Raw genomic sequence first — 54907 nt, 5'->3', positions numbered from 1 at the left:
AACGCGCTCGAAACGATCCGACGGTTGCGGCGATCGGTCACCCCGACAACGCGACGAATGGCACCGAGCTACAGGTCCTCGCGACGGGGATTCAGGACCGAACTTCGAACGTGACTCGCTTCCTCGTGATCGCCCCGCTGTCGGAACGATCGGACGCCGGCGGCAAGACCACGCTCATCGTCTACCCGAACGTCAACTATCCCGGACTGCTGCTTGAGTTGCTCGAAGCGTTCGCCGATCGAAACATCAACCTCTCGCGGATCGAGTCTCGCCCCAGTGGCGAGCGCCTCGGAGACTATCTGTTCCACCTCGACGCGGAAGGGGGTCTCTACGAGGATCGGACCCAGGCGGCCGTCGAAGAGATCGAAGCAATCGCCAGCGAGGGCTGGGTTCGCGTGCTCGGCTCCTACGATACCAGACACGTGATGTACTGATTTCGCGACCCTGAATACTGTTCTTTTTTCGGCGACAAGATTGATTAGGCTGCCGGCCGAACGACTAGGTGTATGCCCGACAAACGAGATCCCTTCCGCGAGCTGGATGAGTTCCTCGAACGGATGAACGAACAGTTCGGCGGCATCGGCCGATCGCTCGAGCCGGGGCTTCGACAGGAAATCCGCGTGGATGTGGCTGATCACGGCGACGAGATCGTCGTGACTGCCGATCTGCCCGGTTTCGATCGTGATTCGATCGAGGTCCGTCTCGACGACGGCTCGCTCGTCCTCGATGCGACCACCGAATCCGAAGCAACCGACGAGGGTGAAGAGGCCGGTGTCACCTACCACCGCCGTGAGCGACAGCAGCGATCAGTCAGCCGGCGGGTCTCTCTTCCTGCGGAGGTCCTCGCAGAAGAGACGAACGCGACGTACGCAAACGGAGTCCTGACAGTTACCCTGCCAAAACAGTCGCCTGACGATGCCGGCGGCAAGCGGATCGAAATCTCATAGGCTGCCCGTCAGCCCGTGGGGGCAGCTCTCAATTCGATCGACGACAGAGAGCGATCGTACCTGTCAGTCCCCTTAGCCCGGTGTGCGTATTTTTTGTTTACTGTGTCCCCCGTGGCCCCAACGCCGATCACGTGATTTCTCATTTCGCCAACAAATAATATCAATAACATGATGTGTTATTTAGTTTATCACAAAACAATCTTATGTACACATTGTATATGATCCAATATAGAAGGTAGTACCAATTCGAGGAGCCGATCGTCGCTGCGAACACATTCCGTCGCTCTATCGATGCCGCAAAAATAATCAACTGATGACAAAAAAGGACACGCCGTCAGAACGGAACGACTCAGCCGCACCGTCAACTGGACGAATCCGTCACGAGTGGGGTGACTCAGACCGACCGAGCACGGCTGTGATCGAAGCCGTCGCTGCTGCGACAAACCGCGATCCTACCGCCACGTCTCCGCTGTACGATTACGTCGACCCCGATGCACTCGATCGGCTCATGCAATCGCGGCGAGACGGTACAACGGATGCTGTCTCTGTGTCGTTCATGTACGACGGTATTGCCGTTCAAGTCGATAGCCGCGGCTGGGTCGAGGTTCAGTTGGACGGCGTCACCTCCGAATAAGCGCAAAACAGCGCCCACCGAACACACTATGCTATTTTTGTCGAGACGAACTCGAGAAGCTTCTCGACTCGGTCCGTGGAGTGATACGTTACTATCCCACGCTGTGCGTCGTATTCGGTGATGCCGGCGGCCGGTGGCTTCGGAAGATGTGTATGATGAAGTTCGATATCTGTGGCTGTGGAATCTCCGCTGTGAGAGCTTGCGGTGTGTCCTCCATCGGCAGCGATCGACCGAGTCAGCTCGTCCAATCTGACCGTCTCATCTCCGTTAGTACTCAGGTAGTTCAGTATCGTTCGCCGCCGCGGGTTGGCAACGATGTCAAGCAGGGTTTCGGTCGAGACGATCTGTTTGTTTGTAGTCATTAATATCCACACCATGTTCAGACAGTGGACTCGCTCGCAGGGCCATCGATATGCAGTGTTATCCTCCGTCCTGATATTTGTGGCGTTGACCCAGACTCTCTCATTCTCCCTTACTTACCTGTCGACATCGGTCGAACGCCTCGGGTAACCAGCAGTCAAGGAGAACGCCCACGACTTCAGTTGCGGGTAGCTGTCTATAGCTCAATGCTGTGCGATCTGCTACACATGGTCCTCCACTGTTTAATATCACAGCCGACTATTCTGTCCTTTGGTGAAAAACAATATGATGCGACGATCAACACCGTTCGACGACATCGAATCGTTCTTTGACAGAATGGGCCAGGGCTTCGAGGAGATGCGCCTGCCTGCGGGCAACTGGGGCGGGATCGACATCGACGTGGCCAACTACGACACCGAGTACGTCGTCATGGCCGATCTCCCCGGCTTCGATCGCGAACACATCGACCTTCGACTCGACGAGGACCTGTTGACAATCCGCGCCGAGCGCCACCACGAGACTGACGAAGACGCTGGCGACTATCTCCAACGCGAACGACGCAGCGAGACCCTGAGCCGCCGCGTTCGTCTCCCCGAGGCGATCGACGTCGACGGCTCCACTGCGACCTACACGAACGGCGTCCTCACCGTCACGGTTCCCCAACTCGAACCCACCGAGGACGACGACGGCCACCGGATCGACATCGAATAGCCTCGCCCGCCAAGACGGTGAGCCTACGTTTCGAGGATATCGATCGCCGGCCGACCGGGCGTCGCCTTCGAAACTGTTGACTCGTCGGCGTCAGCCGCGCGAACCACGCGGACTGGCGCGTCGAACTCCCGTTCTATCAGCCACGCCGCTGCTGACAGCGCCTCGTACTCTTCGTCCACCGCAAGTCCGACCGACAGCGCTTCGCGCTCGGCCTGGAGGTCCTTGCCGTAGTCGGCAGCGGCTTGGCCCTGTTTTTTGATCTCCGGAATCTGCATGAGTTCGCCGATCACGTTCGGTGCGTCGCTCTCGACGGCAACCTCGAGCGCGCGATATTTCCATTCGGGCGCAACGACGACATCGATCCGTTCGGGATCGTCGATCCCAGCGACCTCGATGATTTGCCGGACGTCTTCGCGGGTGTTCTCGACGAGTCGGCGGCGATCCTCTGCAGTCGATCGATCGGCGTCGCTCTCTGGCCACGCCGCGTTGACGACGAATCCTTCACCGCCCAGTTCGTCGTACAGCGCCTCCGCGATGTGCGGGGCAACCGGCGAGAGCAACAACACAGCCGTCTGGAGGCCGCGTTCGAACGTCGCCGCGTGCGGTTCGGTGTAGTCGGCGTACTGCCGCAGCGTCCGAACGAGTCCTTGTGCCTCCCGCAGGGCGATATTGAACGTCAGCGACTCGTACTCTTCGGTCGCGACGGCGATCGTCGCATCGATCTCGCTTTCGACGTAGGCGGCGACCGCGTCGTGTTCGCCCGTGGCGGTCTCGGGATCGAACGACTCGACGAGGTCGTACAGCCGTGTCAAGAATGCGTATGTCGATCGAACGCCCTCTTCGGTCCAGTCGAAGGCCCGCTCGGGCTGGGCAGCCTGCATCATGAACAACCGGGCGGTGTCCGCGCCGTAGTCTTCGACGATCTCCTGGGGTGAGACGACGTTGCCCTTCGATTTGGACATCTTCGAGCCGTCTAACTGCACCATGCCCTGTGCGAGCAGGTTGGTGAACGGCTCGCGGTGTTCGAGCCCCTCGGCGTCGGCGAAGAATTTGGTGATAAAGCGGCTGTACAGCAGGTGCATCACGGCGTGTTCGATCCCGCCGACGTACTGATCGACCGGCATCCAGTCGTTGGCGCGATCGAGGTCGAACGGCGCGTCCGTCAACTCCGGGGAGACGTACCGCAGGAAGTACCACGAGGAGTCGACGAACGTGTCCATCGTGTCGGTCTCGCGGACGGCCTCACCACCGCACTCCGGACAGGTCGTCTCCTTCCAGTCAGTCGCCGCGTCCAGCGGATTGCCAGTCGTGTTGACGAACTCGGGCAACTCGACGGGCAACTCAGACTCGGGCACGAGCACGGGACCGCACTCCGAACACCGGACAACCGGGATCGGCGTCCCCCAGTAGCGCTGTCTGGAGATTCCCCAGTCACGCAGGCGGTACTGGGTGGTCAGCTCTGCGGCCTCGGTGTCTTCAGTGATCTGCTCGCGGGCGGTCTCGCTGTCCAGTCCGCTGTACTCACCGGAGTTGATCAACACGCCGTCGTCGGTAAATGCGGACTCGCTCACGTCGACATCGTCCTCGTCGCTCGGGGCGATCACGGGAACGATGTCAACGCCCATCTTTGTCGCGAAGACGTGGTCGCGATCGTCGTGGCCGGGTACGCCCATCAGCGCGCCGGTCCCCACGTCCGAGAGGACGAAGTCGGCGACGAACACCGGCAGCTCTTCGCCGGTCACGGGATTCGTCGCTGTCAGATCCGTCCGAACGCCGTTGGGCTCGTCGCCTTCAGGGTCTGCCTCGTGGTGGATGAACTCGTGGACCGCGTCGTCCGTCTTGATCAGCTCTTGGCTGATTGGGTGATCTGGCGCGAGCGCGAAGAAAGTCGCACCGTAGACCGTGTCTGCGCGGGTCGTGAACGCCTCGACGGTGCCGTGGCTGTCGATCTCGAACGGTAGCGTTGTCCCGTACTGGCGGCCGATCCAGTTGCGCTGCATCTGTCTAACCGAATCTGGCCATCCCTTCAGCTCATCGAGCGTGTCAATCAACTCATCGGCGTACTCGGTGATCTTCAGGAACCACTGTTCGAGCTCACGCTGTTCGACGGGGGTGTCACATCGCCAGCACAGTTCGGCCTCGCCTTCGACTTGCTCGTCCGCGAGGACGGTCTCACAGTCGGGACACCAGTTGACCTCGGCGTCGCGCTGTTCGACCAGTCCTTCCTCGTGGAGCCGGCCGAATAGCCACTGGTTCCAGCGGTAGTACTCTGGCGTGCAGGTGGTGATTTCGCGATCCCAGTCGTACCCAAATCCCATCGACTCCATCTGCCTGCGCATGGTGTCGATGCAGTCGAACGTCCAATCGCGGGGGTTGGTGTCGCGTTCCTTGGCCGCGTTTTCGGCGGGCAGCCCAAACGCGTCCCACCCCATTGGGTGGAGTACGTCCTCGCCGCGCATTCGATTGAATCGCCCGTACGCGTCGGTGATCGTGTAGTTTCGGACGTGGCCCATGTGGAGTTCCCCGGAGGGGTACGGGTACATCCCGAGGACGTAGGTCGGATCCGACACGTCGTCGGGGGTCCGGTAGACGTCAGCCTCGTCCCACGCCTCCTGATAGCGTCGTTCGACCGATCGGTGGTCGTAGCCGTCGTCGTTCATCTGTTTATACCAACGTGGTCGCGTTTGCGTCCTATACCTTTCCATCCGACGGGACGGCCTGACATGGCCGCAGCAGGAACGACCGTCGCTACGCGTCCACCTCTCCGTGCGGTGTGGAGGCGATCGATCCCTCCTCGTCAGGCGACGTCAACCCCTCTGCGCGAAGCCGACACCGCGCCTCCAGTGAGTGGAGCTCTGTGATTATCGATTCGAACGCTGCCGGATCGGCGCGGTGGAGTCGCCCAGTGTTTACCCGTCTGCGCGCGCGATCGCGGAGCTCCTTGACGGTCAATTCGACATCCTCGTCAACCGTCGGCGGGACCGTAGCGAGGCGACTGTCGAGCCGAGCGAGTAGTTCGAAACACGCCCCACGGAGGTATCGGATGTCTACATGTCCCGGCTGGCTCCGCTCGCAGGTCCAGATGACGAGTTGACAGTCGTCGGCTACCATCGCGTACCACTTGCGGCGCTCGATCGCCGAGGAAAAGACGCGGTTTCGGACGGCCGATCGAAGCTTGCTCGGGAGGGATATGAGCGCATCGAGGACCATACCACTATAACACGGCCAAATCGACATAGCTGTTTTGTCGAGTCTCAGACTCAGCAGATCCACAGCGTATTAATCCATCTCGTGGCCAATCTTCAGCTATGTCGGTTCCCCGTCGAACGACGATCGCGTGGCTCGGTTGTGGTCTCCTTTCGGCCGTTGCTGGATGTGCTGCAACGCTACGGCCGTCCCGGACCCGTATTGGCGAACTCGTATTATTAAACGCAGACGATCAGCCCCATTCACTCCGCGTCGAGATCGATCGTGGCGGAGACACGGTGTTCGAGATCGATCGCGAGGTGCCACCGGCCGACGAGCCCCAGCCGGTACTCACGAGTGCAGACGGAATTCCAACCGACCCAGCCGAGTACACGGTCGTCGCAACGCTGCAGTCAGGTGGTTCGATCGAGCGGACCTACCCCACGGATGGAGGTGAGTGTTACTCAGTGACAGTACGGATCGGCGCTGACGGAACACTCCGAGACATGCCATCTGACTCGACTTTCGACGGGTGTAGCCAGTAGCCGATCGAGGAGGACGCTCTCGATCGAGCATGTCGGTGTTTAACCATCCAGAGCCCCTATGATTGGTATGGCGCAAAGCACTGAGAGCAAACCGTACACCTCGAAGCTGTACCGATCGGTGAGCACCCGCCGTGGCGATCGTCCGGACCGTGAGATGGACCTCATTGGTCTCGTTTTGATCGGGTTGCTCTTGATACTCATCCTCCCGATGTTGCCGGTCATTGCTGCGGTGTGGGCCCTGTTGTGGCTGGGCAAAAGCATCCGCGGGCAGAACGTACTCTAACGTACTTTTATTATTGAAACCGACCGGGACGCTGCGGTGTCGTCGATCGGAACTCAAGCATTGAGACCGACCAGATCGAAGGGATAGCCGTTGTCGTTCTCGTCGGCGTGTTCGTAGACGACGCGAGCGGCCGCCACGTCCTGGACCGCAAGCCCGGTCGAATCAAAGACGGTGATACCATCTGTGTCGGTCCGGCCGGGTACCTCTCCAACGACGATCTCGCCGATCGCGCCGTAGATGTCCTCGTCGGTGAGCACACCCTCGCTCCAGGGGACGTTGATCTCTCCGGAGTGGGTCGTCTGCTCGTAGTCGTCGATGACGAGCTTTGCGTCGAAGAGGATCTCGTCAGCCAGTTCGTGTTTGCCCTCGGCGTCCGCGCCCATCGCGTTGATGTGGGTATGCTCGCCGACATCCTCGCGGGAGACGATCGGTGACTCGACAGGTGTTACCGTCGAGAGAATGTCGCAGGCGGCTGCGTCGGCGATCGATCCTGCACGGATCTCGAAGCGATCCTCGAACGCGTCGATGAACTTTGCGACCCGCTCCTCGTCGAGATCGGAGATCACGACTTCTTCGATCGGCCGGATCGTCGCGATCGCCTCAAGTTGGGTGTACGACTGGACGCCGGCGCCGACGATTCCCATCGACGTCGCGTCCTCGACAGCGAGATGATCAGTCGCGACTGCGGCCGCTGCACCCGTCCGAAGCTGCGTCAGCGATGTCCCGTCCATCACTGCGAGCGGGAAGGCGTTTTTCGGGTCCGAGTAGATCATCGTCCCGAGCACTGTCGGCAGATCGTATTTTTCGTTGTTGTCGGTGTGGACGTTCACCCACTTGATCCCTGCAGCGTCCCACTCGCCGGCGTCGAGGTACGCAGGCATCGATCGGAAGTCGCCGTTGTACTGCGGCAGATCGATGTAGGACTTCGGCGGCATCTGGGCGTCTCCGCGCTCGTAAGCGGCGAAGGCGTCCTCGATCACGGGGATGAGTTCTCCCATCTGGGCGTTCTCGTTCACGTCGTCGCTGTTGAGAAGCAACGTCTCCATACGGCAACATTTACGGGATCGAACTTAGTGTCTGTCGATTCTCTGGACGACGATATCTGCGTGGTTGCGTATATTGCAATCTATCACGTTTTAAATCGAACCGGATCGGCAGTCCTGCTGACCATGTGAACGGCGCGAAGTCCGGGAACTGAGAGTAGTTCACACAGCAAACGTTGTGTGGGAGGCAACTGCCGATACCGGCAAAGACTGAAGACTACTGCACTAGTTGTCTACAGTATGTCGAAGCAAATGAACACCGTCGTCTCAGGTAACGAGTCAGAAATTCACGACGAGCCCCACATTCGGGGCCGGCGGATCACCGTGAGCCATATTCATGCGCTGGTTGAAGAGCGCGGTCTCGACGCCCAGACCGTTGCGGACCGCTTTGACCTCACCGCCTCGGATGTCTACCACGCACTGGCGTACTATCACGACCACCCAGAAGAGATGCGGGCGGTCGAAGAACGCCGGAAAGCGCTTCAGGAAGCCGCTGAAGAAGACGCAAAAATTATCACCGGGCCGGAAGACCTACCGGAATCGTAGTCATGGACGTGTCGTTTCTTCTCGACGAAAACATCGCCGCTCCGCTTGCTGACAAACTCACCAAAGCAGGCCACGATGTAGAGCGCGTCGTTGATGTGGGTGAGTTGGGCGAAGGTATCGACGACACAACGATTCGTCTGTACGCCGTTCAAGAGGATCGTCTCATCGTCACCAGCGACGACGACTTCGTCCAGATGCCAGCGGACTCACACAGCGGCGTGTTTTACGTTCCCGACCAGTCACTTCCCCCGCACGAACTCTTCCACATTATCCAGCGGGTTATCCAAGCGTTCCCCAATCGAGAGGCGATGGAGACAGTGACGTACATTACTTCCGAGTGGCTCTGATTACCGATCGAAACAAATAGGACGTGAGTTCGATCGGCGATGCAGCGCGACGGTATTGAATGGATGTTGGCAGTCGAGCGGGCTTACATCGCGCCGCCCATGCCACCCATGCCGCCCATGCCGCCCATGCCGCCAGCACCGCCGGCCTCGTCACCGTCGCCTTCGGTCGACAGATCGCCCGCGGCGATGATGTCGTCGATCTTGAGGACGAGGTTCGCGGCCTCTGCAGCCGAGGAGACCGCCTGCTCTTTGGCGTGTGCGGGTTCGACGATACCTGCCTCGAAGGTATCCTCGACGTCGCCGGTGAACGCGTTCAGGCCTGCACGGGCGTTGCCTGCCTCGTGTTCGGCACGCAGGTCGACGAGCAGGTCGATCGAATCGAGTCCAGCGTTCTCTGCGAGAACTCGGGGAACGAGTTCGACGGCGTCGGCGAACGCCTCGACAGCCAGCTGTTCGCGACCCGAAACCGAGTCTGCGTAGTCGCGGAGTCGGGAGGCGAGTTCGACCTCGATCGCGCCGCCACCGGCGAGCACGCGGCCGTCCGCAACCGTAGAGGCGACCACGTCGATCGCATCCTCGATACCGCGTTCGAGCTCGTCGACCACGTGATCGGTCGAGCCGCGGATCAGGAGCGTCACACCGTGGACCTCGTCACCGTCTCCCTCGACGTAGAACAGCTCGCCCTCCTCGTCGCGGGTGATCGAGCCGTGGCCGAGGTGGGTTTCGCTCGCGCTGTCGAGGTCCGAAACGATCTGTCCACCAACGATGTTCTTGAGGAACTTGATGTCGGACTTCTTGGTTCGGCGGACCGCGAGAATACCCTCTTTGGCGAGGTAGTGCTGGGCGAGGTCGTCGATACCCTTCTGACAGAAGACGACGTCAGCACCGGTGTCGACGATCTGCTGGACCTTCTCTTTGAGCTGCGCCTCTTCCTGGTCGAGGAACTGCTGAAGCTGGTCGGGGCTCTCGATCGAGACCTGCGTGTCAGCGTCGGCCTCTTCGACCTCGACCGGTTCGTTGAGGAGCATGATGTCCGCAGCCTCGAAGTTGGTCGGCATGTCGTCGTGGACAGGGTCTTTGTTGATGACCGCGCCCTTCAGAAGCTCGGATTCACGTGCCGAGCGACCGGTCTGGGTCTCGATTTTGAGGTTCTCGAGGTCAACGACCGTCGAGCCGTCGTCAGCGTCGACAGAGATCTGCTGGACCGCACCGACGACGAGCTCGGCGAGGACCTCACGATCGAGGTCGGCGCTCTTGCCGGTCATCGAGGTCTCGGCGACCTTCTTGAGGATGTCTGTGTCGTCGGAGTCGACGGTCTCGGCGATATCGTCGATCTCCTCGCGGGCCTGCTCGGCGGCCATGTGGTAGCCCTTGATGACCGCTGTTGGGTGAATGTCTTGTTCGAGGAGATCCTCCGCGTTTTTGAGCAGTTCGCCCGCGATCGCGACCGCGGTCGTCGTCCCGTCGCCGGCCTCGTCTTCTTGGGTCTCGGCGACCTCGATAATCATTTCTGCTGTCGGGTTGTCAATGTCCATCTCGGTCAGGATGGTGACGCCGTCGTTGGTGATGGTTACGTCGCCCATCGAATCGACGAGCATCTTGTCCATCCCTTTCGGCCCCAGCGTGGAGCGGACCGCGTCCGCGACTGCCCGCGCCGCGGAAATGTTGTACTCCTGGGCGTCTTTGTCCTTGACGCGCTGGGAATCCTCTCCGAGAATGATCATCGGTTGTCCCTGCATTCGCTGACTCATAGTCATCACACTGATTGTTTGTGATTCTATAAAAATCCATCGGTATATCTCGATCGAGGTGGTGGCATGTGAATTCAATCGGGCCAGTATATGCGGTTACAGTCTGCTGATTACGCTCTTTTCGTGAGAGTTGTTAGCAAGAATCTTTGTTTCGGATTATTGGCTATTTATATACTTTATCAGCGGACAAGGCGAATACCCCGAGGCTTGACCTCGGGGATGAAGCCGACAACTCGTGATACAAACGATTAAGCGACAATACGACTAATCAAGAGACAGCGATGGAACACAGTCACCGCTATCATGCTTACCCAACACAAGAGGTAGCGGAGCGACTGGAACACCATCTCGACGTTCATCGCCAACTCTACAACCACGTCCGCTGGGACTACGAGAACAGTCCTGAAGACGACAAGCCAAGTGAGTACGACCAGAACAACAAACTCCCCGAGTGGAAACGCAAGTGGTCGGTGTTCGGTGAACTGCACTCGAAGGCTGCCCAAGCCACCGTCGCTCGCTTCCATCGGAACCTCTCGAACCTTCGTAAAAAGAAAGAGAAGGGGTACACCGTCGGTCGGCTCAAGCGACAAGCGCCAGTTGATTATCGGAGTGTGACATACAACCAGTCCGGTTTCGACCTTGATAAAAAAAGGGGCCGTGACAGGTATGCTTACGTCCGCTTCAGCAAAATCGGCTGGATGAAGATTCGCTATCACCGCCCAATTCCTGACCACGCTATTATCAAGGAGGTTACGTTCAAGAAGGAGACGACCGGCGAGTGGTTCGTCTCCTTCGGCCTCGAAACCGACGGCGCTGACTTACCCGAGAAACCCACGCTGGACGAGTTAGATTCAAGCAACAGCGTGGGTATCGACCTCGGAATCCTCAACTACATCCACACGTCTGACGGCAAGACTGTAGATTGGCTTGACCTCGAAGATGAGTACGAACGACTCCGACGAGAACAACGCAAACTCTCACGGAAAGAGAAGGGGTCGAACAACTACGAGAAACAACGCCGGGAAGTGGCGACGGTGAAGCGTCACATTAAGCGGAAGGTGCTGGACTACCAGCACAAGATTACGACGTGGCTCGTCCGTGAATACGACGCCGTATTTGTGGAAGACTTGGACGTGAAAGAGATGCTTGAACAGTCGCATAACGCCCGGAACAAGCAAGATGCGGCGTGGCGACAATTCATCACGCTCCTCGAATACAAAACCGACCTGTACGGCACTCACGTCAAGCAGGTCGATGCAAGAGGCACGACGAAAGAGTGTGCGTCGTGTGGTGTGGAGACGGCGAAACCTATCTGGGTGCGGGAACACTCCTGTCCCTCGTGTGGATTCGAGACGGACAGAGATGCGAATGCGGCGATGAACGTCTTGCAGAGAGGCTTTTCTGAACTAGGGCTGGGATGGCCCGAATCAACGCCCGTGGAGACTGTGACCGCTACGGACACGACTCATTTCGAGTCCGTGTCTGCAAGTCACGTCGTAGAAACGGGAAGCCTCGGGGCTTGACCCCGAGGCGATTCACTCTGCGGCACAGGCGATCGGTGGTAGTCGGTCGTTGCAGTCACTGCTTAACAGTCGAATACTGTTGTGGTCACCGGTCAGCAGTGGAATACTATTGTGATCGCCGATCGACAACTGGATTCTCTTGTGGTCACTTGTCGGTGCTATCCTGCCACTGGAGGACTATCGTGCCGATCGCAAAGGCGTCGTCGCTTCCCGGGTCACGAACGATCTTGATCGTGTTTTCGCCCGATTGGAGTGCTGCGCCTGTGAGCGCATCCATCCAGTGCTGCCAGCCGTCGTTCGGTGGGATGTCGAACCGTTCCTATTTTCGGTAGCAATCAGCAGTATTTTGCTGTGAGTGGCTGGGCCTCACTACGTTGCTACTTTCTATTTTCGTGCTTCTGGCGGGACGCACCGGGCGACCGGAGGGATATCCTTCAAGTGACGTTCCCAGCACCAACAACGTGCAGGACGCTTCATCGAAGCACGCACTCCAGCGGAACGGCTTGCTAGAGTGTGGAATGTCACAAAACCCTCCTGAACGTTCGTATAGACCGTGTTTGAGGGCCATGTGACTCTTGTAGCTTCGCTACAGGTACTAGTAATACTTTCGAGTATGAATCATACTATTAGATACTGTTTACTCCTATTTTTGTAGCTGTTACGCAACCCTGACAGCGGCTCGCCGTTGATCACGACCTCGTGGCCGTACGTTCCCACTTCGAACGCCTGGAGGCCGAACAGTCCATCAGTCGGCTCGCCGTCGATGTTGATCGTCACCTCACGCGTCTCATCGCCGACGTACTCCGCCCACTCGAGTGCGAGGCGGACGTCGTCAGGGCCGAGCTGTTCGCCGAAAAATGCCGTTTCGTCGGTCGCTCGCGGTTGCACGACTCGTGGTACGAATGCAGACAGAATAAGACCGAGGGGTGTCGCGATCGGTCAGCTACTCGTCGAGTTCGTCGGGTTCGGTGAGGAACTCTGAGTCAGGTTCTGCCGGTTCGGGGGGCTCTTCCTCGCCTTCGAGCGCCCGCAACTCCTGCTTGTTGAGCTGGCGTTCGAGCTGTGCACGCTTGTTGCGTCCCTTTCGTTCCCGACCGGATTTGGTGTCTGGCATCGCAGTATATGTTAGTGATTCCCATGATAAAGAAGCTTTGTACGAGCAATATTTACTATTTGAGGCCCACTACGGGACTTCTCCCTCCATGGATCCTTTGTACCATCTCCCAGTTTCGGCTCCACAGACCACACAGCGGGCGATCGTCGCCGCTTCGTCTTCTGCGCATGTTAGCTGTGCCTCCGTCTCCTCCTCGCAGGGCTGACAGTGGTGCAGTTTCGTCTGTTGACCGTACTCGAGTTGTGCCCCGATCGCCAGCGTGCGAACCCGTTCTTCACCGCGATTCCATCCCCGCTGGAACTCCTCGCGATCGAACCGAACGGCCTCACCGGGGCCGATCGATATCGACCTTGTGGTACGCAAACGCGTAGCTATCGCCCGGTTCGAGTTCGTCGTAGTTGATCGCGACGCTGGTGAGTCCGAGCGGCTTCGCGAGCTTTCGCATCACTGCTGGGGGCTGGATGCTGCTTCCGATCTTGTCGATGTCGATCTAGTTTAGAGATTCAAGGCGGGAACCCACGACTTCAGTCGCGGGTTCCTGACATTGCGTCCAATTAGCGTGTAGCACAAAAACACGGCAGTTGCGGCTACAGACCGCGGAACTACTGTCTCTGTTTGTTTTTGCTCTGTTGAAATCATCTGCCGGTGATAGAATACTGTTGCTCTCCTGAATACACAGCGCGTATCTCACACTACAGATACAATCAGATTTGATCAGCCAAGACACTGCGTTGCCGAAGTGAGTTCGGAAGCTTGACACACAACACCACTGTCTTGGAGTCTCTTGTGGAGGCTCGGCCTAGAAGTCGTCCTTGAGTCGCACCTCATCGTCGGTTATTGTATGTATGCGGGTATTCTCGAGGGGATAGTCGTCCTGGTCGGCCTTGCCCCAGCCGAGTTTCGAGCGGATGGTCTCAGCGATGCCCGGGTCCGCATCTACGTACGCGGTACCGGATCTGACCTCGGTGATCATCCCGATCTTTTCCCCGTGAGAGTCAACTACTGCTTTGCCTTCGTCGTCATCAGTTACGTGGTCTCGCTCCATTGCATTCAAGTCCATTACTCGTGTGAATATTGTTATAACGGTGATATCTGAAACGGAGGATTGGTAGACCCGCGTTACACCAGTCCAGGTATTCGTACATACCCGTCAACCAACAGATTCGGACTGTCCGAGATGTTTACGAACGATCGCTCTCTTGGGTATACTGTGGGATAGGCGAAGTAATGATATCGTAGATGGATAGTCACACGAACGCCGGCACCAATTCGATGCCGTCGAAACGTCTGTCTGGGCGGGCTATTGATCGCGGGCGCCGTCGGATGAGGCAGCTTCACCCACTGGATTCAGCCGTTCGGCTATCGAGTCGAGATGATCGATACCGACCACGGCGACGATGTTTCCTTCCTCGCGAAGCTGTAAGAGTCGAGCGGCCATCTCTTCTTCTCTGGCCACATCTTCGAGTCGAGAGGCCTGAGCACGACTCGCAGTCTGAAACGCATTCATAAATGAGCGGGAACGACGAACCTGCTTGCGCTCGTCGCGTGCCTGATCGTCGGGTGCGTCCGTCCAGTCGATATCGTGTGTGAACGGGGAATCGACTTCCAGTCGGATTGATGTGCGTGCGCCGATAGCCGCCGCAGCACGGCAGGTAATCGCGTGTTTCGTTATTCTGACGGAAGCCGAGATTACGTTTCGAACCGTCTGTAGCGATGGCCGTTCCCGAAGTAGGTTCCGTGCTAGCCGTTGGAAGAAGCCGCCGGTCGGTCGGTCGATCCCGACAGTAGTGTCCGTGTCGGCGGCTTGAATCGCCGCACTCATCTCGCCGCCGAAGACGGGTGGGCATCGGTCGGTGCTGGCGTACTGCTCGAATAGCGGTATCGAAATCGGCGGCAGTTCCAACGCGAGTACTTCGGGGTTGAGTTCCGTGACTACCTGTCGAACGCGGTACGTACTTGCTGGATGGTCGTGGACGACGCCGACCAATGTGAGTAGACCGTCCTTACTCGATACCTGACGCATGTACTCGCCAGTTATCCGGGGATCCGAGTCGATGTCGACAGCCGATGTGGGGTCCATTAGGATGGTATTACCGACCCTTAGTATGTGTATATTTAAATCCATCCACAAGCCCGGCTGACGTACCGATGCCCAGTCAGTACGCAGAAACGCTCCCACGACTAATTCACATTTTATTCGGGAACATAACGCAGTCTCCGTGCTGACTGCACGCGTCTGTATCGCGCACGCAACTTCGGACAGAAAATGAAGATATCTCAGAGGTGCTGCTGAATACAGCGCGCGAGTCGGCTGTTGGTGAATCACCACTGTCAGTTGAGCTGAGCCATTTATACAATTCACATATCCATTGGTGTAGTGTTTGAGTTCGAAAAATTGTCATCTGTGATTTTGGGAGTAACAAGTGGGTGTTACACGTATGGAGAGCGAACCTAGGACTCGTACCTACAACTGGAAAGCTACTCCTTCCTGATTCTATAGGAGGTGATGAACGTCGGTGGGTATCTTTAACGCCGGTTCATTTGCGTGATCCACACGCAAGGCAGGAGTTCTGGAATCAGAACCCACCAATATGCCACGACAACCAAAGAAAGCAGACGATCTCGGTGAATTGCTGGAGATATTGAGCCATCCCCACCGCCGGCGGATTATCACTCGACTCCATACCCGAAGCCCACGAGATGAAGACGAGTTCGAACTTGAAGAGCTGACAGGCAACGATGAACTCGATAACGAGACTATCACCTTGATCCACATTCACCTCCCAAAATTAGCCGATTCCGGATTCATCAACTGGGACCAAAAGCAACAGATCGTGACACGAGGTCCGCGATTCGAAGAGATCGAACCGCTGATCGATCTCATGGTTGATCTCATGGTTGCCCATGAAAATTAACTGCCCGCAAACTGGCTCTAAAGATTCGCTTCGTGTTCCTGACGCTCGTAGGTAGTCTCCTCAACCGCCCGATTATCCGATGTAGTCGAACTCGCCGGCGAGTGGGTCGTCCCCGGCCTCGTGGAAGGCAAAGCGGTAGCGGCCAGCGGGTAGCCCCGGGCAGACCTCCAAGTCATCTTCGTGGTAGTGCCCGTCCTCTATAACCCCCTCCTCAGTCATCCTGAACGTCCACTCGAAGCCCTCGCCGGGGCGGTGAACGACCCCTTCGTCGGTGTACTCGAACGCCCGGTCGCTCGACGCGCCGCGGATGTCCTGCCAACCGTCCTCGGTCAGCACCTGTAGGCTATACTTGTGGCGGTTGCCCGTGCCGTGCATCTCGTCGGAGACGTTCCACATTGTCACCGTGACCTCGTCGCCACGCTCGAACTCGGGCGACTCCTCGTCGGTGACGCCGTCGTAGCCGCCCGATGGCTGGCCCGCGTGAACGCGCATAGCGAACGTTGCCTCGCCATCTTTGTCTTCAGCCTCGCCGCGGGCGACCTCACTGTCTGGCCCCCAGTGCCGCGTAAACTCCTCTTCGTCGCACTCGAGCGATTCGACGGGCACGGGATCGCCGGGCGGCACGACGGTTCCCGGGAGGAACTCCGGATCGACGAGCAGGCCGTCGGCGGCCACGTCGCTGTCGTCACCACGTCCGTCGACGACCGTTAGCGTCGCCATTGATGGCAGCTCCTCGCCGGTCACGCGGATGAGCGCTGACGGGTGGGTCTCTGCCTCGCCGCAGCCCTCGTCGTCACCGCTCGTATCGTTAGCCTCGGCGGTGCCGACGATCTCACCATCCTCAATGGCCACGTCCGAGATATCGATCTCGCTGTAGCAGGTGTTCGGGCCGATCGTCTCGACGTAGATTACGTTCGACTCCGCGAAGTCCGTCTCATCCAACCACTCCTCGAGCCCGTCGAGCTCCGTCGGGTCATCGACCATCCAAGGGCGGGAGTCTTCTGACTCGATGAGCGAGATGAAGCCGGTGTCTGGGCCATACCGCCACAGCGGGCGGCCGGGCGACGGTCCAAGTTGGAAGACGTCGTACTCGACGGTTTCGTCGTTATTGTCCCCGTTTTCCGTCTCGTTTCCGTTACCATTGCCACCTGCATCGGAGCTATCGATACATCCGGCGAGGGTGAGAATGCCTCCGGTTGCTAAGAGAGTCTTGCGTCGCGTGACGTTCATCGGTCTGACCGACAGTAGGTGATCTCGAAGGATATCCTTTCTCTAACGTCAAATGAGTCTTTGACCGTCCTGGCGGTCGTGCCACGATCAATGGACCGGAGGCGAGAGCGGCACGCTTCAGGCGTCTCCGTTCTGTTATCCGCCATTAGTCGTTCTCTCGCTCCGTGATCTTTCGGTTGGTGCGGGTGGTAACTGACAGTGTACTATCTAGATTCGTGAGCGACGAGTGGTCGGTTCCATCGCTGCCGAGTCGGTTTATCGGGTTTGCACGCTCATGTACCGGCGGATTCCACCAGAGATTTTTATTTTATCCGCTCGGATTGACTCAATCAGATTGTCGCATCGCTGGGTGTTGCTGATCCGGGCGAAAACGCCAGGACAGAGATTTGAACCACGATCGCTCGCGTTGCTCGCTCCCTCATTCAAATCCCCGTCAGATGTACTCCGAAGCGCTCACGGCGACTCGCTTCGCTCGTCGCGTTGTTCGCCCAAAAGCGACAGGACAGAGATTTGAACCACGATCGCTCGCGTTGCTTGCTCCCTCATTCAAATCCCTGCGTTTGTTGTTGGCAACTCACCGATCGCGAGCACACGCGAGGCGGTGCTCGCGAGGGTTGTTCGTCGCAAAACGCCAGGACAGGGATTTGAACCACGATCGCTCGCGTTGCTCGCTCCCTGATTCAAATCCCTGTCAGTAGGTCTATCACGCGCTCACGCCGACTCGCTTCGCTCGTCGGGTTGTTCGCGCGAAAAGACGCCAGGACAGGGATTTGAACCCTGGATCCCAGAGGGAACACGCTTTCCAGGCGTGCGCCTTACCACTCGGCCATCCTGGCTCCACCCGTGGATACCCCCTTGCGGATTTTAAGTCCTTCCTTTCGCGAGCAGCCGATATTCGACAGCATACGTCACGATCGCCGTCACGATCCCAACCGCGATCGCGACCCAAACAACCGCAGCGATGCCGATCGGCAGCGATTCACCAACCACCAGATATCCCTGTGCGGCCACGACGACCGCCATTGCACCGACGAGCCCCCACAGGACCGCCGATTTCTGTCGGGGATCCACGGCTACTCGATCGTTGCGATCGCCTCAATCTCGACGGCTGCGCCCTTCGGGAGTGCGCCGACCTCGATCGCGCTGCGCGCCGGCGGCTCATCGTCGAAGTACGTCGCGTACACCTCGTTCATCGCCTCGAAATCCCCGATATCGTCCAAGTACACGGTCATCTTCAGGATCGATCCCGCGTCGAGTCCCTCCGAATCGAGGATCGCCATCACGTTCTCAAGGGCCTGCTCGGTCTGTGTCGCAACGTCAGCGTCTGCGAGTAATTCACCGTCCGGGGTGAGTGCGATCTGTCCCGCAGTGAAAAGCAGATCGCCGTTCGTCGTTGCCTGGTTGTACGCGCCGACCGCATCCGGCGCGGCGTCCGTGCTGATCGTTCGTTTCATGCTCAAGCGTTCGATTGGGAGTGATTAAAATCGTTGTATCCCTTCTTATCCCATCAGATATTTGTCTGAATATTGATGTGGTATGACGACGTACGATCGACATAATGAAACGACGCATCAGTGATTCTGGACGGATCACGCTTCCGAAGCAACTGCGTGAGGAGCTCGATATCAGCTGCGGCGACGACGTGGAAATCTACACCAAATCGGGGAAAATCATTGTCGAACCGCCGATCACGCAAGCGGATTTGGCAGCCGGATATCACGAACGAGCCGATCGCATTCGAAAATTCCACGACACGATGGACGGCGTTTCGAAAGAGGCAGATGCGTGTCTTGGCGACATTCCGGACTGGGAATGAGACAGGCGTAACGATCACCGGGCATCCCGCCGTTACTGACTGCGATCGGCCAACTCCCCCGGCTTGTAGCGTTTCGGTTGTGATCAGGCGCGTTCGTGCTCGCATTTGTGGGCCATGTAGTCGAAGATCGTTCACTCAAGAATGTCGACGATATAGCCCTCTGCTTCGAGTGTGGCGACGAGTTCGGCGACGTGCTCGTCGCCGCGAGTTTCCAGTTCGATCTCGACCTCGGTGTCGCTGACGCCGATCCGTTTGGAGGTGCGATCGTGATGGATCGCGTAGATGTTCGCCTGTTGTTCAGCGATGATATCGATTAACCCCTGCAGTGCGCCCGGGCGATCTTTCAACACGGTCCGAATCTTGAGATAGCGCCCCAGCTGGACCAGTCCGCGGACGAGCACTGTCGTGAGCACGTTGAGATCGATGTTGCCCCCACAGAGCGCCGGGACAATTGTCTCGTCCGGCTCGTAGTCGATCGCGCCAGACAAAAGCGCCGCCAGCGCAACCGCCCCAGCCCCCTCGACGAGGGCCTTCTCCCGTTCGAGCAGCACCGTAAGCGCGAGTGCGATCTCGGCGTCGGAGACGGTGACGACCTCGTCGACGCGTTCACGAATGATTTCGAAGGGCTTTTGTCCGATCGATCGCGTCGCGATCCCATCAGCAACCGTATCGACTGCTTCGATCTGGTGGATCTCTCCCTTACGCAGCGATTCGGCGACGCTTGAGGCACCCTCGGCCTGTACGCCAATCACTCGGACCTCGGGCTCGATCGCTTTGATCGCCGTTGCGATTCCCGAGATGAGTCCGCCGCCGCCGATCGGGACGATAACTGTCTCGACGTCTGGGCAGTCTTCGAGGATTTCGAGGCCGATCGTACCCTGGCCGGCCATCACGTACTCGTCGTCGAAGGCGTGGACGTACGTCCGGCCCTCCTCGGCTTCGATCTCGTGCGCTTTCGCCTGTGCCTCGTCGTAGTCCGCACCGAAGAGCACAACCTCACCGCCGTACCGCCGGGTGGCTTTGACCTTCGAGATCGGCGCATGTTCGGGCATGACAATCTTTGAGTCGACACCCGCTCGCGTGGCCGCCAGCGCGACGCCCTGGGCGTGGTTGCCGGCACTCGCAGTTACGACGCCGGCCGATCGCTGCTCGTCTGTCAGCGTTTCGATCCGGTTCATCGCACCTCGGATCTTGAACGCGCCCGTTCGCTGGAAGTTCTCCAGTTTGAGGTGGACGTTCGCGTCGGTCCACTCCGAGAAGGTGTACGAGTACTCCAACGGTGTGTGTCGGACGAACGCGTCAATCCGATCGCGAGCGGCCTCGATATCCGAAAGCGAAAGCATACCCGGGGATGCCGTCGGCTATTGCTAATCGCTTTCGGTGAAGCCTACACTAACGACTTTTCCGTAGAGCCTACACTAACAACTTTTCGGTAGAGATTACGCCAACGACTTTTCGGTAGAGCCTGCTCTACCGGCTGTTCGGTGGCTGGGTGATCCGCAAAAAGCAAGGGAAAGGGGGAATGCACGCGTGTGACGTGCAATTGCACTGAAGGCGGGCACCTATATAAAGATGAGGAACGCGGAGTGAAAGTGAAAACCGAGTGACGAAGCGGTGTTTTTCTTTGCGTATGACGGTCGTCTGCCGTCTGTCTGTGGCATGAAATAACAGTACATAACCCGCCGATCGCACTGAGCGAATACCGTCACGCCCAGCGCGCGATCGTCTGCCCAGCGAGTCGGTCGATACGATCAAACGGCAGGATACCGAATCACGGTTACATGGAGTTCTCGAGCGTGCGCCGGGTTTGGCGACGGATCTTTGCGCTTGCGTGGCCGGTGATGGCCGAGCAGACGTTCCGGACCCTGATGCGGACGGTCGACATCATCGTTACTGCGCTCATCTCTCCGGCGGCGGTCGTTGCGATCGGTCTTGCGGATCTCTACGCGCGGTTTCCGCTCCGGATCGGGCTGGGACTCGGCGGTGGCGCGATCGCGCTGTCGAGTCAAGACACCGCGAGCGGTGCGACGGCAAATCGCAGCGAGGCGATTACTCAGGCGCTTACCCTGGGCTTCCTCCTGGGAATCCCGTTTGTCGCCTTCGGGTTCGTGTTTGGGGAGTTCGCGATCGGGCTATTTCCTGCAAGCGAGGCGGCTGTTCAGGCCGGCGCAGTGTATCTCGCGATTATCTTTGCAACCGCTCCTGCGCGCCACATCGCACTGATTGGCGCACGGGCGCTGCAAGGGACCGGTGACACGATGACACCGATGTACGTCAACGTGTTCGCGAATTCGGTGAACATTGCCGGCTCGGCGATCCTCGGACTGGGCTTGTTTGGTGCCCCCGACTTGGGCGTAATCGGCGTTGGTCTCGCGACGACCACAGCGAACGTTGTCACCGCCGGGCTGTTGCTCGTCGCGATCTACCGGCCCGCGTCTGGCATTAACGCAGTCTGGCCACGTGACCTGACGATCGCGAAACAGCTCGTCGTCATCTCTGCGCCGCGAATGGCCGAGGGGTTCGTCGCCGAACTCGCGGAATTTCCGTTCAACGCGCTGCTTTTGGGGTTCGGCGACGCGGCCAACGCCGGATTCCAGATCGGTCGGCGGGTCTACCAGCAGGTGACCGGACCACTCGGCCGCGGCTACAACGTCGCCGCGAGTATTCTCGTCGGCCAGGCCCTGGGCGACGGTGACGATCGCACCGCGCGGTTCAACGGCTGGGCCGTCGCTGCGCTGTCGGTCTGTACGGTTGGCGCGATTGGCTTGGTGTTGGCCTGGCAGGCCGATCCAGTCGTCCGACTGCTCGGCAGCGGCGACGGCGAGGAGCTGTTCTATGCGACCCGCTTTGCGATCGTCTACGGACTTTCCGCGCCAGCACTCGCGCTCTTTATCGGCGTTTCGGGCTCCCTGCAGGGCGCGAGCGAAACCAGAGTGCCGTTTCTCGCTCGGCTCACCGGGATGTTCGGCTTCTTTGTCGGCTTCTCATACCTCGCTGTCCACGTCCTCGGTTGGGGGATTCTCGGTGCGTACGTCGGCGTCTTTCTCGCGTACGTCTGGATGGCGCTGTTCGTGGTCGTCGCGTTTGGGTACGGAAACTGGGCGACCCGTGCTGCAGAGCTGATGCACGAACGCGGGAGCGTCGGCGCGGACGATTAATTGGTTTCGTCGTCGATTAATTACCAGCAGCGGCTATCGATCGTCCAGCGGGACGAATTCGGCGTCCATCGGGCCAGTGTAGCGGGCTCGCGGTCGGATGAGGCGGTTGTCTTCCCACTGTTCGAGCACGTGTGCGATCCAGCCGCCGACGCGGCTGACCGCGAAAATAGGGGTGTACAGGTCTATTGGAATGCCCATCACGTAATACATCGACGCCGAGTAGAAGTCGACGTTTGGCGCAATGCCCTTCTCGTCGATAATGTAGTCTTCGATCTCGACGGACATCTCGTACCACTTTGTTTGACCGGCGGCCTTCCCGAGTGCCTCGCTTTTTTCCCCAAGGATATTCGCCCGCGGGTCCTTGACGTTGTAGACGCGGTGACCGAAGCCAGCGACCCGTCGTCCCGAATCTAAGGCGTCTTTCACCCAGTCGATCGGGTCCATCTCGCTGTCGTCGATCTCTTTGAGCATTCGCATGACGTTCGCGTTTGCCCCCCCGTGGAGGCTCCCCGAGAGGGTGCCGATCGCCGCTGTTACCGAGGCGTGCAGATCTGCGAGCGTCGAGGCGGTGACCATCGCCGAGAACGTCGACGCGTTGAGGCCGTGGTCAGCGTGCAACACGAGCGCCATGTCGAACGTGTCCGCGAGCACGTCGTCGGGCTCCTCGTCGTTGAGCATGTAGAGGAAGTTCGCCGCGTGGCTCAAGTCCTTGCGGGGTTCAACAGGTTCCTCACCGTTTCGAAGCCGATTGTACGCGGCGACTGCGGTCGCGGTCTTGGCGGTGATTCGTCGCGCCTTGTGGATGTTCGCGTCGTGATCGTCGGTTGATGCGTCCGCGTCGTCATCGTACGCCGAAAACGACGAGACGATCGTCCTGATCGCAGCCATCGGTTCTTCGTCTGCAGCGGCGATCTCACGAATCACTGACAACACGCCGTCGTCTAACGATCGCTCGGCTGCCATGGCCTCCGAGAACGCCGCCAACTGTGCCCGGTTGGGAAGTTCGTCGTGCCATAGTAGATACAGGGTCTCCTCGTAGCTGGCGTCGCGCGCGAGGTCTTCGATCGCGTAGCCTCGGTATACGAGCTTACCAACATCCCCGTCGATGTAGCTAAGATCGGACTCCGAGACAAGGACGCCTTCCAGTCCTCGCTTCAGCTCGTCTGACATGCTATAAGGGTTCCTTGGGCGCTCAAAAAAGCGTTATCTTTCGGGAAAGTAATCTGCCAACACCTCACAAGACGGCGTCAGTGGCGATGCGTCGTTCGATTTCTGGTCCAGAACGCAGCCAATATACTTTTTTGTGTCGGTGAGAATCACTCGAACATATGTCCCTCCAGGCGAATAGACGGATCACACGGCTGGTCCGGTGATATTTGATGCAGTGGTGTCCCGATCGGGAGCTCCGAGTACGTATTGCCCTTGCAGCTCTCCTCGTTGGTTCCCTCCCTTTCGCGTTCGCGTACACGTTTATTTTTGCAGCGAACACGATCGGGATTGCGCTGTTAGAGTGGGTAACAGAACGCCCGTGGCCCGGTGAGTTCTACATTGACCCGATCGCGCTGACGATCGTCGTCATCGTCGGCGTCGCGATCCAGCTCCGATACGGCTCGCGAACCGTTGCCGGCTCGCTCAACGCACGCCCCGTCGAGCCGGACACATCCCCGGAGCTTCATGCGCGCGTTACGCGGCTCGCATGGCAGGCGGATATCCCAGTCCCAACGATCTGTGTTTCGACGAACAGCACGCCGAACGCCTGTGCAGTCGGGGGAATTTCCGGCTCGGGAACGCTGATTCTCACGACTGGGTTGCTCGAGACGCTTTCTGGAGACGAGCTCGACGCCGTCCTCGCCCACGAACTCGCCCACCTCGGGAACCGAGATGCGACGGTTATGACGGTTGCGTGGTTGTTACCGACCGCCACCTACTACCTCGCGATCGCCGCCGGCTACGTCCTCTACGGACTCACTCGTCTGCTCGGGAGCGGCGGCGGCAGGAGTCGAAGCAACGGCGACGGCCGGGCGGTTGTCGCCGCGATCGCAGCGATCGCCATCTCGGCGGCCGTCACGCTCGCCATCTCGGCGCTGTTTTGGGCCGCGAGCGTGCTCGTCCACCGCGTGCTGTCGCGGTACCGCGAGTACGCTGCCGATCGGGCTTCGGCCGCGCTCACCGGCGATCCGCTCGCGCTCGCTTCCGCGCTCGAGACGATTGACGGAACCATGGAATCGATCCCTGATCGCGATCTCAGGGCGCTCGACGGCGGCACGGAGGCGCTGTACGTCGTCCCGCTCGAAGCACGCACGTTTGACGAGACCGAACTCGTGAGCACGGACATCTTCCCGGAGACGCACCCACCGACCAGCGATCGGATCGATCGGCTCCGCGAGCTCGCAAGTGAGACAACATGACTGATCGTCACCTATCTGACGACCGGCCACAGACAACCTGCGAGCGTGCGTGCTCTCGACGATCGGTTCTCACGAGTGCGGCTGTGGCGGCAGTGAGTGGACTTGCTGGCTGTGGGTACCAGCCTGGTGGTGGTGAACTCGTGTGGAACGATCCCCAACGGATCGCTAGCAGTGCTGAAGTCGTGGCCAGTGACGGCGCAGTCTTCGCCGCGCGAAACGTCTCCGGGATGCGGATGGACTGGGACGCTGAGGAGTGGATCGACGCCGAGGAGACAGTCGTGACGCGGTACACCCCCGACGGATCGGCCTCGACGATTCGATTCGAGCCACAGTTTCGCGGTGAGCCGGTTGCTGTGGGCGATCGGGTGTACGTGCCGGCGATCGACGGTGGAATCGCTGCGGCAGCCTTCGGCCGCGAGGAGGACCCAAAGCGGTGGCTGGTCGAGCAACCGAGCCCTGTGAGGTCGATCGACATCGGCGATGGCTACGTCTTCTGTGCCGACGAGAATGAAGCCGTCCACTGTCTCGACGATGACACCGGCGAGCAGCAGTGGGTCCATTCTGTTGACGAAACCCCGTCGATCGCTGCAACTGACGACGTATTCACGTGCCTGACGATCGACGGCGAGGAGATCCGGTGTCGCCGGTTCGATCCAGCGGACGGCACTGAGTTGTGGACAGCAACCCGTTCGGTTCCTGACGCAAATGCTGTTTCGATGCCCGACCCGATCGTCACGGATCGATCGATTATCGTCTCTGTTCCCGGCGCAGAAAGCGTATACGCGATCGCCGTCGGTGATGGATCAATTCGGTGGGAGAAGCCGGTCGAAACCGGGCGCGATCGGCCGATCATCGGGGGCAACCGTATCTATCTCCACAGCGAGGACGGCCTCGCAGCGCACGATCTCGAAAGCGGCGAGCAGTACTGGACGCTCGGAGACGGCTATGACTCGATTACCAGCACTGTCGCTGACGAAAATGGGATCTATCGCTACGGAAACGTCCCGGACCGTTCCGGATTGCGGCTGTACAGCATCTCTCCCGAGGGCGATCGGCGCTGGGATGCGCCGCTGCCCGACGACCTCGACCAAGTGGATGGGTTGTTCTTGATTGACGACGTGCTCGTCGTTCGGGCCGGCGATCGACTCCACGGGATGCGATCGGCTCCAGGGAATCGGTTGTCCGTGCTGCAAAATCGAAGGTAGGTCCCTGCTCAGGCGGGAACGACGGTGATCTGTCGCTTGCGATCGATCGCATCCTCCAGTTCTTCGGCGATTGCAGAGCCTCGTGAGACCTGGATGTCGCCGCCACGGCTGACTGTCGCGGTAAAGAGGTACTCGCCGTCGGCGCGGACCTCCACGGTTTCGCCAACGTGGTCGTCCATTCGGATCACGACGTGTCTGGAGGTGATCTCCGGCTGGACAATCTGTCCCTGTGGTTCGACAGCGTTACCGGTGGCGCCGTCTCCGCCAGCAACGCCGCCGGATCCTGCCGGCTTTTCGGTGTGGGTGCGAACGTCGATGTCGATCCCGAGACGGTTTTCGATCTCGGTGATTCGGCCGCCCCCCTTCCCAATCACGTAGGAGATGTCGTTTTCGTCGACGTAGACGACGGCGGTGTTCTGTCCCTGGAGTTCGACCTCGACGTGGCCGCGGGCGACAGATTTGATCTCGCGTTCGATCTCCTTTTTCGCGATCCGATCGACTCCGGTATCGTCTGGCTCTTCGTCAGTGAGCGGGACGGTCACGACCTGGCGGTTGAACGTGTAGATCTCGTACTCGGGACGACCGGTCGCGAAGTTCGTCACCTGGATGACTGGCCGTGCGAGATCCTCGGCAGTCAGTCCCGACGGGACCTTCACCTCTGTGCCCACGTCGTAGACGGTGTGGACCTCGCCGGCTTCGATGTAGACAACGGTGTCGACGACCTGTGGGATCATTCCGAGTTCGACCCGGCCGACGAGCCGTTGGAGTGCGTCGATCGCCCGCGTGGCGTGGACGACGCCAACCATCCCGACGCCAGCGAGCCGCATGTCGGCGAATACGCCGAAGTCCTTCGTCTTTCTGACCTCGTCGTAGATCGTATAGTCCGGTCGGACGAGCAACAGCGAGTCGGCGGTTTTCTCCATATCCCCGCCGAGGGCGGTGTACTGGGTGATCTCCGGACCGACCTGGAGGTCGCGGGGTTTCTCCATCGTCTTGACCGCGTAGTCGTTGTTGTTGAGGAACTCTGCGACCGACTGGGCGAACGTCGACTTGCCGGCCCCGGGTGCCCCCGAGATCAACACGCCGCGTTGGCGTTCGAGGAACCGATCGCGCAGTTCGTCGGCGAACTCGTAGTCGTCAAGCGTGGTCTTTGCGATCGGCCGAACCGCCGTGATCTCGATCCCATCGGCAAACGGCGGGCGGGCGATCGCGATCCGGTAGTCGCGGTACTGGACGATCTTCATCCCCGGCTCGGAGAGTTCGATGAAGCCCTCGCGGCTCTTTCGAGCCAGCGTTTCGATCCCATCGGCCCAGTCGGCCATCTGTTCGTCTGTCGAGACCTCGTCGTCGATCGTCTCGTAGTGCATGTCGCTGAGCGCGCCGCGTTTGGCCTTTGGCTTCGTCCCAGCTTTCAGGTGCACCGACATTGTCTCGTCGGTGAAGAAGTCGATGATGGGGAGCTCTTCGTCTCCGCGGATTCGCGGTTCGACGTACTCGACGGCGAGGCCTTTGGCCTTGCCGACCTCTGATTGGACCACGTCGCTCGTCAGCAGCGTCGCGTCGTGTTCGACCGCGAGATCGCGGATGAGCGCATCGATGTCGCCTTCGCCTGCGCCCTCCTGTTCGTCCGCGCGTGGGCGGCGGCCGACGTACTCGACCTCGATTGTTCCGTCTTCGGCGTGGCTCGTGAGCCGCTGCAGTTCCGAGAGGCCGTCCCAGCCGCTGTCGTAGCCCGCGTTTGCCTGCGATTCCAACTCGCCGACGACGGCCTCGGGGACGAGTATTCGCGCGCCCTCGTAGGTACCATCGGCGATCCGCTCGGACACGCGGCCGTCAATTACCGCGCTCGTGTCCGGCACAACGTTCATATCTGTCCTAATGTCGGCGAACGAATAAGGATGTCCACCTGCGATCGATCCCGGACGCAACGTCGATCGACCGATTTTGGCGTCAAACGTCACCGTGACGACAAGCGGTATCCTACGATTTCTGTCTGGGGAACTGACCCGCTTGAGTCGCTAACGGGTGGAACAGCGGAGCGATTACGCTAGGTCGAAGCGATCGAGTTTCATGATCTTACTCCAGGTATCGACGAAGTCCTGGACAAACTGCGTTTCACCATCCTCAGCAGCGTACACCTCTGCAATGGCACGCAGTCGAGCGTTCGATCCGAACACGAGATCCACGCGCGAGCCGGTGAACACCGTGTCTCCAGTTTCGCGGTCACGGATCTCAAAGTGGAGTTCCTTCTCGTCAGTGGGCTCCCACTCGTAGCGCATATCGAGGACAACCTCGAAGAAGTCGTTTGTCAACCGCTCCGGTTCGTCAGTGAAGACACCACGCTTGGAATCTTGGTACGTAACATCGAGGGCGCGCATCCCACCGACCAGCGCCGTCATCTCGGTGGCCGAAAGCGTCAACAGGTCCGCTTTGTCGACCAACAACGCTTCTGGCGAACGGTTCATCACATCATCTTCAGTGTAGTAGTTGCGGAAGCCGTCAGCGTCCGGCTTCAACGCCTGGAAGGCTTCGACATCTGTCTGCTCCTGGCGGGCGTCGGTCCGACCCGGTTCGAACGGAACCTCGACATCGTATCCGGCCTCTTGCGCCGCCTGCTCGATCGCCGCATTGCCGCCGAGGACGATCAGATCCGCGAGCGAGATACGTACGTCATCGGATCGGCTACTGTTAAACTCGTCTTGGATCTGTTCGAATGTCTCGAGGACAGCCTCGAGTTCTGCCGGTTCGTTGACTTCCCAACTTCGCTGTGGCTCAAGCCGAATTCGGGCTCCGTTCGCTCCGCCGCGTTTGTCACTGTCACGGTACGTTGACGCTGACGCCCAGGCAGTTTTGACAAGCTGGGAAATAGATAGCGCTGTGTCGAGAATTTTTGTTTTGAGTTCCGTGATTTCGTCGTCTCCGACGAGTTCGTGGTCGACCGCAGGCGTTGGATCTTGCCAGAGCATATCCTCGTCTGGGACTTCCGGACCGAGCAATCGATCTTTCGGGCCCATGTCGCGGTGGATGAGCTTATACCACGCTCTCGAGAACGCGATCCCAAACGCCATCGGATTCTCCTGGAACCGCTCAAGAACCGCTCGATACTCCGGATCGCGCTTCAGTGCGACATCAGTTGTCAGCATCATCGGTGTCGCACTGTCCGATGGATCGTGGGCGTGCGCTGCGGAGCCCTGTAGTTCCTCGTCTTTCGGCCGCCACTGCCACGCACCCCCCGGACCTTTGTGTGGCTCCCACTCGTAGTTGAGCAGGTTATCGACGTATTCGAGATCCCAGCTGGTCGGCGATTGAGTCCACGGGCCTTCGATGCCGCTGGTAATTGTGTCGGCGCCTTTGCCGTCGCCGTATTCGTTCTCCCAGCCGAGACCCTGTTGCTCGATGGGTGCTGATTCGGGTTCGGGGCCGAGGTTCGAATCCGAGCTCGCACCGTGAACCTTGCCGAACGTGTGTCCGCCAGCGCAGAGTGCCACAGTTTCCTCGTCGTTCATCGCCATCCGATCAAACGACTGTCGAATGTACTTCGCGGACTCGAGCGGATCTGGTTCGCCCCCTGGGCCTTCTGGGTTCACGTAGATTAAGCCCATGTGGTCGGCAGCGAGATCTCCGATGAGATTCCCCTCCTCGTCGTGGCGCTTGTCTTCCATCATCTCTTCTTCGGGGCCCCAGTCAACGCCCTCATCGGGCTTGAATTCGTCCTCGCGGCCGCCACCGAAGCCGAAGGTTTCGAAGCCCATCGACTCCATCGCGACGTTTCCGGACAGGACGAGCAGATCGGCCCACGAGAGCTTCCGACCGTACTTCTGTTTGACCGGCCAGAGGAGTCGGCGTGCTTTGTCAAGATTCGCGTTGTCCGGCCAACTACTGAGCGGATCGAAACGCTGTGTGCCACCCGAGGCACCACCACGCCCGTCACCGGTACGATACGTCCCTGCGCTATGCCACGCCATCCGAATAATAAGCGGTCCATAGTGCCCGTAATCGGCCGGCCACCAGTCCTGTGAGGTCGTCAGTACCGCTTCGATATCAGATTTTACTTCCTCGAAATCAAGTGTCTCAAACGCCGACGCGTAGTCGAAATCCTCGTCATACGGCCCGAAATCCCGGGCATTCTGGTCAAGCGGATCTAAATCCAATTCGTTCGGCTTCCAGTCTTGCTCTGGTTGACTCATCAGCGATATTCGGGTTTTCCTTCAATAAAATCCCTCGAATCCCTATGCTTTGACCGGTTTTCATCCTTATCGCGCGGCACTTGTTGCTCCGTTCGACCGCACGTCCCGATCGCGGCCACCGCGATGGCGTATCGCTTCTTTCGGCTGCCGGCACAACCGTTTTGCCTCACAGCGACGAGCTACGGCTGTGAACGAACTCGCCGAACTCACTGTCGAGCTGGTTTCGATCCCGAGTCACGAGGACGAGACTGCCGCTGGCGATCGCATCGAGTCGTGGCTCCGCTCGGAAACCAACGCGGCTGTGGCCCGCGACGAGACAGGCAACGTGATCGCGCGTCGGAGCGGTACGGGAGAGCCACAGCGATCGCTCGCGCTCGTTGGCCACCACGACGTGGTCCCGCCCGCGCCCGAACAACTCGACGGCGAGAGGTACGTCGTTGAGACCCGCGACGGACGGATCTACGGCCGCGGCTCCGCCGACATGAAGGGGGCGGTGGCAGCGTCGATGCTGGCGTTTCGAGACGCTGCGATTGCACCTGACGTTGAGTTGGTCTTTGCCAGCTTTGTCGGCGAAGAGATCGGCGGGACTGGTGCGCGCGCGGCGATCGAGGCGGGCTTCGCCCCCGACTGTGCGATCGTCGCCGAAGGGTCGACGAACTACTCGAAACTCGGCGTGACGGACGTGGTTGTCGCCCACCGCGGTCGGCGTGCCTCCACGCTCGTCGCCCGTGGCTCGGCTGCCCACGCGAGCGAACCCGAAGCAGGCACGAACGCGATCTACCGGGCCTGCGATGCGGTCGACATCGTTCGCGATCTCAGTGTGCCGACCGCTGAGGTATTCGGTACACAGGTCGAGGGCAGTGTCGTCGTCACCAAGATCGACGGCGGGACCGCCTGGAACGTCGTTCCTGACGAGTGTACGGTGACAATCGACGAGCGAACCGTTCCTGGCGGGTACGCCGATCTCACACGGGCAGCGGCGATCGACGGCGTCGAGCATGTCGTCGAGCAGGATCTGCCGCCGATGGCCTGTGACGACAAAGAATTTGCCCAACTTGTGTTGAACGCAGCGGTTGACGTCCAAGACAGGTCTCCTGAGCACGTCACGAAGCCACACGCGACCGACGCAGGCTGGCTCGTGCAGGCTGGCGTCTCCTGTGTCGTCTGTGGGGCCTCTGAACCCGGCGAGGCGCACACGAAAACCGAGAGCGCGGCGATCGACGTTCTCGATCGCTGTGAGCGGATCTACCGGACGGCCGCCGAACGGTTTTGATCGGTCCGCTTGTGTCGAGCAGCGATCGGCTGCGCCGTTGGACTGCACTACGATCACCCGCCCAGCCGTCCGGATACGTCGGATTCATACCGATCGAACCCACATATGTGGATAATGTCGACACAGTCCCCCAAAAAAACGCCAGACGCCTACGAGCAGCTCGTCTCGGAGGTTGAACAAATCACCGCTGTCGAGAGCGCCTCGGGGGTGCTCTCGTGGGATCAACAGGTGATGATGCCCGCAGGCGGCACGCCCGCCCGATCCAAGCAGCTTTCGACGCTGTCGTCACTGTCGCACGAACTGCTCGTCGACGGCGAGGTTGGCGATCTCCTCGACGAACTCGACGATGCGGATCTCACCGATGATCAGGCGGCAGTTGTCCGAGAGGTCCGCCGCAGGTATGAGCGAGCCGAGCGGGTCCCGACAGCGCTCGTCGCGGAGATCTCCGAAACGACGAGCGAGGCGCTGAACGCGTGGGAGTCTGCGAAGGCCGACGACGACTTCGAGACGTTCGCGCCGTACCTCGAAACGCTGGTTGAGCTCAAACGCGAGTACGCCGAGCACATCGATCCCGACGCCGATCCCTACGCCGTGTTGTTCGCGGACTACGAGCCGTGGTTGCCGCTCGATCAGGCTGAGGACATCCTCACAGAGTTGCGTGAGACGCTCGTCCCACTCATCGAGGATATCCGCGCGTCCGACGCGTCGCTGGCAACAAACGCGTTTTCGGGCAGGTTCCCCGAAGAAACCCAGGAGGCACTCTCGCGGGACGTGCTTTCGACACTCGGATACGACTGGGATCACGGCCGTCTCGACACCTCTTCGCACCCGTTCACGTCGGGTAACCAGTTCGACGCGCGCGTGACAACCCGGTTCGACGAGTCTGATCCGCTCGGGGCGCTGACCGCGACGATCCACGAGTTCGGCCACGCGTGGTACAATCTCGGGCTCTCGAAGGACGACTTTGGGACGCCGCTCGGCACCTCACGGGACCTCTCGGTGCACGAATCACAGTCGCGGCTCTGGGAGAACCACGTCGGCCGATCGAAGCCGTTCTGGGAGCACGTCCTCCCGACAGTCAAAGACCACTTCGACGGCATCGACGATCTCACCGCCCAGGAGGCCTACGAGGCGGCCAACCAGGTGTACGAGGACAACTTCATCCGCGTCGAGGCCGACGAGTTGACCTACCACATGCACATTATCGTCCGCTTCGAGATCGAACGCGAACTCATCTCGGGCGAACTCGACGTTGCGGACGTGCCCGATCGCTGGAACGATCTCTACGAGGAGTACCTCGGCATTCGTCCTGAAACCGACTCAGTCGGCTGTCTGCAGGACATCCACTGGAGCCACGGCAGCTTTGGGTACTTCCCGACGTACTCGCTCGGCAGCGTGATGGCCGCCCAGCTCTTTGCAGCCGCCGAGGACGATGTTGGGTCACTCGACGATCGCATTCGAGCCGGCGAGTTCGACGATCTCACCGGGTGGCTCCGCGAAAACGTTCACCAACACGGACAGCGGTACAAAACGAATGACCTCGTCGTCCAAGCGACCGGTGAGGACTTCTCGGCCTCGTATTTCCTCCAGTACGTGACCGAAAAGTACGACGAACTATATGACTTATAGGTTCGAGTACATATATGCGATCAGGCGACGATCGCAATCTCGGCAGTCATAGATCGCCGGCAAAATACATATCCCCTCGGGACAATCGTGTATTCGAGACGTGCTCTACGCCCATCATGTCAACTGACACGCTCAGCGGCGGCCCGCTATTGATCGCGGAGGATGAGCCGGGACTCCGCGAGTTGTATGGCCTCTGGCTAGGCGATCGCATTGATCTCCGACTCGCTGCGGATGGGACGGAGGCGATAGACTGCTTCGATGACACGGTCCAGGCAGCCTTGCTCGATCGACAGCTTCCGGAAGCATCTGGTGAGGAGATACTCCGGTCGATCCGCGCGGAGTCGTCGTGTCCCGTTGGAATGGTCAGCGCTGACGTCCCCTCAGTCGATATTCTCTCGATGCCGCTCGACACCTACGTGTGCAAGCCGATCGATCGCGAAACTGCCACCCGAACCGTCGACCAGCTCCTCGCGCTGCGTTCGTTTGACTGTGCGGTCAGAGAGTATTTCGCGCTTTCTGCGAAGCTCCGGACGCTGCGGTCGGAAGCAGCAGTGGTTGGTATCGAGTCTGACCCGGCGTATCAGGCCGCCGAAGAGCGGGTTGCGGAGCTATCCGATCGGGCGGCCGAAGCAATGGCGGCGCTCGATGATCCGAATCCGGCGCTGTCGTCGCTCGTCACCGAATTCACTCGATAATCTCGACTATGCGTGGGCTGTGTCCGGCAACTATTTGCCCTCGTACACGTAGCAGGACAGTAGATGCTCAAAGGGCGGCTTGCGGCGTATCGCGCGCGGGTCCGATCGGCACTCGAGGCGGCGTTCAACGAGTCACACACGCCTCACGAGATCGGACTCAGCTTCGCGATCGGGATATTCATCACGACCCTGCCGACGCTTGGACTCGGGTACGGGGTGTTCGTCGTCCTCGCGTACTTTTTCAGTTGGGTCAACAAGCTCGCGCTCATCGCCGCGGCGATCGTCCTCAACCCCGCAACGAAGCCGTTTGTCCACGCGGCGAGCTATCAAATAAGCGGGTTTTTCTTTTCGCCGCGAACCGTCGAACCGTTCAACATCGTGTTGCTCGACGCGGCGGTCAACATCGTTCGGCGGATACTCATCGGGAACCTCATTATCGCGACGGTTCTCTCCATTGTCAGCTACCTACTTGTTCGAAAGCTAACGATCGGCTACCGCGCCCGCAACGGCGGGCAATCGAACGCCGAGCACGCCGAGGCGGGAAACTGATTGGCTGTCGTGAGAAACAGTCGGTATGTTCAGACGATTCAGAGAGTACGCTCCGGCGGGGTTGGTTCCGGCGGCGTGGGGATTTGCGATCGCCTTCCATTTCGGCGTAATCAGTAATCGAACCGCACTCATCGGCCACGCGATCATGGCGGCGCTGCTCGCGCTCTTTTCGATTACCGGCCGTGCGGAGATGCGCACCGGCGTACTTCAGGCGTGGTGGCTGGTTGTGACTGCCGGCTTCGTTGTCACTGCCGCGGGCGTCGTGGGCCTGTGGTCGGCAGGCGGGGCGGCGTTGCTCGCGGTTGCGCTGTACGGCTGGATGCTTTTGCCGGCGATCGGCTACGGCTACACCGCCCTGGCGATGGACGCGAATGCGTGGCCGTACGTTCTCGGTGCGATCGGGTCGATCGTCGGGGCACTCTCCTATACGATCGGCCTGCTTGGTGTTGCTGGGGTGGCCATGCCGATCGGGTTGGCGATCGTTGGGATCGGCCAGACGATCGGGATCGTCGACGCGGTTGCTCGGTACTAGTGGCAATCGATAGGTTGTGTCACCGACCATTGCGGCGACCGACCAGAAGATATACACCGATCGATGAATCTACCTACGAGTACTTCAGCGAGGGCCGCCAGAGACGGCGATCGAATCGGTACCACGCGCGACGATCGACCCGCCCGGCCCTGCGCACTGGCCCCCTCCCATGACGTCGAAGCCACCTGTTGACTCCGATCGTGCGACCGAGACTCCTGCCGAGACAGACCGTGATAATAGGTCGGTCCGTGGGTATGTCACCGCCATTGCTCAAGCAGTCCAGCGACGCTTTAGCGTCGATACGCGGGCGCTTGCGGCGGTGCGTATCGCGCTCGGCTGTACCATTCTCGTCGATCTGCTTCATCGTGCGGGGAACATGGAGCTGTATTACACCGACACTGGCGTGTACCCAATCGCTACCTACGAAACGACGTACAGCCAGTACACGGGGCTCTCACTCCACGCGCTGTCTGGGGACCTGTGGCTTCAACAACTTCTGTTCGTCATTGCCGGGCTCTTTGCGATCGCATTCATCGTGGGGTATCGGACCCGAACAGTTGGATTTATTTCGCTTTTGTTGCTGATTTCGCTACACGCACGAAACCCTGTGTTGTTGAACGGCGGCGATCGGCTCTTTCGCGTGCTGCTGTTGGTTGCACTCGCGAACCCGCTCGGCGAGCGATGGTCGATCGACGCGCTTAGACGTGGCCACGCGCGTCGTACGGTCACGAGTTTCGGGACGGCCGCGCTGTTGCTCCAGCCGCTTGCGGTATTCTCCGCCAACGCGATCCTCAAACACGAGGGGAGTACCTGGTTCGCCGGCGAGGCGCTGGGTATCGCGATGGCAAACGACGTCATGACGATCTACCTCGGCAACGTCATCGCCCAGTATCCGACACTGCTGACGGCGCTGACATACGGCTGGGTCGTGCTGTTGAGCGGCTCGATCCTGTTTTTGTTGGTCCCGATCGGCTGGCCCCGGACGATCGCCGCACTGGCGTACATCTCGTCGTTCGTTGGGATGGCGCTCTCGATGATGGTTGGGTTGTTCCCGCTCGTACTCACGGTCGCGGTGCTTCCGTACCTCGGCTCGGGCTTTTGGGACGTGATTTCTCGTCGAATTCCCGATCGTGTCAGTGAGTGGAGGCTGGATGACGGTCGCCTCTCAGCGCCGCCGATTGAGCGGCGGGCGCTGTCGGCGTTTCGCGATCGCGGCCACGGCAACGCCGCCGACTACGCCGTCTCCTACGGTCGATCGCTGTTGACCGTGATTGGGTTTCTATTAGTCGTGTGGATCGTCGCGTTCACCGCGATCGACGTGACGGAGGCTGATGTCCCCGCAGAAGTCGATAGTCCGCATCTTGACCAACAGAGCTGGGGACTGTACGCGCCGAACCCCAGCCGATCGTACAGCTGGTTCGTGATCGAAGCCGAATTCGCAAACGGCTCGACCGCTGAGCCGCTGGACGGCGGCGAACCGGATTTCGATCGGCCGCCCGATGCCTCGAAAAAGTACGACAGCTTCCGGGAGCGCAAGTACCTCGAAACCGTCCGTGATTCCGCCTACGGCGATGAGTACGGCACGATCGCAACCGCCTACGGTGAGTGGGCCTGCAGCGAGGCGAGAGACACCCACGGCCCATCGGTCGAGCGGATCGTCGTCTACCGCATGTACGAAGAGAGTCCGGTTGGCGGCGAGTATGAGGAGGATCTTAGACAGCTCACACTGATCAAGATGGAGTGTTCGGCGTAGCCACTAGCTGTCAGCGGATGACTTTTGCGTTGGATCCGGTGATCGCTGCCGGTATCGAGGTGTGCCGGCAACCGCCTGTGGTTCCGAAACGCCTCAGCATGGCCGTCTCCAACAACACGGTGATGTCCGATCACGAACACGACCATCATCACGAACACGTAGACGAGTCAGTCGACGATCGACAAACATGGGCTCGCCGCCGACGCGAAGGCGTTCCGACGAACAAGCAACTGCTCGTCATCGCGTGCATGGACGAGCGGATTCCGGTCGAAGACGCGCTCGGGATCGAACTCGGTGACGCGCAAGTGTTTCGCAACGCCGGCGGGAAGGTCACTGACGACGTGATCCGATCGGCCGCGCTGACCACGAACTTCTTCGACACCGAAGAGATCATTATCATCAACCACACCGACTGCGGAATGATGAGCGCGCCAGACGATGCGGTTCGGGAGGGGCTGCAGGCACAGGCGGGCGATCTCGACGCGGCCGACCTCGATCCGTCCCTGCCGGAGTTGAACATTGGCGACGCGGATATCATGGATTGGGTCAAAATGACTGATGATATCGACGAAGCGTGTGCTGCCCAGGTCGAGTATCTTCGAGAATCGTCGTTAATCCCCGACGACGTGACCGTATCCGGCTACGTGTACGAGGTTGAATCTGGTGAGCTTCGCCGGCCGGGCGATCGGGTCGCCGAAGAGATCAGTGAACGACAGGTCTGACAGACTGCCGAACTGACCCGGTGCGTACGCCAACCGTTATTTGCTCCCGCTTTGATGTGCCGGTGATGAAGACCGACCACCGGGTCGTTGTTGGCGACGCCCGGGACATGCAGCAGCTCGATCGCGAATCGGTCGAACTTGTCGTCACCTCGCCGCCGTACCCGATGATCGAGATGTGGGACGAACTGTTCGCCGACCTCGATCCGGCGATCGGGTCGTTACTCGACGCAGGAGCGGGTTTGGACGCGTTCGACCGGATGCACGACCAGCTCGATCAGGTTTGGGCCGAACTCGAACGGGTACTTGTCGACGGGGCGATTGCGTGTATCAACATCGGCGATGCGACGCGAACCCTCGGCGGGAGTTTCCGTGTGTATCCGAACCGATCGCGCATTGTTTCTGGCCTCTGTGCGCGGGGCTTCGAGCCACTCCCGGAGATCGTCTGGCGCAAGCCGACCAACGCCGCGACGAAGTTCATGGGCTCGGGGATGGTGCCGCCGAACGCGTACGTGACACTCGAACATGAGTACATTCTGGTGTTTCGGAAGGGGTCTGCGCGGCGATCGTTCGAGCCTGGTGCGGCCGAGCGCTACAACGCGGCGTACTTCTGGGAGGAGCGAAACGAGTGGTTTTCGGACCTCTGGACGGACGTCCGCGGGACGCAACAGGCGACCAACGACGAGGATCTCAGGGAGCGATCGGGCGCGTATCCCTTCGAGATTCCCTCTCGACTCATCAACATGTACAGCGCCTACGGCGACACCGTGTTGGATCCCTTCTGGGGGACGGGCACGACGACGATCGCGGCGATGGTCGCTGCGCGGGACTCGATCGGCTACGAGCTCGAATCGGCGTTTGTGGACGGCTTTGTGGATCGGGCCGCGTCTGTTGAGGAACTATCGGGGCAGGTCGGTCGCTCTCGGCTTCGTGCGCACGAGCAGTTTGTGCGCGAGCGACAGGCCGACGGCGACGAGTTTGGATATCACGCCGAACACTACGACACGCCCGTGATGACCAAACAGGAGCAGCGGATCCGGCTGTACGAGGTCGATCAGCTCAACGAGACAGATACTGGCTGGATGGCGATGCACAGTCCGATCGACCAATCCGATGGTGCCGAGAGTCTGTTCGACCACCCCGGTCGCTAACGAAGCGCTCACTGTCACGATTACACTCGCTGAAAACACCGCAATAGCCCCTTGTTAACAAAGTATTCAACCGAGTATCTCACGGATAGACTCGCGACCAGTCAACTGACGATACTATGGCAAAATCACCGCTCGTGCACGCACGGAACCGCGCCGGTATTGGCCTCCAGCGGCTGCGACTGTCCCTCGGGAGTGGCGCACCGATCGATGCCTCGGCGCTTATTGAGTCGACGCCCACCGATCCGAACGTCCTATTTTTGTGTTACGGGAACATCTGCCGGAGTCCGTTCGGCGAACGATATCTTCAGCGAACTCTGGCTGAACATGACACAGAAGACATCTCAGTCGATTCTGCCGGGCTCAAAGCGACGGATGGACGGAAAAGCCCAGAGAACGCCGTTTCGGCGGCTAGCGAGTTTGATGTCGACCTTTCAGGTCACCGATCGAAGCCGGTGACCGAACAGCAGCTACAGTGGGCCGACACAGTGTTCGTGATGGATCTACTCAACTACTATTACCTCCGTCGAGATTTCGCGGACTACGGTGAGACGGTGTTCTTTCTTGGAGCACTTGCGGACGGAGATTCCTACGAGATTCCGGACCCATACGGCGATGGTGTGTCTCGGTATCGAATGCTTTACGGCGAACTCACAACTGCTGTCGATCGGTTTGTCGATCACATAGACTCCCAGAGATGACCGACGACACTGATGCAGCGATCGTCCCGGATGTCGGCATACACAGCAGCGCTGTGGCGGTTCGATCGCTCTCGAAGGCCGGTGTGAGGCCGATCGTCGCATCGAACAGACAGTCGTCTCCCGCACTTTCCTCAAAATACTGCGCAGAAACTATCGACGTGCCTGATCCACACACGTCGATCGATGCGTACGCTGATTCATTGCTTTCGCTCGCGGAGCGAGACGACGTTCGAACGATCCTTCCACTGCGCGAAGCTGACGTGTACGCGCTCTCGAAAAATCGACCATCGTTTGCCCGTCATATGACGCCGGTGTGGCCCGACTTTGAGACGCTTCGAACCGTACAGGACAGACGAACCCTGCTCTCTGTTGCACAGGACCTCGACATCCCGACACCATCAACCAGGTTGCTCACCGCGTGGCCAGATGGTGCGGATCGAGCTGTGGTGAAGCCGCGATATTCGATCGTAGTCGACGAAGTGTCCTCAGCCGCTCGAGAACCGGCGGTTCGTGTTATGGATCCCCATGAACGGCCTCCTGTCGATGAGGTCGTCGACGAAATGGGACACGTGCCTGTCGTTCAAGAGTACGTTCCGATGGCGGGCGAATATGGCTTCTTTGCGCTCATGGATCGCGGCGATCCGGTATTGACATTTCAACATCGGCGGGTTCGAAGCTTCACGTACGATGGCGGTGCAAGCGTCTATCGGAAGTCGATCGATGATCCGACGTTGCGCGCGTATGGGCTTCGGCTGCTCTCCGCGCTTGAATGGCACGGCCCTGCGATGGTTGAGTTTCGGCGAGATCGCCGGGATGATACGCTCAAGCTCATGGAAATAAACCCACGGTTCTGGGGATCACTCGCGCTCGCGGTACACGCAGGTGCGGATTTTCCTCGGCACTACGTCGACCTCGCAGTCGAAAATACTCCCGGCCCGGAAGTCGAATCCTACGAGGTCGGCCTCGGTACCCACCTTCTAACCGGTGAGTTAGCCTATCTATATACTGTGTTTCGGGGAAACCAGCAGACTGAGCCACCACCGTTTATTCGAGAACTCGCCTCAGTGCTGTGGTCTGTGTATCGACAGCCGCAGTTTGATCTGTGCTCCCTGCGCGATCCGATGCCGTTCGTGACCACACTCCGGTCGCTTACGAAGCAGGCAACGGCTCTCGTGGTTGACCCAGTGCGTTCGACAGACAGCCCTCGTGAGTCATGATTGGCGTCGAGAGAGGCAGGCGTCACTGATTCAGACTGGGGGCGTTCTCTGGAACTACCAAGGATCATTCTGGATACTGCACAGGTCCCCACTACGCTGTACGCTCTTATATTAACAACTCATTAACAATTCATCTCTACATACATATGCGAATGTGTTGCACATGTTGGATAGAATCAAACAAAGCCAGGCCGCGATACAGGTAGCCTGGCTAACAGGAAAAATTCTCAATCATCGGATTCCTGGTTTTGTTTCTCGAACGGCTACTGGTGAGCCGCGAACGGCCCTTCTTTCGACTCCAGATTCGACACCCGGGACTGAACAGGGGTCTGTGAGCGAATTCGACACACAACAGTTTCGGTCATCGATACACCCCACACCAAACTGTCCAATCCTGACTAGCGATGACGTCACCGATTTTGGCGCCGTCGATTTCGTTGCAGATCCGTTTTTATTTCCCGGCGAGGACAAATGGTATCTCTTCTTTGAAATCTTCAACGACGATCGGGACCCCGACGCCGTAATCGGGCTCGCGACGAGCCCGGACGGCTACGAGTGGAACTACGAGGGAGTCGTGTTGCAGACTGAAAAACATCTGTCGTTTCCATATCTGTTCGAATGGGACGGCGAGCGATACATGCTTCCGGAAACCGGCGGGGAGGGCGACACGATGGTCGAACTCTACAAGGCGAGTGATTTTCCAATAGCATGGAATCGATGTGCGATTCCTGTTTCGGGGACCCACGACACAGACGATGCAGTCATCTTCCGCTGGAACGGACGTTGGTGGTTGGTCGTAGGCGATGCGACCATCTCAGGCGTCCATCTGTATTATTCTGAATTAATTGAGCGGGATGGATGGCATTCGCACCCAGATAATCCAGTCGTCACGAATCGATCGATAGCGTATCGTCCCGCGGGACGGCCGGTCGTCACACAGGATCGGATCGTGATTTTTTATCAAGACTGTGCGAACAGATACGGAGAACACGTACGGGCGTACGAAATTACTCGCCTCGATCCGACAGGATTCGCTGACAACGAGCTGGATGGCTCACCGGTGTTGGAGGGCGAAAAGACGCGGATCGGCTGGAATTCCGGACGCATGCATCATATCGATCCATGGTATTTTGACGGCCAGTGGCTCTGTGCGGTCGACGGAAACATCCAAAACAGCAAACTGTTCACCAACAACCACTGGTCGATCGGCATTTACACGTCCGATCAGCTGTGAAATAAACACAGCTTACCACAAACGGCCTGCGCCGAATCCAGCTAACGTCCATTTTGTGGCCCGTAACACACTGCGGTGCTCCGAGTGCACGACAGCACAACGTTGATTGGTGACACCGGTGACTTCTAGTTTGTGGCAATAATCGACGATTCGATCGAGGAGGAATCCGTGGATCGTCGACAGCAGTACGTGACGCTTGTGATCCTCGCGATCGCCGAGCTATTGCGTTGTTGTCCGAAGAGCGCGATCACCGATCGGGTTTAGCGTATTTCCATGCCCACGCGATCAACACCAGCTGTAGCGGCAGCCGGAGCCACGCGCCGGTGTCGGCGATCGGCTGGAGCCGATCGGGGATCTCCTCGTCGAACGGGTCGCTCACTGCCATGTACAGGTTCGCGGGGAAGACAGCGATTAACAGCGCGGTAATGCCGTACGCTGCGGGCCGACGGGTTCGATCGAACAGCATGCCGAGGCCCAGACCAATCTCGGCGATCCCAGAGAGATACACGAGCGCGACCGGCCGCGGGAGCTGGGGTGGCACCGCTCGCGCGAACGCCTTCGGCATCATGAAGTGGGCGATCCCTGCACTGACGTACACGGCGCTCATCCAGACTGGCCGCGACTGGGTAGGTGATTGCGATGTTAAGGGACGATCATCTGGTGTGGACGCTGACGCGGAGCGATCGGCAGGCGGCATGTCTTGACAGTCGATCGCCCGCATGTTAACCTCTATTGCCGTCTGTTGTCGTCTGTCGCTATCTGTCGTCGCCTGTCACTACCTGTTGTCGTCTATCACTGTCTGTTGTCGTCTGTCACTGTTTGTCGTCGCCTGTCACTGCCTGTTGTCGTCTATCGCTGTCTGTTGTCGTCTGTCACTGTTTGTCGTCGCCTGTCACTACCTGTTGTCGTCTGTCGCTGTCTGTTGTCGTCTGTCGCTGTCTGTCGTCGCCTGTCGGCAGACCGGACGTGACACCGATCGCTGTGCCGGCTCAAGAGACACGGGTCCCACTGCGAAGTAAGACGAAACTAATGAGCGCTGCCATCGCAGCGATCGCTGCGAGCACCAAGAACAGGACTTGGACACTCGCGATCGTCAACACAGTCCCGGCGAGCCCCGCACCAAGTGCCCCGACACCGAAGATCGCGAGGTAGGTGTACCCGAACGAGAGTCCCCGGGCGTCGGGGTTCGAGTAGGCCGCAACGGTCGTCTGTGATAACGGCTGTACAGAAAACAGTGCGATGCCGAGAAGCAACGAGACGGCCAGGAACGTCCAGACGCTCGCGGTCGCCGGGACGAACAGTAACGCAAGCACCGCCAGCGTCCCGAGCACGTACGCGAGCCCGCGCTCTGGAGCGATCCGATCGGCCACCTGCCCGCCGATGTACTGGCCGCCGATCCCGACCATCAGGATCCCGACATACAGGTATCGTGCGAGGTCGAACTCCTCAGCGTAGGGGCTCTCGGGGTCGACCAATTGGAGTGTCACAAGCCCGTCGAGAAAGTCTCCGAGGAGATCCGGCAGAAACGTCAAGAATGCGCGGTAGTAGAGGCCGTTCAGCGTCACGATGAGCAACACGAGGACGAACCCGCCGGTCAACAGGATTCGGGTGTCAGAGACGATCGTCGAGAGCGATACCTCGCCTTTGCTGGTGTCTTCGCTGTCGCTGCTGCTGTTGCTGTTACTGTCTCTTGTCGTCTCGGTGTCTGCTGTGGTGTTATCATCTCCACCGTCGGCAGCCACTCCGCTGGGAGGGGTCTTGTTGAGATCGACGGTCAGTCCGTACACCGCCGCACCGATCGCCGGGATAGCCAACGCGGCAGCGACGAGTTGCCAGTCGAACCGGAGCAACAGCAACGCGGTCACCAGCGGCCCGAGTGCGATACCGACGTTGCCGCCCATGCCGTGGTATCCAAGCGCGATCCCGGGGCGATCGACCGACTTCGACAGCAGCGCCAGTCCGGCTGGATGATAGACGCTGGCGGCCGCACCCCACAGCGCGACGGCGACGCCGATGAGGAGCAACGAGGGGCTGAGGCTCATCACGACGAACGATCCGGCCATCCCGAACAGGCAGGCGATAATGAGCGGTTTCGAGCCGAAGCGATCGACCAACACGCCGCCGGGTAACGCCCCAACGCCGAAGAGGCCGTATCCGACTGTGACCAGCCCACCGAGCAGCGCCGCGGTGGTCGAAAACTCCACCAGCCAGACCGTCATCAGAATCGGGATCGACAGCTCGTAGGTGTGGACTAAGCCGTGAGCGCCGGACGTGAACAAGATGAGACGGCGATCGTCGGCGTTCATTCGTGGGTGTCTGCTACTGGATCCGAGCGGAACTTAACCGCTCCGAACCGGTCGAAATTTGATGGGTTACTCGCTGTCGGTGTTCGCACTCCCAGTTGCGGTCGCGTCTGCGTCAGGATTCGAAACGTCAACGTCGAAGGTGGATTCGCTCTCTAAGGAGACTTCCTCTGTCGCCGCGCCAACGAGTGTTATTGACACCAACAGCGAGACGGTTGTCGTCTCGGTATCCCCTGAGTCGACCCCACCATTGTCAAAGGTCGATTCATCAATGTCTGTGCCGCGATCAGTGATGTCAACCTGGTCGAAATCTGCCTGTATAACGCCTTGGACCAAATCAAATGAATCACCTGACAGCTCAACTTCATCACCAATCCGATCGCTCTCAACCGATTCATCATAGATCGAATCGGTACTCTCCCCAACGGCGGCATCGATCGTCAAATCAATCCGTTCGAGTCCGTCGGAGAAGTTCTCCCACTCGATGTCCACAGTTGGCTCGATCGACACCGAGGTGATCTCACCGTCGTTATTTTCGACCGCTGTATCGGCCGCGGTGAAGTCGATCGAGGCCTCCGCACGGGCAGAATCACTCGTCAGAGAGGCGGCTCCGCTCAGTCCCAGCAGGCTGAGAGCGATCGTCGCAATCTGGCGGCGCGGGATCGCAAGGATGCCGCGAGTGTCGCCGCGTCGATCGCCGTTACTGCCACCGCCACCCCAATCGTCACCGCCGGCGTCCGCAATCACATTCTGGCTGTGCGTGACACGAGCTTCAGTTTCGGGCTCGTGGTTGGGTCGATCGTCATGCTGGTCGTCATCTGCTGGTAGATGGTTCTCGTCGCTCATTCGATCATCCTCATCTACTGACTGCTCCTGGTGGCCGATTTTGCCTCGCTATCCGACGGTTACTTCGAGAACTGATACCTTCCACCAACGAGCTGTCATCACATTAGCGTGGATCGCTATCAAATATAAAAATTAGGATCTCCGTTGATTCGGGTTCGATCAATCGCCTCTCGTGGCCGCGGTACAGTATTCGAGCGAAGTGAAGTACCACGGGTCGGGTGACCCGTGGTACTCTGCCTCGAAACCGTATAGACCGAACAATACTATTCGGCTGGCTGTCAAAGTGTATCCCAGTCAACGACACGAAGCGCATGTATCCGATCGAAATGGTCGACGTTGGCAGTTAGCACTGGAAGTTCCTGTGTCAGTGCAGTCGCGGCGACGTATACGTCGTGCAGATTATTGAGTGGCTGTCCTCTAGGATACCAAGGTTGGGCGGATACGCCAAACTTCACGGCTGAGGATCGCTAGCTGCTCGTGTTAGACGATCGGCGGCAGGTCGGGGGCGGATTGAAAAGACCACGCTGGCTACGACAGTGCTGGACCCCTTCGATCGACTCTCTCACCTCGCCGCTATTTGTACACCGAGCAGACGCGTTCGATCCCCGCTTCGAACTCGATCGACGGCTCCCAGCCGGTTTCGGCATGCATCTTCGAGTAGTCCGCACACGTGTCGTGGACGTACACCGACTCGGGAATCGGGTTTTCGACGTACGTCGGCTCGACGGCAGTTCCGAGTTCCTCGCTTAATAGGTCGACGACCGTGTTGAAGTCGTAGGACTCGCCCGTCCCGAGGTTGAAGACGCCGTCGAGTTCATGTTCGGCTGCGAGTACCAGCCCGTCGACGATGTCCTCGACGTGAGTGAAATCCCGAGTTTGCGTGCCGTCACCGTACAGTTCGGGCGATCGGCCGTGGGCAATGTCGTCGGCGAACTGAGCAATTACGTTCGCGTACTCGCCTTTGTGGCCCTCTGCGCCGCCGTAGCCCTGGTACACCGAGAAAAACCGCATCCCGGCGAGTGTGAGTCCGTAGTGGTTCGAAAAGTACTCCGCATAGCGCTCCCGAGCGAGTTTCGAAGCCTCATAGCCCGTGTTGACCGTCACGGGCATGTCAACGGGCGAGGGCTCTGTTCGGCTGCCGTAGATCGAGGAGGTCGAGGCGTACACGACAGTCTCACAGCCGTCCTGTCTGGCCTGCTCGACGACATTGACAAACCCCTCAACGTTGACGCGGACGCCCCGGCAGGGATCGTCTTCATGCATCGCGTACGACGACAGCGCTGCGAGGTGAAACACCACATCGACGTCGGTCGGGAGCCCCCCGGCGAGGACGCTCTCGTCGCGGAACTCGACGTTGCTTTCGAGGTTTTCGGCAGTCCCGAGGTAGCCGTCGTCGACGACAATTACCTCGTTATCCGCCGCGAGCGCGTTCGCGAGGTTCGATCCGATGAATCCTGCACCACCTGTCACAAGCACCCGCTTGTTGTCCATACCGAATGCACCACGGTCAAACATATAAACGAATTGTGATGCCGATCGCGCTCGGGCGGCGACTGCCGCTGTACTCCTTGTTATTCTGTGGTTACCGCTACTGGCGCCCAGTATAATTTTCCGCCTCAGGCACGGATTGAACGGTATGGCTTTCGCGATCACGCACTTTCTAGTCGGTGCGTCCCTCCTGCTTTTGTCCGCGGCTCCATTCGTTCTCCGGTATGACCTCGACCAAACCGCAGTCATGTGGATTGTCCCGATCGGCGGTATCTGGGGATTGCTCCCGGATCTTCACAACGTCTCTCCCGTCTTTGGGGCCGAATTGTTCGCGATCCACAACTCGCCGTGGATGTCGCTGTTTGCGTTCCATTACCTGTTAGACACCCCGGCTGTCCGCGATCGCCAGAACGTGAGCATCTTGCTTGCGATCGCCCTGTTTGTGTTCGCCCTGTCGATTGTTTCTCTGGCATATTGGATTCGCGATCGACAGACGATCGCACGGATGCAACTCGGGAAATTGGCAATTACGGGTGTTTCGGGGGCGATTGCAGCCGGGTTCGCGACGATCACGCTCACAGCCGTTGTTAGCACGCAGTGGGAATTTGATACGGTTGCGGGATTGGTTGGTGCCGATCGGGTGTTGATTGGTTTGCTGGTCGTGCTTATCGGTGGATTCGTTCTCGGGCTTGGGTACTTGGCTGCGTTCGTGCTGATTGTGCCGCGGCAGTACCAGATGATGTCGCGTTACGGCGCTGGGGCCGGTATCGGAATTGGCGTCGTTGCGTGGCTCAGTGGTGTGGTTGTGTTCGTTCCCCTGTGGGTTCAGTGGGTGGTTGGTGGGGAGTTGGCAATCCCATTCGTTCACTGGCTGAGTCTGGGTGGCCTTGTGCTGTATGGGGCTGTCTTTGGGTCGCTGTATGCGATCGTGTCTGGGGCGTTTGCGGTGGGCAGTGGCCGGGAGATGGACGGAGGGATTGTTGGAGTATGAGCAAGCGACCAGTCCCTCTCGTGGATATGATGCTATCTGCAGCTCCAGGTGTCTCGGTTCTGGACGGCGATTTCCGGGTTATCCTCGTCGAACTGATGGGGAGTTGGCCGCCTCGCGCTTGATAAAGCGCTGATGGTGGGCCACTGCAGCCTCGACAGCCACGGTCTGGGGATTGCTGAGTCGAGGGCCGATCGTCTCGATCGGCTGCCATTCAGCATCGTCGTGTTCGGCCGACAGCGACACCGATCGGCGTGGCCCGCGACAGTAATAGTACACCGCGAACCGGCCTTCTCCGTCGTCGTTTATCCATGAGACGGTGTGGACCGGCGTGACGATCGTCCGTGTCAAACTTAGCGACACACAACACGTCTCGCTTCATTAGCGAGACTGCTGTTTACTGCCGAAAATAGGAACAATAAATGCTGCACGGCGATCGTTTTTTTACCTGTGTTCCTCGATCCACTTGCACCACGCGTGGAAGTCTTCGGCTCCACATTGATCAGCGATCGAGTGAAGCGTCCCGATCCGAATCTCTGCATGCAACGGTACATCGACGTTTTGTCCCTCACCTGTGTCTTCGTTCTCGTGGTGAAGACGCTCGTCAGATCCAGCCAGCATATTCCACGCGAATAATAATCTCTTTGTCTATTGCACAAAATTGTGTAATTATAGGATGTACGATATATGCGGTGAAAAGGAACTCAAAGTTTGCCTCGCGCTCGATCCAGGGGATTCTATCTCTGGCGTCGCGCGGAAGATCGACGAGAACCGCGAGACAATCCGGCGCGTCGTGAATCGCCTCGAAGAGGCAGGATACGTCGTGTACGATGATGGTCTCCAGCTCGTCGATCAGACAATCCGAGACGCCGGTCTCGATTTCCTGACGGTGACAGCAGCCCTCTCGCCGCCGTCGATCTCGGAGGCGTACGTCCTCCCACAGTTCGCAGGTATGGTGTATGCGTTTACTGGCATCGATGCGGTCTACGTCTGGACCCGCGGTGGTTACCAGGTTGCTCGCGATCCGGCGGACTATCCGCTGTTCATCGCCGTCCACGAATCCGAGCTTGAGGCCTGGACGGCGTTCTTCGATCGGTTCGGCATCCCGACTTCCACAAAGCGCCAGCCCACCAGAGCTCTTGATGGCGCTATCCAGGTCGTTCTAGAGCCACGGCCAGAGATCGATGCCGAGATGGTCGACGGACGGTCTGTTATCTCACTCCAAGAAACCGTCGCGTTCGCAAACGAGTACTACGCAACCTTCGAGTCAGCACTCGACATGCTCGGACGGATGTACGACGACGTCGACACTGACGCGAGCTACCGCATGGAGCCCGCCTGAACATGAGTCACGAAGACCGAAGTGCGGCACTCATCGACGTGCTCGAAGAACTAGAGCAGTCTGATATTGGGTTTGTCCTCGTTGGTGGGTACGCGATCAGTCAGTTCGAGACGCGGTTTTCGACCGACCTCGACCTCGTCATCGCTCCGGACGACTACGATGAAGTCGTTGCGTTTCTCGAAGCGCACGGTTTCGAACGACAGACCGATCTAGAAGTACCCCCAGAAGAGACCATTTACAATCGCGAAATCGAGCTTTTCGAGCGTACTGAAGGCCTTCCTCTCCCGGTCGGTGCAGACATTCTTGTGAACGGCCTCGGCTGCCGACAGACCGAAGCAGAGTGGTCGTTCGACTATCTGCGCAAGCACAGTTCTCCGACGACGATTTCAGGCGGTACCCGGTCGACAACCGCACGAGCAGCTGATGGGGAAGTGCTCGTTGCGGCCAAGCTCCATAGTGGGCGAAAACCGGATCTCGCAGACGTCCTCGCTGCGACTCCGTCGATCGACTTCGGAACGGTCGAGACGCATCTACATCGCGGCGATGCTGATGCCCTTCGTCAGCAGCTCAGTGAAGCACAAGCGTTCATCGAAGCGGGTGGACTCGATCACCGATTCAAGAGTCTCTTTGGCCAGTCATCGGCCTCGGCCGAGGATATTGAGTGGCTCCTCACGTTTCTCAAACAGCAACAGAAGTAACGAGCAACGACATGGAGACAGTACGGGCTTTTTTGAGGGACTGCGGCCGATCGCTCCCCGTCTGTGTTCCGTGGACAGCTGGTCTTCGGCCGATCGTCCACCAATTCCCGGCGCGATTGTTTGCCGTCGGACAGTCTCGATCGAATTGGGCGTGACACGTCAATTTTCGCGTTCTGATCTGAATAGTGCCGATCACAGTGCTACCAACTGGTCTCATGTAAAGTACCACGGGTCGGGTGACCCGTGGCGTTCGTCTCTGGTCACGTCCACGAGAATAGTGGTGTGACGGCACCGAACTTTAATTCCCTCCGTGCTCGCCGTAAGGCTTGCGTGGAACCAATAACACCCGAACACGCTCGTGAATCCTACCCCAATAGAGGTCTTCTATCAGGCCGTAGGAACCGTGTCCGTGGAGGTCAGCCGCTTTACGTCGGCTCGACACCACCCAGCTCACCGAGTTTGTTTCAGTCGGATTTTGCGAGGTTGTTAACGGTGAGTTCCACTCCAAAATACGGCGGTTTGGCACTTGAAACTTTAGATTGTGGAGGAATCGTACACGATTCACCCACGGGTCGGGTGTTGAGCAAATCGAAGATTTGCGAAAGCCGAAAACGGACGTTTTCGGAAACCCGTGGAACTCTCGCTGTTCTCTTTAGATTACAGTGTCTTCAGATCGATCGCACGGACAGGGCCTTGCTGACTCGCAGTGACGGCGAAAAGTGAATACGACGCTGTCCGGGACACCCCACCATGTCCGCATGAAAGCGATATAATTAGCTACAGAAAGAATTATTTTGTCGTAGATGGTAGGTTGTACGTATGCCCACTGACACACCCGCACCGGGCTGTCCGCCCATAGACTCCCTTGAGTCAGTGTTTAGCGAAGAGCCGTCGATTGAAGAGCGCATCTACAGCCTCCTTGTAGAGACGACGGAGGGCGTGACCGCCCCGGCAGTCGCTGAGCAACTCTCGTGTTCGACGGACACGGCGCGGAAGTATCTCAATTGGTTTTCGGAGTTAGGTATCGCCAGTAAGCATGATGGCCGACCAGTCCAGTACGAACGTAACACCGAGTACTTCGAATGGCGGTACGTGAACGAGTTGGCGAACACACGATCGCTCGATACCCTCAGAGAGCGCGTCATCGAAATCCAGGAGCGAATCGAGTCGTTTCGGGACCGGTATGACGCCACAGATCCCGCGAGGATCGATGTCTTTGACGCGGCTGACCGCCTCGATATGACGATTGCGGACGCCTGGGACGACTTATCGACGTGGGCCAGTCTGGAAGACGAACTCCGTCTCCATGACCGCGCCCGTCGCCGGTTGAGCGATCGCGCCACAGCAAACGCAGACTGAAACGTTCGATGGCAAATCACTCGCATACACCTGCTGGGAGCATTGACCGAACTATTCTCATGAGTATCAAGCAGCGGCTTGATACCGCCCCGTATATTTATTCGACAAGCCTGAATCTACAGCAGGGCAAACCAACGCTCACCGCGACCTTCGCCTCGGAGTACTTCCCGACTGACGTCAAGGAGGCGTATTACGATATTCGGTGGTACACAAGCGGCGATTTTGAAATTCACTACCAAGAGAACTGGACGGACGAACGAGAGTGGAAGCGACGGTGGGATAAGCATCCTCGGAACGGAAAGCGAACGCACTACCATCCACCTCCTGACGCGGATCACCCGCCGAAACCAGCCACCCTCCCAACCCACTACTACGAGATGCTCAGGTACGCCGACACAGAGACGCTCGATCACATCAAATCTCATCCACTCATCGACGCCGACTAATACTCATCGCCCGGCGAGAGGAATTGCGGTTGATACGCCTGCTCTTCTAGACGATACCGTGCCCTTCGTGACGATCGCTCCTCATCTGTGTTCCGTGGACAATTGATGTCTTCGATCGATCGTCCGGGGTGGGTCCGTGATGGTGACCGACGACGGCCGATCGCCTCGAAGAAACCCGCGAGGAATCACATAGTCTCCGCCGAGAGATTGAGATTCCCTGGCTCGCAGTATTCGATCGAGTTCCTGCTATAGTTGGCATGGCAAACGTACTGCCATTTTCACTCTGAGATGATAATTAAAGTACTGTGGCACCGAATACCTCCACATGAGCAGTATCGAGGTTCCCGCTGATGTGTTCGACGCGATCGCTGCCCCACCAGATGAACGCGAACCCATTGTTCGACAGGAACTGGCCGTCTCGCTGTATCGGGAAGGATATTTATCATTTGGAAAGGCACGAGAACTGGCCGGGCTCACAAAGGCTGACTTTCATCGCTTGCTCGGCAAGCGCAACGTCGAACGACACTACACTGACACCGATCTCACGCTCGATATCGAATACGCCCGCGAATGACAGTCGTTTCGAACACCTCCCCGCTGTTGAATCTCGCTTTGATCGGGCGGCTCGCGTTGATCGAAGCACAGTTCGATGAGGTTGTGATTCCTCTGACAGTATGGCACGAGATCCAGGCAGGGGCTGCTGGTGTCGATCAAATTGAATCACTACGGGATCGTGGTGGACTTCGCATTGTATCTCCAGAATCGACGGAACTTCTGACAGAACTTCAGCGAGAGCTCGATGCTGGAGAGGCGGCAGCCCTCGCGTACGCGATCGATACTGACGCCGAACGTATCCTTCTTGACGAACGTGAGGGACGTGCAGCCGCCAGTCGTCACGATGTCCCTGTCACCGGCGTTGTGGGAATTTTGCTCCGGGCGTCCCGGCAAGACGGACTTGACCTCGAATCTGAACTCAACACATTACGGGACGCGGGATTCTGGATTGCCGATGATCTGTACGAGCGAGCCCTCGCACTCGATCGCGAGTGAGTGTTGCCCACTCGAATCATGTCCTAATCGCATGGCGATTGGTGTACTGCTCGCCTCTATTTAGCGTGGGAAGCGATCAAGATTGATCGATCGCAGCAGCATCGATCGCTCCTCATCTGTGCTCCGTGGACAGTTGGTGTCTTCGGCCGATCGTCCCGGGTGGGTCCGTGATGGTGACCGACGACGACCGATCGATCGATACACCAGACGGTAACGCTACTGCAAATAGTCGGGTCGATCGGTGGTTAGTGTTGGTTTGATCGCGTCGTGTCCCGCGTGGGATGTGCTTTGGTGTGTTTTGGTGTGTGGTTTCGATCGGTGGACAGGGTCAGCCGTGGACGCCAGGTGTCTCCGGGGCGGACCGCGTGGCGTCCTCCGATCGATCTGTAGCACCTCGAGACGATCGATCGCGTGTCTCTGTGCCCGTGTTCGCCTTCGATCGATCGCCTGTGGTCGCCTGTGAGCGACCCGTCTCCCCGGGGATTTCGGCGTCACTCGGGAGGATGACCCGGCGTTCGGTGTACGAGAGACCGTTTTTGCGTTCGGTTTTGCGTCTGATCGCGATCCGGTTCTTCGTGAGGTCCAACAGGGCGTCGATCGTCCGGGAGACGAGCTTTTTCGCGTAGGTGTCTCTCACGCCGCGTTCCTGTCTGCGGATCCAGTGTTTGAGATCGCTCGCTTTGACGTACTCGCACACCGACGCGGAGCCGCGCTTCCACGGATTGTCGCCGATCGTCTCGTCCGTCCGGGCTTTCCAGACTTTGGCGGCCAGTCGGGTCGGAAGTGCAGAGGCGCTTGATCGCAGCATGTCCTCGTCTATCCGGGCCAGCTGTTGGATCGGGAGGAGGTCACCGTAGGTGAGCGTCGTCCGGTGGGGGCGGCTGCGATCGAGTGGGTCCGCCTGTTCGGGTAGGCGATAGTACGCGTGGCCGTCGTCTTTGGTGAGCGTTTCGAGGCGATCGCCGGGGACCTCGATTGTGGTCGGATCGACGGTGTCCGTGCGGAGGTGTGCGCCTTTCTCGAGTTCTCTCGACTGGCGTTCCTCGATTCGTGTCTTGTTCGCGGCTGTTTTGCGGGCGATCGCGTCTGTCTTCCGGGCGATCGCCTCGGTCCGGGTGTCCAACTCGGCTGTTGTCTGGGTCTGGGTGGTGAGGCGATCGGCGTGTTCGTTGAGGTGGTCGTCGTGGTTGGAGAGCTGATTGTCGTGGTCTGAGAGGCGATCGTCATGCACGGTGAGCTGATCGTTATGTGCAATGAGACGATCGTCGTGATCGTCCAGCCGGTCCCGAAGTCGATCGTTCTCTGCGTCGAGCGCCTCAACCTCGGTTTCGAGTGTTTCGACGCGGGCGGTGAGCTCATCGATCGTCTCCGTGAGGGCGGCGATCGTGTCGGTGACCTGGGTGCCGGTTACTTTGCAGTCGGTGGCTCGGGTGGCCGTCAACGGCGATCGGGCGTCCTCACTCATCCGTCTCCACCTCGATCGCGTAGGTTGGGTCTGGGTGAATTGTGATTGTGAATGGCTTCACCGACCAACTGCAGTTTCAGTTCACTTGCTTCCAGAGACTCTCGATCCGCTGGCGGATATTTGCAAGCGTTCTAGTGAACAGGGCCGACGGATGGTGATCGGCTGGGGAATCCGGAATTGCATCGCTTGACTGCGCTGCCGGTGGTGGATGAAAATGCGTTCGCTGTGTATGGGGATTTGGATGACGATCCCAGCGACACTGCCAGATGTCACCTGAGTCCTGTGTTTCGATCTGACACCCTCCCACGACTGAAGTCGTGGGGTTCCCAGCCACAGACCAGGTGCCCCACGGCGGAAGGTTCCCCACTCATCGACGGTGGGGTTGTGGGCCGTGCCAGTACGGCCCCCGACCGAGATAGCGGGCTTCATTTACCTCCGTGTGGAGTGCGTATCCTTACCTCAGACTCGGCAGCACAACCTATGGTACGATCCGTGGTAGTTGTTTCGGGTTGTGTCGGATTCATCCCACGACTGAAGTCGTGGGCTTTCTCCTCGAACCACTGTAATGGAAATTGTAGTCGCCGTTCGTATACCATTGAATTTCAAGTCGTGCTACTTGAATGTGCGGCGGGTAGCGATTGGAGTCGAAAATTGTGACCACCAGTGAAACCATTTTTCCAGTTCGTTCTGTCTGCACTGTCTCGATAAGTGAGTGTGTTTGTGCTCGTTCGGCAATCGTCTCGAGCACAGCATCGTCGATCGGTGCTGCCGACGAACTCATGTTCACGCAGGTAGCTTGCCACTCTCGTGGCGGGACATTCGAATCGCCTCTTTGTGCCGGTCGAGTGCTTCCAGCAGTGTCTCCCATTTCGAGAGGGTCTCTAACCGATCTTCCAGTTCGGCATGCGTTGCTTCCTCCGGCAGGTCGACAGTCGCTGGAGTTGTGGTATCAAACTGCTGTTGCAGTTGTTCAACCTGCGTTTCTAGCTCCGCAACCGTGTCGAGGAGCTCCTCGATCGTGTGTGTCTCCGCAAGTTCGTTCGCCCGCCGCCAGCGAAAATATGCCTCGTTACGGACGTAGCGTGCGCCGCGGTTGTCTACACGCTTTCGAACAACGCCAAGCGTCACGAACGTGTCCAGATGCTTCCTAGCGGCGTTCGTCGAACACGCGGCCCGGTCTGCGATCGTCGCGGCAGTCGCAGGCTCCTGGAGGCCTGTGATCACGGCCCGAATCCGTTCTTGTGTGTCCTGTGATTGTGTCCAGTCCTCGCGTTCTTTGGTGCGTGCTGTCTCGTCTGGTTCTGGACCAAAGTCAGCCATACGCGAATATATGCGGTGTAAGCGCAAATATCTTCTCCAGGTCTGTATTGACGGCTTTTTGTCGCATTTTTAATGTTATATCGTGACACCATGGCTTCAAATTCACAATCTTAGTATACCTGTTTATATATAAATTATACATACATATCGTACTTCCAAGCGAAGTGTGAATCTGGAGACCCTATTTGTGAAATTTTACTGAGGGGTACTGGCTGTAGAAGAACTTGACCGAACTATAGCGAC

59 protein-coding genes and 1 tRNA gene (1 of these 60 cut by a window edge) are annotated in these 54907 nt (G+C 58.9%); 33 read left to right on the top strand and 27 right to left on the bottom strand.

Features of this window, described 5'->3' with window-relative positions; genetic code table 11:
* From pheA to E5K03_RS11990, 3 genes are all read left to right on the top strand, one after another.
* Positions 1–434 carry the 3' portion of a prephenate dehydratase gene (gene pheA, locus E5K03_RS12000; protein WP_138007072.1) on the top strand. The gene continues 379 nt to the left of window position 1, outside the view, so only the last 434 of its 813 coding nucleotides appear in the window; its start codon lies beyond the left edge, outside the window; the stop codon is at positions 432–434.
* Positions 435–506: 72 nt separating this feature from the next.
* The gene (locus E5K03_RS11995) at positions 507–947 is read left to right on the top strand and encodes an Hsp20/alpha crystallin family protein (protein WP_138007071.1); all 441 of its coding nucleotides are present in this window, start codon (positions 507–509) and stop codon (positions 945–947) included.
* 313 nt (positions 948–1260) lie between these two features.
* Positions 1261–1581, top strand: a complete 321-nt coding sequence (locus tag E5K03_RS11990; protein WP_138007070.1) for a HalOD1 output domain-containing protein — start codon at positions 1261–1263, stop codon at positions 1579–1581.
* A 26-nt stretch (positions 1582–1607) separates the two neighbouring features.
* Here E5K03_RS11990 and E5K03_RS11985 read toward each other — a convergent pair whose 3' ends face one another.
* Positions 1608–1943 (bottom strand): DUF7344 domain-containing protein, encoded by a 336-nt coding sequence (locus E5K03_RS11985; protein ID WP_138007069.1) that lies wholly within the window; start codon positions 1941–1943, stop codon positions 1608–1610.
* A gap of 283 nt (positions 1944–2226) precedes the next feature.
* Here E5K03_RS11985 and E5K03_RS11980 point away from each other — a divergent pair, with 283 nt between their 5' ends.
* Entirely contained in the window at positions 2227–2652 is a 426-nt protein-coding gene (locus E5K03_RS11980) for an Hsp20/alpha crystallin family protein (protein ID WP_321167629.1), read from the top strand.
* 23 nt (positions 2653–2675) lie between these two features.
* Here the strand turns inward: E5K03_RS11980 and leuS are convergent, their stop codons facing one another.
* Positions 2676–5312, bottom strand: a complete 2637-nt coding sequence (gene leuS / locus E5K03_RS11975) for a leucine--tRNA ligase (protein WP_138007068.1) — start codon at positions 5310–5312, stop codon at positions 2676–2678.
* 88 nt (positions 5313–5400) lie between these two features.
* Positions 5401–5862, bottom strand: coding sequence for a hypothetical protein (locus E5K03_RS11970; protein ID WP_138007067.1), 462 nt, complete (start codon positions 5860–5862; stop codon positions 5401–5403).
* A 98-nt stretch (positions 5863–5960) separates the two neighbouring features.
* Between E5K03_RS11970 and E5K03_RS11965 the strand changes: the two genes are divergently transcribed.
* Both E5K03_RS11965 and E5K03_RS11960 read left to right on the top strand, forming a co-directional pair.
* Complete coding sequence (locus tag E5K03_RS11965) at positions 5961–6383, top strand: hypothetical protein (RefSeq protein WP_138007066.1); 423 nt, start codon at positions 5961–5963, stop codon at positions 6381–6383.
* 67 nt (positions 6384–6450) lie between these two features.
* Entirely contained in the window at positions 6451–6666 is a 216-nt protein-coding gene (locus tag E5K03_RS11960) for a DUF7535 family protein (protein WP_138007065.1), read from the top strand.
* 53 nt (positions 6667–6719) lie between these two features.
* Here E5K03_RS11960 and E5K03_RS11955 read toward each other — a convergent pair whose 3' ends face one another.
* Positions 6720–7712, bottom strand: coding sequence for an ornithine cyclodeaminase family protein (locus tag E5K03_RS11955; protein ID WP_138007064.1), 993 nt, complete (start codon positions 7710–7712; stop codon positions 6720–6722).
* 237 nt (positions 7713–7949) lie between these two features.
* On the opposite strand from E5K03_RS11955, the gene E5K03_RS11950 reads away from it, so the two are divergent.
* Both E5K03_RS11950 and E5K03_RS11945 read left to right on the top strand, forming a co-directional pair.
* A complete protein-coding gene (locus tag E5K03_RS11950) occupies positions 7950–8255 on the top strand; it encodes a DUF433 domain-containing protein (protein WP_138007063.1) in 306 nt (101 codons plus the stop codon).
* Between the two features lie 2 nt (positions 8256–8257).
* The gene (locus E5K03_RS11945; RefSeq protein WP_137197573.1) at positions 8258–8602 is read left to right on the top strand and encodes a DUF5615 family PIN-like protein; all 345 of its coding nucleotides are present in this window, start codon (positions 8258–8260) and stop codon (positions 8600–8602) included.
* 83 nt (positions 8603–8685) lie between these two features.
* Here E5K03_RS11945 and thsB read toward each other — a convergent pair whose 3' ends face one another.
* Positions 8686–10326: a thermosome subunit beta gene (thsB, locus tag E5K03_RS11940; protein ID WP_138007102.1), complete on the bottom strand. Its 1641-nt coding sequence runs from the start codon at positions 10324–10326 to the stop codon at positions 8686–8688.
* A 308-nt stretch (positions 10327–10634) separates the two neighbouring features.
* On the opposite strand from thsB, the gene E5K03_RS11935 reads away from it, so the two are divergent.
* The gene (locus E5K03_RS11935; RefSeq protein ID WP_138007062.1) at positions 10635–11876 is read left to right on the top strand and encodes an RNA-guided endonuclease InsQ/TnpB family protein; all 1242 of its coding nucleotides are present in this window, start codon (positions 10635–10637) and stop codon (positions 11874–11876) included.
* 145 nt (positions 11877–12021) lie between these two features.
* On the opposite strand, the gene E5K03_RS17740 is transcribed toward E5K03_RS11935, so the two are convergent.
* The 6 genes from E5K03_RS17740 to E5K03_RS11915 form a co-directional block, all read right to left on the bottom strand.
* On the bottom strand, positions 12022–12183 hold the full coding sequence (locus E5K03_RS17740) for a DUF7383 domain-containing protein (RefSeq protein ID WP_449267299.1): 162 nt from the start codon (positions 12181–12183) through the stop codon (positions 12022–12024).
* Positions 12184–12494: 311 nt separating this feature from the next.
* Complete coding sequence (locus tag E5K03_RS11930) at positions 12495–12764, bottom strand: DUF7383 domain-containing protein (protein ID WP_138007061.1); 270 nt, start codon at positions 12762–12764, stop codon at positions 12495–12497.
* 55 nt (positions 12765–12819) lie between these two features.
* A complete protein-coding gene (locus E5K03_RS17270; RefSeq protein WP_171006685.1) occupies positions 12820–12990 on the bottom strand; it encodes a hypothetical protein in 171 nt (56 codons plus the stop codon).
* Positions 12991–13059: 69 nt separating this feature from the next.
* Positions 13060–13353 (bottom strand): hypothetical protein, encoded by a 294-nt coding sequence (locus E5K03_RS11925; protein ID WP_240730015.1) that lies wholly within the window; start codon positions 13351–13353, stop codon positions 13060–13062.
* 436 nt (positions 13354–13789) lie between these two features.
* Positions 13790–14035, bottom strand: a complete 246-nt coding sequence (locus E5K03_RS11920; protein ID WP_138007101.1) for a PRC-barrel domain containing protein — start codon at positions 14033–14035, stop codon at positions 13790–13792.
* Between the two features lie 255 nt (positions 14036–14290).
* The gene (locus E5K03_RS11915) at positions 14291–15070 is read right to left on the bottom strand and encodes a hypothetical protein (protein ID WP_138007060.1); all 780 of its coding nucleotides are present in this window, start codon (positions 15068–15070) and stop codon (positions 14291–14293) included.
* 511 nt (positions 15071–15581) lie between these two features.
* Here E5K03_RS11915 and E5K03_RS11910 point away from each other — a divergent pair.
* Positions 15582–15905, top strand: coding sequence for a DUF7344 domain-containing protein (locus E5K03_RS11910; RefSeq protein WP_138007059.1), 324 nt, complete (start codon positions 15582–15584; stop codon positions 15903–15905).
* A 72-nt stretch (positions 15906–15977) separates the two neighbouring features.
* On the opposite strand, the gene E5K03_RS11905 is transcribed toward E5K03_RS11910, so the two are convergent.
* The 4 genes from E5K03_RS11905 to E5K03_RS11890 all read right to left on the bottom strand — a co-directional run bounded on the left by E5K03_RS11905 (position 15978) and on the right by E5K03_RS11890 (position 18589).
* On the bottom strand, positions 15978–17135 hold the full coding sequence (locus E5K03_RS11905; RefSeq protein ID WP_138007058.1) for a hypothetical protein: 1158 nt from the start codon (positions 17133–17135) through the stop codon (positions 15978–15980).
* A 755-nt stretch (positions 17136–17890) separates the two neighbouring features.
* Positions 17891–17971, bottom strand: a tRNA-Ser gene (locus E5K03_RS11900).
* 28 nt (positions 17972–17999) lie between these two features.
* Positions 18000–18206: a hypothetical protein gene (locus E5K03_RS11895; RefSeq protein WP_138007057.1), complete on the bottom strand. Its 207-nt coding sequence runs from the start codon at positions 18204–18206 to the stop codon at positions 18000–18002.
* A gap of 2 nt (positions 18207–18208) precedes the next feature.
* Positions 18209–18589 carry a Rid family detoxifying hydrolase gene (locus E5K03_RS11890; protein ID WP_138007056.1) on the bottom strand — a complete coding sequence of 127 codons (381 nt, stop codon included), beginning with the start codon at positions 18587–18589 and terminating at the stop codon, positions 18209–18211.
* Positions 18590–18693: 104 nt separating this feature from the next.
* On the opposite strand from E5K03_RS11890, the gene E5K03_RS11885 reads away from it, so the two are divergent.
* Positions 18694–18951, top strand: coding sequence for an AbrB/MazE/SpoVT family DNA-binding domain-containing protein (locus tag E5K03_RS11885; protein WP_138007055.1), 258 nt, complete (start codon positions 18694–18696; stop codon positions 18949–18951).
* Between the two features lie 131 nt (positions 18952–19082).
* Here E5K03_RS11885 and ilvA read toward each other — a convergent pair whose 3' ends face one another.
* On the bottom strand, positions 19083–20294 hold the full coding sequence (gene ilvA, locus E5K03_RS11880) for a threonine ammonia-lyase (protein WP_138007054.1): 1212 nt from the start codon (positions 20292–20294) through the stop codon (positions 19083–19085).
* A 438-nt stretch (positions 20295–20732) separates the two neighbouring features.
* On the opposite strand from ilvA, the gene E5K03_RS11875 reads away from it, so the two are divergent.
* Positions 20733–22109 (top strand): MATE family efflux transporter, encoded by a 1377-nt coding sequence (locus E5K03_RS11875; protein WP_138007053.1) that lies wholly within the window; start codon positions 20733–20735, stop codon positions 22107–22109.
* A 33-nt stretch (positions 22110–22142) separates the two neighbouring features.
* On the opposite strand, the gene citZ is transcribed toward E5K03_RS11875, so the two are convergent.
* Positions 22143–23279 carry a citrate synthase gene (gene citZ, locus E5K03_RS11870; RefSeq protein WP_138007052.1) on the bottom strand — a complete coding sequence of 379 codons (1137 nt, stop codon included), beginning with the start codon at positions 23277–23279 and terminating at the stop codon, positions 22143–22145.
* A gap of 209 nt (positions 23280–23488) precedes the next feature.
* On the opposite strand from citZ, the gene E5K03_RS11865 reads away from it, so the two are divergent.
* Together E5K03_RS11865 and E5K03_RS11860 are read left to right on the top strand one after the other, a co-directional pair.
* On the top strand, positions 23489–24517 hold the full coding sequence (locus E5K03_RS11865; RefSeq protein WP_138007051.1) for a M48 family metalloprotease: 1029 nt from the start codon (positions 23489–23491) through the stop codon (positions 24515–24517).
* Positions 24514–25722: an outer membrane protein assembly factor BamB family protein gene (locus tag E5K03_RS11860; protein WP_138007050.1), complete on the top strand. Its 1209-nt coding sequence runs from the start codon at positions 24514–24516 to the stop codon at positions 25720–25722. The genes E5K03_RS11865 and E5K03_RS11860 overlap by 4 nt, the downstream gene beginning before the upstream one ends.
* An 8-nt stretch (positions 25723–25730) precedes the next feature.
* Here the strand turns inward: E5K03_RS11860 and E5K03_RS11855 are convergent, their stop codons facing one another.
* Both E5K03_RS11855 and katG read right to left on the bottom strand, forming a co-directional pair.
* Positions 25731–27590 carry a PINc/VapC family ATPase gene (locus tag E5K03_RS11855; protein ID WP_138007049.1) on the bottom strand — a complete coding sequence of 620 codons (1860 nt, stop codon included), beginning with the start codon at positions 27588–27590 and terminating at the stop codon, positions 25731–25733.
* A 174-nt stretch (positions 27591–27764) separates the two neighbouring features.
* Positions 27765–29909, bottom strand: a complete 2145-nt coding sequence (gene katG / locus E5K03_RS11850; RefSeq protein WP_138007048.1) for a catalase/peroxidase HPI — start codon at positions 29907–29909, stop codon at positions 27765–27767.
* Between the two features lie 187 nt (positions 29910–30096).
* Here katG and E5K03_RS11845 point away from each other — a divergent pair, with 187 nt between their 5' ends.
* The 12 genes from E5K03_RS11845 (at position 30097) to E5K03_RS17735 (ending at position 41623) form a co-directional block, all read left to right on the top strand.
* Positions 30097–31182, top strand: coding sequence for a M20 family metallopeptidase (locus tag E5K03_RS11845; protein ID WP_138007047.1), 1086 nt, complete (start codon positions 30097–30099; stop codon positions 31180–31182).
* 114 nt (positions 31183–31296) lie between these two features.
* Positions 31297–32811, top strand: coding sequence for a carboxypeptidase M32 (locus E5K03_RS11840; protein WP_138007046.1), 1515 nt, complete (start codon positions 31297–31299; stop codon positions 32809–32811).
* Between the two features lie 116 nt (positions 32812–32927).
* A complete protein-coding gene (locus tag E5K03_RS11835; protein ID WP_171006684.1) occupies positions 32928–33506 on the top strand; it encodes a response regulator in 579 nt (192 codons plus the stop codon).
* A 63-nt stretch (positions 33507–33569) separates the two neighbouring features.
* A complete protein-coding gene (locus E5K03_RS11830) occupies positions 33570–34055 on the top strand; it encodes a DUF2062 domain-containing protein (RefSeq protein WP_138007044.1) in 486 nt (161 codons plus the stop codon).
* A 25-nt stretch (positions 34056–34080) separates the two neighbouring features.
* On the top strand, positions 34081–34587 hold the full coding sequence (locus E5K03_RS11825; RefSeq protein WP_138007043.1) for a hypothetical protein: 507 nt from the start codon (positions 34081–34083) through the stop codon (positions 34585–34587).
* A 169-nt stretch (positions 34588–34756) separates the two neighbouring features.
* A complete protein-coding gene (locus E5K03_RS11820) occupies positions 34757–36340 on the top strand; it encodes an HTTM domain-containing protein (RefSeq protein ID WP_138007042.1) in 1584 nt (527 codons plus the stop codon).
* A gap of 98 nt (positions 36341–36438) precedes the next feature.
* On the top strand, positions 36439–37062 hold the full coding sequence (locus E5K03_RS11815; protein WP_138007100.1) for a beta-class carbonic anhydrase: 624 nt from the start codon (positions 36439–36441) through the stop codon (positions 37060–37062).
* A gap of 65 nt (positions 37063–37127) precedes the next feature.
* The gene (locus E5K03_RS11810) at positions 37128–38210 is read left to right on the top strand and encodes a DNA-methyltransferase (protein WP_138007041.1); all 1083 of its coding nucleotides are present in this window, start codon (positions 37128–37130) and stop codon (positions 38208–38210) included.
* A gap of 116 nt (positions 38211–38326) precedes the next feature.
* Positions 38327–38908, top strand: coding sequence for an arsenate reductase/protein-tyrosine-phosphatase family protein (locus E5K03_RS11805; protein ID WP_138007040.1), 582 nt, complete (start codon positions 38327–38329; stop codon positions 38906–38908).
* On the top strand, positions 38905–40125 hold the full coding sequence (locus E5K03_RS11800; RefSeq protein WP_171006683.1) for a carboxylate--amine ligase: 1221 nt from the start codon (positions 38905–38907) through the stop codon (positions 40123–40125). Before E5K03_RS11805 ends, E5K03_RS11800 begins: the two co-directional genes overlap by 4 nt.
* A 331-nt stretch (positions 40126–40456) precedes the next feature.
* Entirely contained in the window at positions 40457–41359 is a 903-nt protein-coding gene (locus E5K03_RS11795) for a glucosamine inositolphosphorylceramide transferase family protein (protein WP_240730014.1), read from the top strand.
* A gap of 132 nt (positions 41360–41491) precedes the next feature.
* Positions 41492–41623, top strand: coding sequence for a hypothetical protein (locus E5K03_RS17735; RefSeq protein WP_265338731.1), 132 nt, complete (start codon positions 41492–41494; stop codon positions 41621–41623).
* Here the strand turns inward: E5K03_RS17735 and E5K03_RS11790 are convergent.
* The 4 genes from E5K03_RS11790 to E5K03_RS11775 form a co-directional block, all read right to left on the bottom strand.
* Entirely contained in the window at positions 41607–42056 is a 450-nt protein-coding gene (locus tag E5K03_RS11790; RefSeq protein ID WP_171006687.1) for a DoxX family protein, read from the bottom strand. The genes E5K03_RS17735 and E5K03_RS11790 overlap by 17 nt on opposite strands.
* A gap of 292 nt (positions 42057–42348) precedes the next feature.
* Positions 42349–43665: an MFS transporter gene (locus E5K03_RS11785; RefSeq protein WP_138007037.1), complete on the bottom strand. Its 1317-nt coding sequence runs from the start codon at positions 43663–43665 to the stop codon at positions 42349–42351.
* Positions 43666–43731: 66 nt separating this feature from the next.
* Positions 43732–44508 carry a hypothetical protein gene (locus E5K03_RS11780; protein WP_138007036.1) on the bottom strand — a complete coding sequence of 259 codons (777 nt, stop codon included), beginning with the start codon at positions 44506–44508 and terminating at the stop codon, positions 43732–43734.
* A 573-nt stretch (positions 44509–45081) separates the two neighbouring features.
* On the bottom strand, positions 45082–45999 hold the full coding sequence (locus E5K03_RS11775; protein WP_138007035.1) for an NAD-dependent epimerase/dehydratase family protein: 918 nt from the start codon (positions 45997–45999) through the stop codon (positions 45082–45084).
* A 145-nt stretch (positions 46000–46144) separates the two neighbouring features.
* On the opposite strand from E5K03_RS11775, the gene E5K03_RS11770 reads away from it, so the two are divergent.
* Entirely contained in the window at positions 46145–46987 is an 843-nt protein-coding gene (locus E5K03_RS11770) for a hypothetical protein (protein WP_138007034.1), read from the top strand.
* A gap of 78 nt (positions 46988–47065) precedes the next feature.
* Here the strand turns inward: E5K03_RS11770 and E5K03_RS11765 are convergent, their stop codons facing one another.
* Together E5K03_RS11765 and E5K03_RS11760 are read right to left on the bottom strand one after the other, a co-directional pair.
* On the bottom strand, positions 47066–47347 hold the full coding sequence (locus tag E5K03_RS11765; RefSeq protein ID WP_138007033.1) for a hypothetical protein: 282 nt from the start codon (positions 47345–47347) through the stop codon (positions 47066–47068).
* An 81-nt stretch (positions 47348–47428) separates the two neighbouring features.
* Positions 47429–47605 carry a hypothetical protein gene (locus E5K03_RS11760; RefSeq protein WP_240730013.1) on the bottom strand — a complete coding sequence of 59 codons (177 nt, stop codon included), beginning with the start codon at positions 47603–47605 and terminating at the stop codon, positions 47429–47431.
* 55 nt (positions 47606–47660) lie between these two features.
* Here E5K03_RS11760 and E5K03_RS11755 point away from each other — a divergent pair, with 55 nt between their 5' ends.
* From E5K03_RS11755 to E5K03_RS11730, 6 genes are all read left to right on the top strand, one after another.
* The gene (locus E5K03_RS11755) at positions 47661–48326 is read left to right on the top strand and encodes an RNA polymerase subunit sigma-70 (RefSeq protein WP_138007032.1); all 666 of its coding nucleotides are present in this window, start codon (positions 47661–47663) and stop codon (positions 48324–48326) included.
* 2 nt (positions 48327–48328) lie between these two features.
* Complete coding sequence (locus tag E5K03_RS11750; protein ID WP_138007031.1) at positions 48329–49024, top strand: nucleotidyltransferase domain-containing protein; 696 nt, start codon at positions 48329–48331, stop codon at positions 49022–49024.
* 819 nt (positions 49025–49843) lie between these two features.
* A complete protein-coding gene (locus tag E5K03_RS11745) occupies positions 49844–50383 on the top strand; it encodes a DUF7342 family protein (protein ID WP_138007030.1) in 540 nt (179 codons plus the stop codon).
* 59 nt (positions 50384–50442) lie between these two features.
* Positions 50443–50829 carry a hypothetical protein gene (locus E5K03_RS11740; RefSeq protein WP_138007029.1) on the top strand — a complete coding sequence of 129 codons (387 nt, stop codon included), beginning with the start codon at positions 50443–50445 and terminating at the stop codon, positions 50827–50829.
* A gap of 325 nt (positions 50830–51154) precedes the next feature.
* Complete coding sequence (locus E5K03_RS11735; protein ID WP_137197518.1) at positions 51155–51403, top strand: UPF0175 family protein; 249 nt, start codon at positions 51155–51157, stop codon at positions 51401–51403.
* Positions 51400–51879: a DUF3368 domain-containing protein gene (locus E5K03_RS11730; protein ID WP_138007028.1), complete on the top strand. Its 480-nt coding sequence runs from the start codon at positions 51400–51402 to the stop codon at positions 51877–51879. The genes E5K03_RS11735 and E5K03_RS11730 overlap by 4 nt, the downstream gene beginning before the upstream one ends.
* A gap of 328 nt (positions 51880–52207) precedes the next feature.
* On the opposite strand, the gene E5K03_RS11725 is transcribed toward E5K03_RS11730, so the two are convergent.
* A complete protein-coding gene (locus E5K03_RS11725; RefSeq protein ID WP_205742996.1) occupies positions 52208–53344 on the bottom strand; it encodes a hypothetical protein in 1137 nt (378 codons plus the stop codon).
* A gap of 783 nt (positions 53345–54127) precedes the next feature.
* Positions 54128–54664, bottom strand: coding sequence for a DUF7342 family protein (locus E5K03_RS11720; protein WP_138007027.1), 537 nt, complete (start codon positions 54662–54664; stop codon positions 54128–54130).
* Positions 54665–54907 lie beyond the last annotated feature (243 nt).

Origin of the sequence: Halalkalirubrum salinum, assembly GCF_005543295.1 — an archaeon.
GTDB lineage: Archaea > Halobacteriota > Halobacteria > Halobacteriales > Haloferacaceae > Halalkalirubrum > Halalkalirubrum salinum.
The sequence above is the reverse complement of the archived record's forward strand: the minus strand, read 5'-3'. Positions and strand labels throughout refer to the sequence as shown.

What these genes read in the sequence shown, in the direction of transcription:
- E5K03_RS11755 (WP_138007032.1), top strand. Translation starts at nt 47,661, where the DNA reads ATGTACGATATATGCGGTGAAAAGGAACTCAAAGTTTGCCTCGCGCTC.
- E5K03_RS11800 (WP_171006683.1), top strand. Translation starts at nt 38,905, where the DNA reads ATGACCGACGACACTGATGCAGCGATCGTCCCGGATGTCGGCATACAC.
- E5K03_RS11915 (WP_138007060.1), bottom strand. Translation starts at nt 15,070, where the DNA reads ATGGACCCCACATCGGCTGTCGACATCGACTCGGATCCCCGGATAACT.
- E5K03_RS11775 (WP_138007035.1), bottom strand. Translation starts at nt 45,999, where the DNA reads ATGGACAACAAGCGGGTGCTTGTGACAGGTGGTGCAGGATTCATCGGA.
- ilvA (WP_138007054.1), bottom strand. Translation starts at nt 20,294, where the DNA reads ATGCTTTCGCTTTCGGATATCGAGGCCGCTCGCGATCGGATTGACGCG.
- E5K03_RS11750 (WP_138007031.1), top strand. Translation starts at nt 48,329, where the DNA reads ATGAGTCACGAAGACCGAAGTGCGGCACTCATCGACGTGCTCGAAGAA.
- E5K03_RS11935 (WP_138007062.1), top strand. Translation starts at nt 10,635, where the DNA reads ATGGAACACAGTCACCGCTATCATGCTTACCCAACACAAGAGGTAGCG.
- E5K03_RS11860 (WP_138007050.1), top strand. Translation starts at nt 24,514, where the DNA reads ATGACTGATCGTCACCTATCTGACGACCGGCCACAGACAACCTGCGAG.
- E5K03_RS11835 (WP_171006684.1), top strand. Translation starts at nt 32,928, where the DNA reads ATGTCAACTGACACGCTCAGCGGCGGCCCGCTATTGATCGCGGAGGAT.
- E5K03_RS11760 (WP_240730013.1), bottom strand. Translation starts at nt 47,605, where the DNA reads ATGCTGGCTGGATCTGACGAGCGTCTTCACCACGAGAACGAAGACACA.
- E5K03_RS11820 (WP_138007042.1), top strand. Translation starts at nt 34,757, where the DNA reads ATGACGTCGAAGCCACCTGTTGACTCCGATCGTGCGACCGAGACTCCT.
- E5K03_RS17270 (WP_171006685.1), bottom strand. Translation starts at nt 12,990, where the DNA reads ATGCCAGACACCAAATCCGGTCGGGAACGAAAGGGACGCAACAAGCGT.
- E5K03_RS11950 (WP_138007063.1), top strand. Translation starts at nt 7,950, where the DNA reads ATGTCGAAGCAAATGAACACCGTCGTCTCAGGTAACGAGTCAGAAATT.
- E5K03_RS11865 (WP_138007051.1), top strand. Translation starts at nt 23,489, where the DNA reads ATGCAGTGGTGTCCCGATCGGGAGCTCCGAGTACGTATTGCCCTTGCA.
- E5K03_RS11745 (WP_138007030.1), top strand. Translation starts at nt 49,844, where the DNA reads ATGCCCACTGACACACCCGCACCGGGCTGTCCGCCCATAGACTCCCTT.
- E5K03_RS11910 (WP_138007059.1), top strand. Translation starts at nt 15,582, where the DNA reads ATGCCACGACAACCAAAGAAAGCAGACGATCTCGGTGAATTGCTGGAG.
- E5K03_RS11815 (WP_138007100.1), top strand. Translation starts at nt 36,439, where the DNA reads ATGGCCGTCTCCAACAACACGGTGATGTCCGATCACGAACACGACCAT.
- E5K03_RS11990 (WP_138007070.1), top strand. Translation starts at nt 1,261, where the DNA reads ATGACAAAAAAGGACACGCCGTCAGAACGGAACGACTCAGCCGCACCG.
- E5K03_RS11970 (WP_138007067.1), bottom strand. Translation starts at nt 5,862, where the DNA reads ATGGTCCTCGATGCGCTCATATCCCTCCCGAGCAAGCTTCGATCGGCC.
- E5K03_RS11805 (WP_138007040.1), top strand. Translation starts at nt 38,327, where the DNA reads ATGGCAAAATCACCGCTCGTGCACGCACGGAACCGCGCCGGTATTGGC.
- E5K03_RS11995 (WP_138007071.1), top strand. Translation starts at nt 507, where the DNA reads ATGCCCGACAAACGAGATCCCTTCCGCGAGCTGGATGAGTTCCTCGAA.
- E5K03_RS11785 (WP_138007037.1), bottom strand. Translation starts at nt 43,665, where the DNA reads ATGAACGCCGACGATCGCCGTCTCATCTTGTTCACGTCCGGCGCTCAC.
- E5K03_RS11725 (WP_205742996.1), bottom strand. Translation starts at nt 53,344, where the DNA reads ATGAGTGAGGACGCCCGATCGCCGTTGACGGCCACCCGAGCCACCGAC.
- E5K03_RS11905 (WP_138007058.1), bottom strand. Translation starts at nt 17,135, where the DNA reads ATGAACGTCACGCGACGCAAGACTCTCTTAGCAACCGGAGGCATTCTC.
- E5K03_RS11985 (WP_138007069.1), bottom strand. Translation starts at nt 1,943, where the DNA reads ATGACTACAAACAAACAGATCGTCTCGACCGAAACCCTGCTTGACATC.
- citZ (WP_138007052.1), bottom strand. Translation starts at nt 23,279, where the DNA reads ATGTCAGACGAGCTGAAGCGAGGACTGGAAGGCGTCCTTGTCTCGGAG.
- E5K03_RS11810 (WP_138007041.1), top strand. Translation starts at nt 37,128, where the DNA reads ATGAAGACCGACCACCGGGTCGTTGTTGGCGACGCCCGGGACATGCAG.
- E5K03_RS11790 (WP_171006687.1), bottom strand. Translation starts at nt 42,056, where the DNA reads ATGCCGCCTGCCGATCGCTCCGCGTCAGCGTCCACACCAGATGATCGT.
- E5K03_RS11780 (WP_138007036.1), bottom strand. Translation starts at nt 44,508, where the DNA reads ATGAGCGACGAGAACCATCTACCAGCAGATGACGACCAGCATGACGAT.
- E5K03_RS11825 (WP_138007043.1), top strand. Translation starts at nt 34,081, where the DNA reads ATGTTCAGACGATTCAGAGAGTACGCTCCGGCGGGGTTGGTTCCGGCG.
- katG (WP_138007048.1), bottom strand. Translation starts at nt 29,909, where the DNA reads ATGAGTCAACCAGAGCAAGACTGGAAGCCGAACGAATTGGATTTAGAT.
- E5K03_RS11735 (WP_137197518.1), top strand. Translation starts at nt 51,155, where the DNA reads ATGAGCAGTATCGAGGTTCCCGCTGATGTGTTCGACGCGATCGCTGCC.
- E5K03_RS11965 (WP_138007066.1), top strand. Translation starts at nt 5,961, where the DNA reads ATGTCGGTTCCCCGTCGAACGACGATCGCGTGGCTCGGTTGTGGTCTC.
- E5K03_RS11980 (WP_321167629.1), top strand. Translation starts at nt 2,227, where the DNA reads ATGATGCGACGATCAACACCGTTCGACGACATCGAATCGTTCTTTGAC.
- thsB (WP_138007102.1), bottom strand. Translation starts at nt 10,326, where the DNA reads ATGATCATTCTCGGAGAGGATTCCCAGCGCGTCAAGGACAAAGACGCC.
- E5K03_RS11955 (WP_138007064.1), bottom strand. Translation starts at nt 7,712, where the DNA reads ATGGAGACGTTGCTTCTCAACAGCGACGACGTGAACGAGAACGCCCAG.
- E5K03_RS11770 (WP_138007034.1), top strand. Translation starts at nt 46,145, where the DNA reads ATGGCTTTCGCGATCACGCACTTTCTAGTCGGTGCGTCCCTCCTGCTT.
- E5K03_RS11840 (WP_138007046.1), top strand. Translation starts at nt 31,297, where the DNA reads ATGTCGACACAGTCCCCCAAAAAAACGCCAGACGCCTACGAGCAGCTC.
- leuS (WP_138007068.1), bottom strand. Translation starts at nt 5,312, where the DNA reads ATGAACGACGACGGCTACGACCACCGATCGGTCGAACGACGCTATCAG.
- E5K03_RS11730 (WP_138007028.1), top strand. Translation starts at nt 51,400, where the DNA reads ATGACAGTCGTTTCGAACACCTCCCCGCTGTTGAATCTCGCTTTGATC.
- E5K03_RS11960 (WP_138007065.1), top strand. Translation starts at nt 6,451, where the DNA reads ATGGCGCAAAGCACTGAGAGCAAACCGTACACCTCGAAGCTGTACCGA.
- E5K03_RS11830 (WP_138007044.1), top strand. Translation starts at nt 33,570, where the DNA reads ATGCTCAAAGGGCGGCTTGCGGCGTATCGCGCGCGGGTCCGATCGGCA.
- E5K03_RS11740 (WP_138007029.1), top strand. Translation starts at nt 50,443, where the DNA reads ATGAGTATCAAGCAGCGGCTTGATACCGCCCCGTATATTTATTCGACA.
- E5K03_RS11945 (WP_137197573.1), top strand. Translation starts at nt 8,258, where the DNA reads ATGGACGTGTCGTTTCTTCTCGACGAAAACATCGCCGCTCCGCTTGCT.
- E5K03_RS11920 (WP_138007101.1), bottom strand. Translation starts at nt 14,035, where the DNA reads ATGGAGCGAGACCACGTAACTGATGACGACGAAGGCAAAGCAGTAGTT.
- E5K03_RS11855 (WP_138007049.1), bottom strand. Translation starts at nt 27,590, where the DNA reads ATGAACGTTGTGCCGGACACGAGCGCGGTAATTGACGGCCGCGTGTCC.
- E5K03_RS11875 (WP_138007053.1), top strand. Translation starts at nt 20,733, where the DNA reads ATGGAGTTCTCGAGCGTGCGCCGGGTTTGGCGACGGATCTTTGCGCTT.
- E5K03_RS11720 (WP_138007027.1), bottom strand. Translation starts at nt 54,664, where the DNA reads ATGGCTGACTTTGGTCCAGAACCAGACGAGACAGCACGCACCAAAGAA.
- E5K03_RS11885 (WP_138007055.1), top strand. Translation starts at nt 18,694, where the DNA reads ATGAAACGACGCATCAGTGATTCTGGACGGATCACGCTTCCGAAGCAA.
- E5K03_RS11890 (WP_138007056.1), bottom strand. Translation starts at nt 18,589, where the DNA reads ATGAAACGAACGATCAGCACGGACGCCGCGCCGGATGCGGTCGGCGCG.